The organism is Paenibacillus sp. LC231 (assembly GCF_001860525.1).
In the GTDB taxonomy this organism is placed as follows: Bacteria; Bacillota; Bacilli; order Paenibacillales; family Paenibacillaceae; genus Paenibacillus_AQ.
Genome location: NZ_JFOM01000026.1, coordinates 519,043 through 576,713, shown reverse-complemented (window position 1 = coordinate 576,713; position 57,671 = coordinate 519,043). Strand labels below are relative to the sequence as shown.

Here is a 57,671-nt window from a genome sequence, read left to right as displayed (position 1 = left end):
CCGGGCATTGTGATGGTCGTCGGTTTGATCCTGCTCTGGAATGCGCCATGGATGCCGGTTACGCTCTACAATACCTATGGGATGGTGGTGCTGACGTACGTCGTGCTGTTCCTCCCCTATACGGTGCAATATGTAAAGGCCAGCTTTACGCAGATTGACGGTACTCTGTTTCAGGCGGGGCAGGTATTTGGAGGCGGTCCTCTGCTTGTACTGCGGCGCATTCTGCTGCCGTTGATTATGCCCGGCATGCTGGCGGGATGGATCATGACCTTCACGATTGCTTCACGGGAGCTGGTCGGATCACTGCTCATTCTGCCGCCATCGATGCAGACATCGGCTACGTATATTTTTGCCCAGTTTGAGCAGGGACAGGTATCTCTCGGGATGGCGATGGCCGTTGTCTCCGTCGGTATGACGGTGCTGCTGTTGCTGCTGGTCGAAGCTATGAATTCTAAAAGAAAGTGGAATGCATCATGATGAAACTGACGGTATGGGGCGGTGCAGGCGAGCATGGCCGCTCCGCGTATTTACTGAGCGGCAGCCAGGTTCATTTGCTCCTGGATTGCGGCGTCAAGAAGGAAGGATCGGGGGACTATCCCATGATCCAACAAGAACAGGTACCGAAGCTGGATGCCGTGTTTCTGTCGCATGCCCACGAGGACCACTCGGTGGCGATTCCGCTCCTGTATCGGCTTGGCTACCAAGGGGAGGTATGGACCACCCGGGAGACGGCAGCGCAGTTAACGGCCTACTTTGCCTCCTGGAAAGAGTACACGGCAAGGGCAGGCGTAGAGCTTCCTTATATGGAGGAGGATCAGCTGGCGATCCGCTACCGGTATCTGGAGGAAGAGGCTGAGAAGTTGACATGGTTTGAGGCGCTTCCGGGCGTGGAGATCATGTGGGGACGAAGCGGCCATATGGTGGGGGCTGTTTGGTTTTTGGTACAGGCTGAGGGAAAACGAATCTTCTATTCAGGCGACTACACATCGGAATCGCTGCTGCTTGAGGATGACAGCCCAGCGCTGGTAGACATGCCCTCTTCCATGCTGCTGGATCTGGCTATAGTGGATGCGGCTTACGGAACGGACGCTACATCACAGGCCGATAAGCTAAAGCAGTTGGAACATAAGATTGAGAGCACGCTGCAAACCGGCGGGAAGGTGTTGATACCGGTGCCGGCCGCCGGCAGGGGGCAGGAAATGATCCTATGGGCATACAGGAATTGGGGAAATGTGCCGATCATGATCGAAGCGCCGCTGATCGAAGGAATGAAGCGACTGCTTGCTCGTTCGGAGTGGCTTCGCAGCCAGGAATCCGATCAGGGAATGAGGGATCAGCTGGAGTTATTGCTGAACCGGAACGACTGGATCGTGCCCGCTAGCCAAGCCGAACGTGAGTCCTTGCTCCAAAAGTACGGGGCATCGCTATGGTTCGTAACGGATGGGATGATGCAGTCGAATCTTGCGCAGTGGTACTACCGCCAGATGTCCGGCGATACCCGGAATCTGGTTCTGCTCACAGGCCATGTTTCCCAGGGGTCCTTTGGACATCGCCTACTTCAACATCCGGCCTCGTACGGTGCCTGCTCTGTCACGAAAATCAGGTATAAGGTACACCAGGGTCTGGCGGATGTGCGCCAGATGATAACCGGCGTTCCGGCACTGCATACAGTACTCGTCCATGCAGACAAAGGAGAAACGGACCGGTTACGAGCCCGTCTGACAGAGGAAGCACCGAACCCCAACCTTCACATTTATTCCATGTCGGTTGGTGAGGAAGTCTATTTCTAGTCGTGCTTGGAGAACCTTTATCGCTTTCGCGATAAAGGTTTTTTGTGCGGAATGGCGGTTGTGTGTTTAGATGCAGGTGAAGTTGGTGAAGGCTGTAATGAACATATGTAAAAATAAATTAGTACCAAGTACTAGTACTTGGTGATATAATAGTTACAAACTTGGAGGTGTGAATGATGAGCCAATCAAAGTCAAGAATTACGGCAATCGGGACCTATGTTCCTGAACGGATACTAACCAATGCGGATTTAGAAAAGATGGTTGAAACGAGTGATGAGTGGATTGTGCAGCGAACAGGCATGAGGGAGCGCCGGATTGCTGCCCCGCATGAGTACGTGTCGGATCTCGCCATCAAGGCTGTAGAGGATATGGTTGATCGATACGGCGTTACCGTGCGGGATGCTGATATGATTCTTGTGGCCACAAGCACGCCGGAATATTCTTTTCCCAGTACAGCTTCACGGGTCCAATCGAAGCTGGGCATTGCAAGCACGGGTGCGCTGGATCTGAATGCTGCTTGTGCGGGATTTGTATATGCACTCCAGATGGCTGACGGATTAATATCCGGGGGAGCCTACCGTAAGATTCTGGTTATCGGCGCAGAAACCTTATCGAAGATTACGGATTACACCGACCGAACGACATGCGTATTGTTTGGGGACGGCGCCGGTGCCGTATTGTTGGAGAAAGATGAGGATTCGCCAAGTGTCATAGCATCTGTATCGGGAACTTTTGGCGAGGGCGGCATACACCTGTATAAAACAGCGCTCTCCGAGCAAATGGACGGCACGGAATTAAAGAGCGGCTGCCTTGTTCAAAATGGTCGTGAAATTTATAAGTGGGCCATTCGGAACATTCCGGACGGCGTTCGATCTCTTCTGTCCAAAGGAGGCATGACCGCGGAGGAAGTGGATTGGTTTGTCCCGCATAGCGCCAATCTTCGCATGATCGAGGCGATTAACGAGCGTGGGCCATTTACAATGGATCGCACTTTAACCAGCGTCGAGTACCGCGGGAATACGTCGGCAGCCTCCATTCCGCTTGCACTTCAGCTGGCGGTGGATGAAGGACGGCTCAAAGTGGGAGACCATGTCTTACTCTACGGGTTTGGCGGGGGAATGACCTATGCCGGCTCCATCGTCAAATGGACGATATGATTCCCTTAATATCTATAAGACCGCTATCGACATATACGATATGCGGTTTTTTTGTGCTGCGATTTTGGGATGACCGAGCCTGAATCGTAATAAATTCAACTCAAATTCGAAAGTTTACCACCTCAAAATTTGGCGCCGCTTTCATTAGACTAAAGAAGAAAAATACGTTTCATGGAAGAGGGGTAGAACGATGAAAAGGTTTAAGTCATGGAGCTTGCTGCTCCTGAGTGTCATCATGGTGTTTACGCTTGCCGCATGTGGAGGCGGGGGCGGTAACGGAAGCAGTACGGCTGAATCTCCGGGGGGAGGAAGCAGCGAAGAGACAGGCAATACGAAAGAAGGAACCGAGTCCACAGAGAAAATCGAGCTCTCCTTCTGGTCGCTGGGAACAACCAACTATGAGGATCTGGCAAAGGAATATACGAAGGAGCATCCGAACATCACGTTCAAATTCCAGAATACGTCGGATCAAACCGCACATCACAACAACTTGACGACAGCATTGTCCGCTGGCTCGGGCGCGCCTGACATTTTCCAATTAGAAATCGCGTTTATGGAGCGTTTTATCAACAACCAGGATAAATTCTACAATCTGTACGATCTCGGCGCTAAAGACTTAGAAGGCAACTACCTGGAGTGGAAATGGAAGCAGGCTACTTCGGTTGACGGCACCTTCCAACTCGGTCTGCCAACAGACATCGGTCCTACGGTCGTATATTACCGTACGGATCTGGCAGAGCAAGCCGGACTGCCGACGGATCCGGACGGGTTTAGTGCAGCGATTGATTCATGGGACAAATTCGCCAGCGTAGCCAAGGACTTCACAAGCAAAACAGGAAAGCCGTTCGCCGACTTGACGGACCTGGTATATAACGGGGTGCGCGACCAGTCCCCGGATCAAATCTACTTCAACAAAGAAGATGGCTCCTTTATCGGAGATACGAACCCGCAAGTGAGAAAAGCTTACGACTTTACGGTAAAAGGAATTCAGGAAGGCTGGATCGGCAACTGGATTCTGTGGTCTCCTGAATGGCAAAAGGCGATCAATGATGGAGACTTTGGCGTCATGCTCGGCCCGGCTTGGATTGCCGGCACGATCCGCAATGCGAAGGATACCGCAGGCAAATGGCAGATTGCCCAGCTTCCTGAAGGAGCAGGCAACTGGGGCGGTTCGTTCCTGACCCTGCCGAAGGAAGGCAAGCATTCGAAGGAAGCCTACGAATTCATCTCGTGGGTGCTTAACAAAGAGAATCAGCTGAAATCGTTCAAGGACAGCGGCTTGTTCCCATCCATCCCGGCGGTTTACAGCGAGCCTTCATTCACGGAGGAGAAGGATGAATTCTTCGGCGGTCAAGTCATTTCCGAAGCATATGCCAAGTCGGCGGAGCGCATCAAGCCGGTTTACTACGGACCGCTTCACGACCAGACCGACACGATCATCAAGAACGCACTCAAAAACGTGCTGGAGAAAAAAGCCGACCCGCAAAAAGAATGGGAAAGCGCAATGAAACAAATCAAGACGCTGGTTGATCGCAGCTAGGAAAAGGAGCATTCCTCGCCAGCTCATTCAGCCCGTAATCCGTCCGAATCCGAGTAGGGAGGAAGCTCTCTTCGCTCGGATTCGGATTTATCCTTATCTACCTGGAGGTGCATTCATGGCAGACACAGTTACAGCAGAGTCACCACAACCGGTGCCCCCGAGGCGGCGCTTGTTGACGGAGACCGTGCGCAGCCGGTTTACGGCTTATACGTTCATATCGCCATTCTTCATCTTGTTCGCAATTTTTGGATTGTATCCGATTCTTTTTACCATCTATTTGTCCTTCTTCAAATGGGATGCACTCGGACCGATGAAGTACGTCGGCTTCAAGAACTACGAGCTGATTACAAGCGACCCGACCTTCTGGATCGCTTTCAGCAACACACTCATTATGGCTTTGATGGGAACCGTGCCGCAGCTGATTGTGGCATTATTTGTTGCGGTTATGCTCAACTCGGCCTTGAACAGATTCAAGAACACGTTCCGTATTCTGTATTTTATGCCGAACATCACCTCCATCGTTGCAGTAACGCTGGTGTTCAGTACGATGTTTGGCAACAACGGGATGGTCAACTGGCTCCTGAACACCTTCGGCGCGGAAAGCGTACCGTTCAACTCCGGCTGGTGGGGAGTCAAAATCGCAATATCGTCTATGGTCATGTGGCGGTGGATGGGCTATAACGCCATTATTTTTCTATCGGGTCTGCAGAGCATTCCGACCGATATTTATGAGGCAGCCAAAATCGACGGTGCCACCCGAGGCCAGCAGCTGCTCTATATCACGCTGCCGCTTCTTCGGCCATTCATTCTGTTCGTTACCTTGGTATCGACGATCGGGGCGCTCCAATTGTTTACGGAGCCTTATGTATTCCTAGGTCAGTCCGGCACGGGCTCTACGCGGCAGGAAGGGGTCACGATGGTCACTTACCTGTATAATGAAGCATTTAAGAACGGATTTTTCGGTACAGCTGCGGCAACGGCGGTGCTCTTGTTTATCGCCACCATTCTATTTTCGGTATTGAACATGATGGTGGGCCGCGAAGGTAAAGATACGGGAGGTAAAAAAGCATGAGCACAGTCGCCATAAGCCGGAAAAAACCGGATGAACCCGGTATTATCGCCAAATTCTTTTTCTACCTCTTCATGATCCTTGGCGCACTGGTCTCGATCTTCCCGTTCTACTGGATGTTTGTCGTGGCTACGAATGACAAGGATGCGGCATTTCATATTCCGCCGCTCCTTACGCCTGGAACGGAGTTCCTGGATAACTTCTCGCGCGTGCTGGAGCGAACGGATTTTTTCCGGGCGTTGATGAACTCGGTCGTTGTGTCTTCCGCCGTTACATTGTCCGTTGTGTTCCTCTGTACGCTGGCGGGTTATGCTTTTGCCAAGTATGAATTCCCTTTGAAGAAGACGCTGTTTGTTTTTGTCATTGCCACGATGCTTGTGCCTGCCCAGCTGGGCGTGCTTCCACAGTACGTCATCATGGCCAAGCTGCACTGGATCGATAGCTACAAAGCGCTGATCGTGCCCGCCATGGTCAATGCCTTCGGCATCTTCTGGATGCGGCAGTACATCGCTTCCGCCGTTCATACCGAGCTGATCGAAGCGGGGCGGATTGATGGCGGCGGACACTTCCGGATTTTCTGGAACATCGCCATTCCTGTCGTAACACCGGCGATGGCTACACTGGGGATTCTGAATTTCATGAACGTGTGGAATGATTTCTTCTGGCCGCTCGTCGTATTGAAAAACAGAGAAAATTACACCATTCAAATTGCGCTGCAGCAATTGTTCACCAATAAGGATGGCCTTGATTTTGGAATGATCATGTCGGCCACCTTCACGGCGACGCTGCCGCTTCTCATTGTGTTTCTATTGTTCAGCCGCTACGTCATCGCGGGACTGACATCAGGCGCCATAAAAAGTTAACAAGCAAGGTGAAGTCGACAAGGAATGCGGCCTGTCATGAAGAATAATAGACATAGTAGAGTGGAGGGAGGAAGGATCCATGAAACTCCGCCGAAAGATATTGCTGGCTATTATTCTTCTGGTCTTCATTCCGGTCATCGCGCTGGGCGGGGTATCCTATTACAGCTTTTCGGAAGCGATGGAGAAGAAATCGAATGATTTCTACTGGATTTCGCTTCTGGAAACGGATCGCAAACTGAAGTTCGCCTTGAACGAAATCACGACGATTTCGAACTCGGCGATTACCCAGCAATCGGTTCAGCAGATGCTGAAACAGCCGGAATACGCGGTTACCTATGAACGGCGGCAGGAGATCAACAATCTGATCAATCATCCGATGATTGCGTCGTTTGCTTTTTATTCGAATGACCGGTTGATGTATAACACGAATGGCGGAATGGAGCTTCAGGAACTGAGGCAGCAGGCATGGTATGAAGCGGTGGAGAAGGCGGAGGGGCGTCCCGTATGGGTCGGACCCGGCGAGAACGGCTCTGCGGCTGACGGCGCTCCCGTTTTGATTCAATCCAGGATCATCAAGGACTATTACTCGCTGGAGGATATCGGAACCGTGGTCATCTACGTGAAGCCGGATCTTCTCGATCAGGTGTTCTGGGAGGCGGCAACGCTGAAGCAGGGAGACATTTTGCTGGTCAACCAGCAGGGGCACATCGTGTTTAGCAAGTCAGGCGGGCATATCGGGGAGCGGACGGAATTCCCGTTCCTCTCGGATAGTTATAAGACGAATGGAAAAGGCTACTATATCGATCAATATGCAGGCGAAAAATCGCTGATCACATATTCACCTTCTCATAATAAAGATTGGTTTCTGGTCGCCATCACGCCAAGTAAACTGATTTCGGCCGAATCGGTCCCGATTCGCAACCTAGCCTTGATCCTGGGGTTGATCTCGCTCGTGTCGGCGTTCCTGTTCGACCGTTTTTTTGTGCGCAGAATGGTGCGCAGCATCATCAGCGCGGTGAACGGGATGAAGCGCGTCAAGCAGGGCATCTTCGTCCCGATCCCGTCGCATAACGTGGCGGAAGACGAGACGGATCTGCTAATCGACGGCTTTAACCGGATGAGCACGCAGATCCAGGAGCTGATTGGACAGGTCGAGACGGAACAAGCGCGAAAAAAGGAAGCGGAGCTGCAGGCGCTTGTCGCTCAGATCAATCCGCACTTCATCTATAATTCACTGGAATCGATCAATTCGATGGCCGTGCTTCAGGGTAACAAGGATATCAGCAAGATGGTGGTTTCCCTTGGTAAGCTGCTGCGTATCAGCATCAGCGAGCATCACGAACTCATACCGGTTAGCATGGAGCTGGAGCATGTCCAGCATTATATGCGGATACAGAAATTCAGGTTTGAAGAAAAATTCGATTACGGCATTGAGCTTCCGAATGAACTGAGGCACTACGTTACGCAAAAGCTGATTATTCAGCCGATTGTTGAGAACGCTTTATATCACGGGATCGAGCCGATGGAGGAAAGCGGACTGATCTCCATCCGGGTGTCCGAGGACGGCGAGGATATCGTGATTGACGTGGAGGACAACGGTCCGGGCTTCGAGCCGGAAACGCTGATGAAGCTGTGGAATTCGGATCCGGGGCAGCTCAAGAAGTATCGCGAGAACGGGGTCGGATTGAAGAATGTCCATGAAAGGCTGCGGATCCGGTTTGGCAGCCGTTACGGCCTGATGATCTGTTCCTCCCCAGGTTACGGCTCCTTGATCCGAATCCGAATACCGAAAATACTGACATGACAGGGGGGGCTGCAGGGTGAGATGGTTTTGGAATTGGGGCTGGATCGTCGGATATGCCGCTCTGTTGGCTCTGTCTGTCGTGTGGGTGACGGTACAGAATCAGGGGCCGGCCCAGGAGGAACAGCCGGAGAAAATCACGCTGACGTTCCGGCATTTTTGGAACAAGGAGCATGACAAGCCGGTGCTGGCGGTATTCGAGAGCATCGTCCGCACTTATGAGAAAGCGCATCCAAACGTAAAGGTGAACTTCGAGAGCATCGATCAGACGATTCACCGGGAACAAAAGCTGAAGAGCGAGATGGTGACCGGTACGCCGCCGGATATGTTTGTCCTGTTCGGAGGGGCCGAGATCGTGCCCTATGCCAGATCCAACCGGTTGATGGACTTAACGGATTTTTTGCGGGATACCGGATTGAAGGAGCAGTTCAAGGATCTGCACCACTGGACCTTCGAGGACCGGATCTATGGCCTGCCCTTCGAGGGACACGCAGAGCCGATCTATTATAACCGGGCATTATTCCGGCAGCTGAAGCTGGAGCCTCCGAAGACGCTGGGAGAGATGGACGAAGCGATTCGTGTCCTTCGGGAGAACGATATCATCCCCTTTGCGGTCGGCAACGAAGACAGGTGGCCGGCGGGAATTTTTGCCCACTATTTCATGGATCGCTACGCCGGGCCGGAACTGATTGACCGGCTGGTTGAAGGAGATGATCAGGTCAGCTTTGTGCAAGAGTCCTACTTGGAGGCGTTTGAGCACTTGGAGCTGTGGATCAAAGAAGGGGCGTTTAGTCCGAACGCAAACGATCTTTCCACGGAAGAAGCGATTGCCCAGTTCACGGAAGGAAAAGCGGCAATGTATATGAACGGCAGCTGGGATATTACGCTGCTGCAGAATGAGGATTACCCGGATTTTCAGAACGAGATCGGCGTCATTCCCTTTCCGTCGCTTTTTCCTGGCGAAGAACGGTCCTTGGCAGGGGGATATACGATCGGCATCGGGCTGTCATCGGACTTGGATGAAACGAAAAAGCAATCGGCTCTGGAACTGCTGGGCATGTTCTATACTCCAGAGGTGCAGACTCGGCTGGTGTATGAAGGACTGCGCGTCCCTTCGATGAAGATTGGCTATGATTCGAAGAAAACCGGGCCGGTGTTTGCCCAAGTCACGGAATTGATGGAGAAGTCCACGAGCACCTTTCTGCCTTACGACAACACGTTATCACCAGAGGTGAACAGTTCGTTCCTTAAGGTGATTGAGGATATGATTGGAGGACGGATCGATGCTGCCGGCGCATTGGAGCAAATTCAGAAGTCTTCGGTGCGGTATTGGAAGCTTAGGCGGAATACGACAGCAGAGTAAACAGAAGACAGGGGGAACGTCATGGGCGGATCGGAAGGCAAATTCAGAGTTATGCTGGTCGATGATGAGCCGATCATTCTGCGCAGTCTAAGGGCAGCCATCCCCTGGGATGAGCTGGATCTCGAAGTCGTTGGGGAGGCCAAGACAGGGGACAGCGCTCTCAAGCTGGCGCGTGAAGTATCGCCGCATATGATCATCAGTGATATACGGATGCCGGGAATGGATGGCATTACGCTCATGAAGGAGCTGAAGGCGGATCAGGCACGGCGGATCATTATTTTCATTAGCGGGTACGGCGAATTCGAATACGCAAGGGAAGCGCTGCGTGAAGGGGCTTTCGATTACTTGCTCAAGCCGATTGATCACGATGAGCTGACGGAAACGATAGCCAAGGCTGCCAGAACCCTGGAGAAGCAGATTGCAGATGATCAAATGCTGCACTCGATCAAGGTTTTATCGCTGCTGGCCCGGGAGAGGATGCTCACGGAATTTATCGAGGGAAACCGAAGCCCCCTGCAGCATATGCAGTGGCTGGAAGACAGCGAGCTGGAGCATGGATACACGATGGCCGTCATTCAGTTGGATCATTACTTGCGGCTTAACGAGTTATGGAGCATGGACGAGAAGCGCCTGTGGCTCTTTGCCGTACGGAACGTCCTCGAGGAATGGTCCTTGCAGCATGGCGGACTGACGGTATTTCCTTTCCGCAGCGGCGAATGGGTGCTGCTGTTTCCGAACCTGACGAGGGAGCGGCAGGAGGAGATCGGCCGGGATTTGGTGCAATTGATCAAGCGGAATACGAAGCTGTCCTGCTCGGTCGGCTTCAGTCCCAGCATGGCCGGGATAGACCGCTTGGGAACGGCTTACGAGACCGCCGTCCGCGCCTTATACCAGCGGTTTTATTCCGGGGAAGAGGGGGTGTTTCTCGGAACGCCCGATTCCATTATGGAAACGGCCAGCGAAGCGAAGTATCCGAAGCATCTCGAGTCGCTCATGGTGGAAAGCATCCGCACGCTTCACAAGGAGCGGCTGCTGGAGCTTTTTGACGAGACCAAGGCTTATATCGAGGAGCATGCGTTCAGCCGGGAGATGACCGAGCGGGTGCTGCTGGAGATGAGTGTTGTGCTGTATCGGCAGTTTGAGCATATGAAGGTGCTGTTTGAGTGGTCGCTGGAGGAATTGCTGCAGGAGCTTCATGCATCCGGCACCCTTCAGCAACTGATGGACGTCGTGAAAAGCCATTTCAGCAAGTGGATTGCCGAGAGCAGGTCCGGGCAGGCCAAGGACAATGTCCAGGCCGTTATGGGCAAAGCCAAGGAGTACATCGCGGAAAATTACCAGAAGGATCTCAGCATTGAAGAGGTATCGGAGCTGGCGGATTTGAGCATCAGCCATTTCTGTACCCTGTTTAAGGGAACAACGGGATATACGTTCCTGGAGTACTTAACGGAATGCCGGATCGAGAAAGCCAAGAGTATACTGCTGAATACGGATGTGAAGGTATACCAGGTAGCGCCTATGGTAGGGTATCAGGACCCTCGCTACTTTACGCAGGTGTTCAAAAAAATAACAGGGAAAACGCCCTCCGAGTATCGGGAAGAGGCGATATCCAAGACTTAAAGAGGCGAAGACCCGTTCGTGGTGTAATGGGCCAATCATGCGAGGATAGGTTTATAGCATAGCAGGGAATGAATAACAGATCCATTTTTCCGGAGTTGATCAGGGAAAAAGAGTTCTGTTATTTTTATTTTAAATATCTTAATATTAAGACTTGACGATTCCTGAGTTAAATACTAAACTGAGATTAAGCACCAGATGCACAAGATAAGTTGAAGAAGCAAGGGTGAAGCAGCTTTTTGAATAAGGCGTTTAATTATAACAGACAGGTGACTTGGATGGTTCACATGGGTTTCGTTAATGAAGAATAAATCAAATATAAATGGAGGTTGAAGTCATGAAGTTTAAAGGAATTCATCACGTATCCGCGTTAACGGCTGCGGCTTCGCGGAACTTCGAATTTTATACGCAGGTTCTTGGCATGCGCTTGGTTAAGAAGACGGTGAACCAGGACGATGTCTCGGTATACCATCTGTTTTACGGCGACGAAAAAGGAAACCCTGGGACGGAGCTTACCTTCTTCGAAATTCCGATGGCCGGCCGGACCCGTGAGGGAAACAACAGCATCTCGGCAACATCCCTTCGCGTACCCGGTGACCGCGCTTTGGAATACTGGACCCGGCGGCTGGATGAGCACGGTGTAGAACGCGAGGAGATCAAGGAACGTGCCGGCCGATTGACACTTCTCTTCAGGGATTTCGAGGGCCAGCGCATCATTCTGGTTTCGGATGAACATAATGAGGGCGTTCCTGGGGGCAACCCGTGGGAAAAGGGACCGGTTCCGGCGGAATACGCCATTATCGGATTAGGTCCGGTGCAGCTTACCGTGCCTAATCCGGTTCAGACCGTAAAGGTATTGACAGAGCTGATGGGCTTCCGCTATAAAGGTCAGTATGCCTCGCCTGTAGACGGACAGCCGAATATCCTTGTTTTTGAGACAGGAGAAGGCGGAACGGGAGCGGAAGTGCACGTAGAAGAACGAACGGACCTTCCGCAGGAGCGGCTTGGTCGGGGCGGCGTTCATCACGTTGCATTCCGCGTAGAGGACGAGGAGGAGCTCCGGGCATGGATCGACCGGATTGGCGATGTGGGATTTTCGAATTCGGGGTTTGTCGATCGCTTCTACTTCCGTTCCTTGTATTTCAGAGAGCCTAACGGTATTTTGTTCGAAGTGGCTACCGACGGCCCGGGCTTTGACACGGATGAGCATATCGATCATCTCGGCGAATCCCTGGCGCTGCCGCCGTTCCTTGAGCCGAAGCGGGAACAGATTGAAGCGCACCTGAAGCCTCTTCATACCCATCAATCATAATGGCGCATATATGCGCAGCAAAAAGCACCGGGCAAGCCTCCATTCTGAGGCATATGCCGGGTGCTTTTTTTGATCTATTCATACAGCTGTGAAATGGCTTTCGCGGCTGTGCCGACATGCTCGCGCAGCTCCTGCGGCGCAATCACCTCGATTTCCGCTCCGCAGCTTAGAAGGAATGCGGAGGCCGATTCCAGGGTGTTGAATTCCAAATCGGCCGTTATCCACCCGTCGTTCTGGCTTTCCATGTCGCATCGGATTATTTTTACGTATCGCTCCCGCTCAAAGCGTTTGATCAGAGAGACGGTCATTCGAACATGTGCCGGATACTTCGGGAGATTCTGCATGAACCGTGCCAGCGACTCCTCCCAATACTCGGCTAGATTAAAATCGGTCGGGCGCTCAAAGGTATCCTCGGACATGACGGCATCCACGATTCTCGATACACGGTAGGTTCGCCGTTCGCCTTCGGATTCCGCGACCACATACCAGGTGCTGCGTTTGGCAACCAGCCCGAGCGGATAAATGATTCTTTCGACCCGCTCCTCCCCCTTCATATATTGGATTCGGGTGATGCGATCCAGCCACAGCGCCTCCTGAAGCACTGTAAGATACGGATGCGATTCGCGGAAGGAGTGCCAGCCTGCGCCATCAATATGGATTTTTTCCCGAATGATTTCGGCGTCCTGCCTTACGGAGCTGGGGGAAGAGGCCAATAATTTCTGATAGGCCGCATCAAACTGCTTGCGGATTCCTAGATCCCCGATCAGCGGGCTGTGACTGGAAACCAGCAAGGAGATGAGTTCGTCAGGCGTCATCCCGGTCAGGTTCGTTCGATAGCTCTCTTCCAGGACCCAACCGCCGAGGGAGCCTCTTTCCGCATAGACGGGAATACCGGCCGAGCTTAGACTTTCCATATCGCGTATGATCGTTCGTTCCGATACCTCGAGCTGCTCCGCTAAATACCGGGTATTTTTCTTACCCCCGTTTTGTAGCATCAGCATAATGGACAATAGACGATCCGCCCTCAAGTCATGTCACCTCTTTACTATCTGTAGAAGATAATTGTATTGTAGCACGGATATAAGACAAGGGATGTCATATATGACTGATAGGATAAGGTTGTTGAGAATATTCAGTATACAGGTTGGAGGTTACGCTATGAATAAGGATGAGTTTAAGCCATTACAAGGTAAAGCAGCCGTCGTTGCCGGAGCGACCCGGGGGGCTGGCCGTGCCATTGCGGTGATGCTGGGTGCAGCAGGGGCAACGGTGTATTGCACGGGACGGAGCGTACGTGGTCAGGTGTCGGATATCAAGCGGTCTGAGACGATTGATGACACGGCGGATATGGTGACGGCGCGGGGCGGGATCGGCATCGCCGTGCAATGTGACCATACCGTAGAGGAGCAAGTAAAGGCATTGTTTGAACGGATTCGCGAGGAGCAGCAAGGACGGCTGGACATCCTCGTTAATGATATATGGGGAGGCGAGAACCTTACGCACTGGAATATCCCGTTCTGGGAGCAGTTTCTGTCCGATGGATTGTTGATCCAGGAGCGGGCGGTTACCACGCACATGATTACAAGTTATTACGGTGTTCCGCTGATGGTGGACAGCGGCGGGGGATTGGTCATTGAAGTTACGGATGGATCTACGTATCGGTATCGCGGGAACTTGTACTACAGCCTGGCAAAAATTTCGGCGATCCACCTGGCTGCTGCCATGGCGGAAGAGCTGCGTCCCTATCAGGTAACAGCGCTGTCCGTTACACCAGGATTTCTGCGTTCCGAGCAAATGCTGGATCACTTTGGCGTGACGGAAGACAATTGGCAGGATGCCGCAGCGCAGGAGCCGCATTTCATCGAGTCGGAGACCCCCTATTTCCTTGCGCAGGGCATTGCTGCGCTGGCAGCCGATCCAAATGTAGCCGACAAGAGCGGCAAGGCGCTCTCCAGCTGGGATTTGTCGGATGAATACGGATTTAGCGACATCGATGGGCGCAGACCGCATTGGGGCAATTATGCGAAGCAGCAAGGCCTTCCTCTTTTATAAAAGAAAGGGCATGTAAAACAGGGTGACCTACCGCCATGATGGCGAATAGGTCACCCTGTTTGGTTGTGGATTTTACCGCTGCGTAATCTGAATCGTGGCAGTTGCCGGTAAATCGCACCATGAAAGCCTTCATCCTATCAATCAAGTTAGGAACGGCCGCGTCTCATCGAACCCATGATCAGGCTGACGATAAAGACAAGTACCACGGCACCGATCAGAGCAGGCAGGATGAAGAATCCTCCCATTTCCGGTCCCCAAGATCCGAGCAGAAGTCCACCAAGCCAAGCACCGACAAAACCAGCAATGATGTTACCGATGATACCGCCGGGAATGTCTCTGCCCATAATCAAGCCCGCAATCCAACCAATGATACCACCAACGATTAATGACCAAAGAAAACTCATTGTTTATCACCTCGTATAAGTTATAGTTGTTTGTGCCTTACTATTAACCAAAGACGTGACTTTTAAACCGGATGATGACAAAATCACTTTTTTCCAGCAGACCAAATATCGTGTCATTCTTTGATAAATGCAGGGCTTTTGATTATGCTTGAATTATCGTTAGGTTGATAATAATAAAGGAGCTGGCATGGGACTCATGGTTGAGAAATGGACTGAAGAATATACGATTCAATCCGTTGATGCGGATTTTAAAGGGGATTGCCGTTGGTCTTCGCTGCTCAGTATTTTGCAAAGAGCGGCTGACCGGCATATTGAGGCGCTCGGGATCAGTCGCGAGGAGATGATCGAGCGGGGAATGGGCTGGATGCTGATAACGCTTGAGCTTGATATGCGGCAGATGCCAAGGGATATGGACACAGTATATGTTGACACCTGGAGCCGCGGGTCCAAAGGAGCGCTGTGGCACCGGGATTATCGGATAAAGAACGGCTCTGGAGAAATGCTGGGCGAAGCCCGCTCGGTATGGGCCCTGGTGGATATCCATAAACGGAAAATTTTGCGTCCGTCCATGTTTCCATATGAGGTGCCGATCGGCGAGGAAACGGTTGGAGAACTGCCAAACAAAGCCGTATTACCGGAAGGAGTACAGCTGGATGAGGCGTATACGTACATGGTCCGGTATAGCGGAATCGATACGAATGGTCATTTGAATAATGCCCGTTATGCAGACCTGTGCTTTGACGTGCTGAGTGAGCAGGAGCTTCGGGAAGGGCAAGTGACCGGCTTCAAAATTACATATCATAACGAGGCCAGGCTGAAGGATACGATGCTGATCAGACGTTCGGCGGAGGAGAACAACAGGGTGTATGTGCAGGGCACGTCGCCGGACGGAACCAACTTTTTTGAAGCGGCTATCGTTAGGGAATCATAAACCATCAGGTGGATTCTTTCGGAAGGGAAAGAACGGCCTGACGCTTCATGGAGGGTGAACGGATGTACAAAATCATGATTGTTGAGGATGACCCCAAGCTGGCGGGGCTGCTGCAATCGCATATCGAACGGTACGGAAATGATGGAACCATCATCGAGGATTTCGATCATGTGCTGGAGCGATTCCATGAGATAAAGCCGCATATTGTTCTGCTCGACGTGAATCTGCCAAGCTTTGACGGCTATTATTGGTGCCGCCAGATCAGGTCGGTATCAACCTGTCCGATTATTTTCATATCCGCTCGGAACGGGACCCCCGATCAGTTACGGGCGCTGGAGAACGGCGCGGATGATTATATCACCAAGCCGTTTGCTTATGATATCGTCATCGCCAAGATCCACAGCCAGCTTCGACGCGTATACGGTGATTATGCAGCAGCATCCGCCGAGCGTACGGTTGAGAAGGACGGGCTGGTCCTGTATCCCGAACGGATGGAGCTGATCCTTGAGGACCGGACATCCATACTCACCAAAAAAGAAACCATCCTCCTGGAGACGCTGCTAAGCCGGAGCCCCCGGCTGGTCACGCGCGAGACGATTCTGGAGAAGCTGTGGGATGATACGTTCGTTGACGATAATACGCTCAGCGTGAATATTAACCGGGTGCGCAAACGGCTTGCGGAGTTAGGGATTGAGAATGCGCTGGAAACGATCCGCGGCTCCGGATACCGCCTGCACACGGTTTGGAAGAGGTAAGGGGAGGTTATGAAAAAGCTGTTTTGGCGTGAGCAACTGCCCTTGATACTATTTACGGTCGCCGAGTTGTTTGTGGTGCTGCTCGTATTCTGGTATGACGGTTATGATCATCCGGTGACAGCGGCCTATGCCGTTTTCCTCGGTCTGACCATTCTGGGCGGATACTTGGCATTCCGGTACTTCACGCACCGGGATTTCTATGAGCGGCTGTCACAGCCTATCAGGTCGCTGGAGGAATCGATCAAGCATAATGAATCGGCCCCGCTGCCCACGGCTCTTAGCGAGCTCATGGAAGAGCAATACCGTCAATACCGAACGGTCATGGAGGAGTGGGAGCGCCGGCGGAAAGAGCATATGATCTTCATGAATCAATGGGTACATCAGATGAAAACGCCGCTGTCCGTCATTGAGGTGATCACGCAAGAGGATGATAACGATTCCTTCAAGAGTATATCCGAAGAGTCCGACCGGATTCGGCGCGGGCTTGAGATGGTGCTTTACATGTCCAGGCTCGAAACATTTGAACAGGATTTCAGCGTGGAGCCTGTGAAGCTCCACCAGATTGCAGTCGATGCAGTTCACGAGAACAAGCGCTACTTTATTCACAGCCATGTGTATCCGGAAGTCCGGATCGACCCGGACCTCACCGTCCAGACGGATGTCAAGTGGCTTCGTTTCATCATGCTGCAGCTGCTGTCCAATGCCGTCAAATATTCCGCCGGTACCGGTCTTAAAGTGACGATCCAAGCCCATCGGAGCGAGGATCACCGTCATGTTGTGCTGGAGATCACGGATCGCGGGATAGGCATACCCAAATCCGACATGAAGCGGGTGTTCGACCCGTTCTATACCGGGGAAAACGGACGCAAGCTTAAGGAATCCACCGGCATGGGCTTATATCTCGTCAAGGAGGTCGTTCATAAAATGAACCACCAAATCGAGCTGGAATCCGAGCAGGGGAAAGGAACGACCGTGAGGTTGATTTTTTCGGGGTGAGACTCGGGATAAGTAGTCCTGTTGGCGTGTCTGACTGGCGAAGGCTTAAGATGTCGAGTAAGTTGTTGGTTGCTTAACATCGAGATGACGGTATGGATTTAGGCGCCGAGTTGGGTCAGTCAGACTATATCTAAGTTAATCATAGATTATGAAGCGATACAGTAAGTTACCTAAATACTTTATGAGAGCACCTTATCTGGGGTAAAAGATGGTTGTTAAAACATCATGAAGCCCTGAGATAAGGTTCTTTCTTTTGTTTTAAAGACTAAGTAGGCATCTGCACGTACCAGCAGAGAGGACGAAACGATTCCGAAGAAGCGAAGCGTTCGCCTTTGCACCCGAATTTTCACCACAGTGTAATCGTTCAGAAAATTTGGGGCAACAGCGATCGTAGGAACGCTACATACTTGGAGCGGTCTAAAAGCGCAAAAGTGACGTGCTCGGAGCTCTATTACTTTTAGTAAAAATATGAATCTTACACCGATGTAAGATTGGTGAAAGAGTGATCGATAGGAGAAGCTCCGCCGGATGCTATACACTAACCTTACAAGATATGAATAACGAAGGTGAGGTTTACAAGATGGAAATACTAAACGTGCGCAATTTGGGCAAAGTCTACAAGGCCGCGGTGTCCCACGAGGCGCTTTCCAATATCAATCTGAGCATCAACGAAGGAGAATTCGTTGGCATCATGGGACCATCCGGGAGCGGAAAAACAACGCTGCTTAACATGATATCCACCATCGACCGTCCCACATCCGGGGAGATTCTTATTGGCGGGGAAGATCCGTTCCGTTTATCCCAGGATAAACTCGCGATGTTTCGCCGCCGTGAGCTCGGGTTTGTCTTTCAGTCCTTCAACCTGCTGAATACGCTGACGGTTAAGGAGAACATCCTGCTGCCCTTGGCGCTGGACGGGGTGGATCTGGATGAGATGAATCGCCGGGTAGGGATATTGGCCGAGAAGCTGGGCATAACATCGATCCTGGATAAGCGGACTTACGAAATATCCGGGGGACAGGCGCAGCGGACGGCCGTAGCACGTGCGATGATCCATGTACCGAAGCTGGTCCTGGCCGATGAACCGACGGGGAATCTGGACTCCAAATCGGCGCGCGACGTCATGGAGATTATGGACCGGAGAAACAAAGAGGACAAAGTGACGATGCTGCTGGTCACCCACGATCCGGTTGCCGCAAGTTACTGCAATCGGGTGGTGTTTATCAAGGACGGTCAGTTGTACAACGAAATCACATACGGCGAGAGTCAATCGGCCTTTTACCAAAAAATCATCAATGTGTTATCGCTGCTGGGAGGTTCGGGACATGAATTTTCGCCAGTTCGCCATTAACAATGTCCTGCGCAGCAAGCGCACGTATATCGCCCATTTCCTGAGCAGCGCCTTCTCGGTCATGATTTTCTTTACCTACGGGCTGCTGTCGTTTCATCCTCAGCTGAAGGATGGCCTGGTGTCCTCCAGCGATACCATGTCCATGCTGGGCACGATGGGCATGACGGTATCCCAGTACATTGTGTTTGTCTTTTCGTTCTTTTTCCTGCTCTATTCCGTGGGGGCCTTTATTAAAGTCCGGAAGAAGGAATTCGGCATACTGTTGATTCTCGGGATGTCCCGCAAACAATTGAACCGGATGCTGTTCATCGAAAATATATTGATTGGCGTTGCGGCGATCGCAGCCGGGATCGGGACGGGCGTTCTGTTCTCGAAACTGATTCTGTTAATCAGCGCGAAGCTGCTGGCCGTGGATAATGGACTTCCGTTTTATTTTCCGCTCAAAGCGCTTCTTATCACAGCAGCGGCTTATGCCGTCCTGTTCCTGCTGATTGCACTGTGTTCTTCGTTCATGCTGAGGAAGGGTACACTGCTTGCGCTCGTGAAAGCGGAGGAAAGTCCCAAACCGCAGCCCAAAGCCTCTCCTTGGCTGGCCGTGCTGGCTGTCCTGTTGATTGGTGCCGGATACGGTATGGTTTTGGTTTTTGCGATTCTCCAAATCTTTAATTTTATTCTGCTGTTTGGAGGCGTTGTTCTCGTTGTCATCGGCACGTATTTTCTCTTCACCCAGTTCAGCGTATATTTTATGCGGTATTTGCAGAAGAAGGAGCGATTTTTCTTCCGTCGAACCAATCTGCTGACAATCTCGGAGCTCCTGTACAGAATCAAGGACAATGCGGTGATGTTTTTCCTCGTTTCGGTTATCTCGGCATCTGCCTTTACCGGCATCGGGACCACGCTCGCAATTGGAGATCCGGGCTTGTCAGCCATGGAGAACCCTTATGCCTACACATACTCCATGTATGATGAGGACGCTGATAAAGGGAATCGGCATCTTGATATCATCAGGGAGGAGCTTAAAAAAGGCGGGTTCGATTATAAGGAGGCGGAGGTTACCCCGATTTTCTCGGATAACGGGGTGCAACTGGTTAAGCTTAGCCAATATAACCGTCTCATTCAGTCGCTGGGTTACCCGGCAGAAACATTGGGCGACCTGGAAGGGATCTTGACTCCGGGAACGGTCTCGGAGAAGAACAGCTACCGAATCAACGGTCCTTTAAATAGTCAGTTCGAGGTATTAAACGGCAAGAAATCGGAAATCGTCAAGGTGCTCAAAGCCGAAACGTTTATTGCCGTACCGGCAACCTATGGCGAGACGCTGGTCGTATCCGACCGCTTGTACGACGATGCGTTCAAGGCACAGCAGGTTCAGGATCAGGAGTACGGTTATGCGGCATACCATACGTTTTTCGTTCAGGATTGGAAGAATACTGGGGATGTATCCAGAGCGATTCTGGATCGTCTCAACGAGAATGAGGACTACAGTTATTATGTAAAATCATTGTATATGGATTGGAAAAGCGCCCAGCAGCAGAACGGCATTCTGCTTATGGTTAGCGGCCTGGTCGGCATCGTGTTCTTCACCTTCGCGGCAAGCTTCGTTTATTTCCGGCTGTATGCGGATCTTGCTCGGGACGAACAGCAGTACCGCATGATTGCCAAGGTCGGCCTCAGTAAAAAAGAGCTTGGCACCATCATTACCAAGCAGCTTGTCATTATGTTCTTTTTGCCGATGCTGATCGCACTCATTCATAGCGGCGTTGCCTTCGTAGCCCTGCAGCAACTGGTAGACTTCTCGATTGTTGGGCACAGTTTGAAGATCTTTATCTTCTTCCTGAGCATCCAGGTCATATATTTCTTTATTACTCGCTGGCGTTATCTGGACCGTCTCAACAAAATCATTCAGTAAAAATCGCCATTTCTTCGTTGAAAAGTGCCAAAACGGGTATGTTATTACAAGAAGCATTTACAACGAGAAGTGGGGGCGATTCCATAATGAAGGATCACAGCATGTTAAAGACGGGTGCAGTAGAGACGGAAGAGATTACGCCGAATATTCTATCCTTGCGTACGGTTATGGTGAACGTCCAGATGATCGGTACGCCGGGGACGGGCGACTGGGTACTGATTGATACGGGACTCGGAAATTTCGAAGGATCCATTGTAGAAGAAGCTGAGAAAAGATTCGGAAAACCGCCGGTTTGCATTGTGCTCACCCATGGCCATTTCGACCATGTCGGGAATGTGAAGGAATTGGCGGACCGTTGGAGCGTACCTGTCTACGCTCATCGGGATGAACTCCCATTCCTTACGGGAAAAGAAGACTATCCACCAGGTGATCCAAGCGTGGGCGGCGGATTGATGGCCCGCGTTGCCCCGATGTATCCGAACAAAGCCATCGATCTGGGCTCCAGGATACAACCGCTGCCGGAGGACGGCAGCGTGCCGGGTCTTTCTGAATTCAAATGGCTGCCGACACCGGGCCATAGCCCCGGCCATATTTCTCTGTTCCGCGAACGGGATCGAGTACTCGTAGCGGGAGACGCGGTGATTACGGTGAAGCAAGAGTCGGCGTTAGCCGTCATCGGGCAGGAGAAGGAGCTGCATGGTCCGCCGATGTATTTTACCCCGGATTGGAATCTTGCGCGGGAGTCGGTTCGCCGCCTGTCAAGCTTGAATCCCGGAGTTCTGATCACGGGACACGGAGTTTCGATGCGGGGTGAGGAGCTTACCGCTTCACTTGAACGGCTAGCTCGAGATTTTGATCGTTTGGCCGTTCCCGAGCAAGGTCGATATGTGGATAAGGAACCGAATTGAATGAGAACGGATCAATCATCCGTTTCATGACATGAACGATTTATAGGCTGAACGAGACACCGTAAGGGCGATGACCTTGCGGTGTTTTTTCATAGGCTGAATATTCAATATGGAAATGATTAACGGAATTGTGCGAAAATGAAGGTGATGGCAACACCGGATTTTTAAAAAAAAGATGAACTGGCGTGAACCTAATCGCGCTCTCAGGCATCTAACTTATGTAAGGCCAAGGAAGTGTTGCAGAGGAGGTCTCCCAATGTGAACAAGAAATCCAATATAGAACGCGATGTCCAGCTTGCCAAGCATGGGGATCGGGAAGCCTTTAGCAGGCTGGTCCACGCTTGTGAGCGTAATTTGTATGGCTTGGCCCGCTTGTATCTGAGGCGGGAAGAGGATTGCGCGGATGCCGTACAGGAAGCGATTTATAAATCCTTCGCAGCGATGTCGACCTTAAAGCAGCCTGCTTATTTTAGAACATGGCTGTCCCGCATTCTTATTCATGAATGCCTGCAACTGCTGCGCTCCCAGCAGCGGCTGCGGACGGTTGAACTTGCCAATGGGGGTGCCGATGCACTGCCGTATGAAGCGATCGAACTCAACGAAGCCGTGACCCATCTGGAAGATGATTTACGCAGAGTTATTCAGCTTCACTATTATCGGGATATACCGATCAACCATATCGCCAAGATGGTAGGTATACCGGAAGGAACGGTGAAATCCCGGCTGTACCGGGCGCGTGCCATATTGGCGGAAAGATTGGATCCTTCCACGGAAAGGAACGTGAGCCATGACCCGATAGTATGTAAGGAGCCGAGTCTGAAGAACTTTGCTCCTATACTCATGATGATCCGGACGGTTAGGCTTATCGGGGATTACGATATCATTCACAGATCATGGGGTGTAACGGCTTGATGGAAACGAAACAGAATGTTAGATTGATGGACAAACCCGACCTTGGAGCATGTTCCGAGCTGATGCTCAAGGTCTTTAGCGTCGAACCCTGGTTCGATCAGTGGGACTCCGTGCAGCATGTGCAGCAATACCTCGGGGAATTTATGGACAATCCGGTATTCCTGGGATTTGTTATAGAACAGGATGGTAAGATACTGGGAGCTTGTTTTGGTCATACGAAGAGCTGGTATAGCGGTGAGGAATACTATATCCAGGAGTATTATATCGATACCGATCTGCAGGGCGGCGGACTAGGTTCGGCATTAATGCATGGCATAAAGGAGTATTTGAAATCGATTAACATTCATTGCATGGTGCTGCTTACGGAAAAGGATCTTCCGGCGGAAGATTTTTATCGGAAACACGGTTTTGAAGTGAAGAAGGATATCATTTTTATGGCCAACAGATTTTAGTCGGCGGGATTTATATTGAAAATAGGGGAGCTGTCTTGATGTCGGTGCGTGTTCATAACTAACCAAATTATATAGGACTCTCTGCTTGTGTTTTGGCAAAAACCCACTTTATGTGAGGTTTATTTGTCATGGCGCGAAGGCTCTGAGTCCACCTGGTTAAGAACACAACAGCCATCCCTTATATATTGACTGTACAGCCGTGCCCCGGGCACGGCTTCCCGCTGGGGGACAGAAGGTGGACGATGGTTCATGGACTTCTGTCCTTTTTTTATTACTGCAGCACGTATGGGGTTACGTGTGTTCTTTTCCAGGGGCAATAACCACCCCATATTCAGGAAAAGAGCGTGATTCACATGATGAATTATATAGAAGAAGTGAAAACCAAGGTTCGTTTGCAGGAAGGCGTTCAGGTGATTGAACAGCTGCTGGTAGCGAGTTATATGCGGCCCGGTATTTCAACCAAGGAGCTGGCACGACATACGTATCTACCCGTTCCAATCACTGCGGCAATCAAGAAGGAGCTTATCAAGGCAGGTGCTCTCATTCAAGAGCGGGGAGTTCGCTGCACATCTGCCGGGAAGGTGTACGTTGAACATGAACTAGGATACGGAGGGATCGATCAAGATCTGTATCAGAAGCTTATGGCCGAGGAAACCGATTGGCAGCCGGAGCTTTCTGATGTACTAGCGAGGCTTACGGAGATCCTGGAGCAGCGCCCCCAAGTCGATGTTCAGATCGACCAATCCCAATGCACGGTTGAGACGAGTCTTCGGAGAGCCGTTCTGTGTCTGAGGGAGAACAGCCTGATCGGCAAGAACATCCTGTGCGTTGGCGATGACGACCTCGTGAGCATCTCGTTGGGTCTGCTGCTTAAACGGCTGTTCCCGAACGCAAAGGACCAGAGAGCCGCCATTACCGTAATGGATATCGATGAGCGATTCCTGCGGTTTATCCAGCGTGCAGCTGCAAAAGAAGGCTTATCGGTTACATGCAGACATATCGATCTTAGGCAGCCGTTGCCTGAGGGCTGGAACGGGCAATATGATTGCTTTTTTACGGATCCGCCGTACACGCTTCAAGGGCTGACCCTGTTCTTATCCAGAGGGATTAGCGCGTTGAAACACGAGAAGGGATGCCCCATCTTTCTCTCCTTCGCCCACAAATCTCCCGATTTCACATGGTCCATGCAGCGTGAATTCGTCCGTATGGGTTTGTCGGTAAAGCAGGTGCTGCTTCATTTCAATCAATACATCGGAGCGCAGATGATCGGCAATAGCGGTCAGATGATCGTGCTAACAACGACGGAATTTACGGAGCCGCATATTACGGATTCTTTCGAGGAGGAGCTCTACACAGGCGAGGTTAGGCGAACGGTCCGAACCTACAGATGCATCCAATGTCAGGGCGAGCTGCAGGTGGGCGTGCAGGGTGATTATTCCACGATCGAGGATTTGAAGAAGCAGGGCTGTCCCGTATGTGCCAATCTTACGTTCACATGGCTGGCTAAGAAAACGATCTGACTTATCTTTGTGGAAACAATCGAGGGGAGGTTATAATAGGAGGACAGAGGAAGGGGAGGGCTATGAAAGTATTAGTATTGGCTGAGAAGCCGTCCGTTGCCAAGGAAATTGCGAGAGTAATGGGCAGCCGCGAGAAGCAGAAGAATTATTTTGAAGGACCGAAATATATTGTGACCTGGGCGCTTGGACATTTGGTAGGACTTGCCGAACCCGAGGACTATGATAAGAAGTACCAGACTTGGGCGCTGGAGGATTTGCCGATCCTTCCGGATAACACGAGGCTTAAGGTGCTGAAGGAAACAAGCCACCAGTTCAAGACGGTTCAGCATCTGATGAAGCGCCCGGATGTCGGCGAGATGATTATTGCCACCGATGCTGCCCGTGAAGGGGAGCTGCTTGCACGCTGGATCCTCAAAATGGCGAAGTGGAACAAGCCGTTCAAGCGGCTGTGGATTTCTTCCCAGACGGATAAGGCGATCAAGGAAGGTTTTGCATCACTCAAGCCGGGGCAGCAGTTCGACCGGCTGTATGAATCCGCACGCTGCCGGGCGGAAGCGGATTGGATGGTTGGACTGAATGTGACGCGTGCGCTGACGACCAAATTTAATGCACAGTTGTCGGCAGGCCGGGTTCAGACGCCAACGCTCGGGATGATCATGGACCGGGAGAAGGAAATCGTGAATTTCCGCTCTCAGGAATATGAGACGCTGCAGGCGGATCTTGGGGATTTTGAGGTTTCGTGGCGTCCGGCCGGCGGAGACGGTCGTCTATTCGAGAAGGATAAGGCGGCCAAGCTGAAGCAGAAGCTGGAGGGCAGCACCGGTAAAATCGTCAGCGTGAAAAAGAGCGAGAAAACCGAGCCGCATCCGCTGGCCTATGATTTGACCGAATTACAGCGGGATGCCAACCGCCGATTCGGGTTCTCGGCCAAGCAGACCTCGAACGTGCTGCAGCGCCTGTATGAGCAGCATAAGCTGGTCACCTATCCGCGTACGGACAGCCGTTACCTGACATCGGATATGGTCGGAACGTTGAAGGAGAGACTGTCGAGCATCGCGATCGGGCCCTATGCCTCCATTGCACGTCCGCTGCTGCGTAAAAATTTATCGCCGGGCAAACGGGTCGTGGATGACAGCAAGGTTACGGATCACCATGCCATCATTCCAACCGAACAGACCGTGCTGCTGAATCAGCTGTCAGTGGATGAACGCAAGCTGTACGATCTTATCGTACGCCGGTTCATCAGCTTGTTCTATCCTCCTGCCCGCTACGATAACGTATCGGTTACCGTTCAGATTGAGGGAGAACAGCTCTACGCAAAAGGGACTACGATCAAGGACAGCGGCTGGCGCGAGGTATATGGCGGCGATTATGACGATGACGCTGAAGACGAGCAGGACGATGTTCAGGGCCAGTCTTCAGGCAAGCTCCTGCCGGAGCTGCGAGAAGGAGAGTCGGTGAAGGTGGTCCGCTGCGTACTGAAACCGGGACGCACCCAGCCGCCGAAGCGTTATAACGAAGCGGCGCTGCTCTCCCAGATGGAGAAGCACGGTCTTGGAACCCCAGCGACTCGGGCTGATATCATCGAGAAGCTGGTTAGCTCGGATACGATCGAACGGCAGGGGCAAACCCTCCATCCGACAGGCAAAGGCAAGCAGCTGATCGAGCTTGTCGCTCCAGAGCTGAGAACACCGGAACTCACGGCACGCTGGGAGGCCGAGCTCGAACGGATCGCGAAAGGACAAGGCAAGCCGGAACCGTTCTTGCGTGGAATTCGGGACATGACCAAGAAGCTGGTCACGGATGTGAAGGGAAGCGAAGCGGAGTACAAACCGCATAATGTCTCGAACAGCCACTGTCCGGATTGCGGGACAAGACTGCTGGAGAAGAAGACTAAGCGCGGCAAGCTGCTTGTCTGCCCGAGTGACGATTGCGGATACAAGCGCTCAGGCGAGAAGCGTCTGTCCAATCGCCGCTGTCCGCAGTGCCACAAGAAGATGGAGATGAAAGAAGGCAAGGCGGGGCTGTTCGTGCAATGCCTGGGCTGCGGCATTACGGAAACGCTGAAGAAGGATGCCAAGCATGTGAACAAACGCGAGGAGCGGAAGCTCGTGCAGCAATATAGTAAGCAGGAGTCGATCGGTTCGAACCTGGGCGACCTGTTGAAGGCGGCCCTTGAGCAGAAGGGGAAGGAATAATCTGCATAAGGCTTCTCCCAATTGCTTGAAAAGCGATTTTCTTGCCGTCGCTAGCATAACCTCGGGTAGAATGGCTCATTCTACGGACAGGGGGTGATTTGCATGCCGAATCATAAAGCAAGAAAAAGCGAAAACCAGCAGAACAAATCAAGCATTCTTGAGGAGAGCAAGACCCTCAAACCGAAAAAGGCTGCAGACTATGTTCCGAGCCTGAATGAAATATCCAAGAATGAATCATAAGTTTTGAGTAGTGGTTGAGCTTGGCCTGGTTGTCATTATGCCGGACACGGGTTCGTTGGAATTATGACGTCGGCCGTGTCCTAATAATGGCATTCATAGATGGGCATGATCCAAGATTATTTAGCCGGCATTGTCTTCATTAGCCTGCAGTTTTATAATAGCCATAGAATGTATAGCAAATGGCTGATTGGGGAAGATCGATCAGTTGGAATGGGGGTGCGTGAACCAACGTGAGACCTGCACTGATCGTTTGGTTTATTTTTATCAATGCGGTAGCCTACCTGGTCATGTCGGAGGATAAACGGCGTGCCCGAATGGGACGGGATCGGGTTCCGGAGAGAACGCTGTTTCTGCTGGCTGCCATAGGCGGGGCCTTGGGTGTATGGATTGCCATGTACCGCAAGCGTCATAAAACGAGGCATTTATCATTTAAAATGGGCGTGCCGCTGTTGTTAGTCGTGAATGTCGCGCTATACACGTACTTCTGGGGATAATCTGTTTAATCTGAACTACATAGGAATATCTCAGCGAGTGAGCAAGCTCGTTTCATAACGGTATGAAGTTGTTTAATAATAAGTAGTAGGTCTTTTAACTGTAGTAGGTCTCTTAACTATAGAAAGAGGTGGCCTGTATGCTTTTTACTAAAATTCTTCTAGCTTACGACGGCTCCAAAGCAGCGAATAAAGCGCTCGGACGTGCGGTTGAACTTGCCAAGGTGACACCGGGAGCAACGCTGGATGTCATTCATGCTTACGATTTTCCGCGTTTCTTCGTTGGGGAAGGGCTTGCCCCGATTCCAGCTTCACTTAATAAAGATGTCTACGATCTTGCTGTGCAGACGACAGAGGAAATCCGCGAGCGGATTGAGAAGTCAGGCGTCAACGGCCAAGTGGAGATGATCCAGGGTCCTCCGGCTGAAGTCATTCTGGAGTATGCGAATCAGAACGGCAGTGACCTGATTGTCATCGGCAGCCGCGGTCTTGGCGGTATCCGCGAGTTCGTACTGGGCAGCGTCAGCCATAATGTAGTGCAGCATGCAAAGATTCCGGTACTGGTAGTAAAATAATGTTGTTGGGACGCTTAGGCGTCCCTTTTTTATAGTGATTCTTGCATCCGCAGGTGCGGCTTCATATTTATCGTACGCGATTTGGGCCGTATCTTTCGAGCGTCCGTTAGGAGGAGAAGTGCTTTTTGTTAGAAGAGGTTCATATGGAAATTATTCTGCTTATGGTGTTGGTTGTTCTGGTCGGTCTTATGGTCTCCAGTCGAATGACGGCAATGGAGAAGCGAATGAAGCAGCAGCAGAACATGTTAAATCAAATGGCTAACCAATTAGGAATACCTGAACCGCCGGTTCATGAGGAAGTCAGACAGCTGCTGGCGGAGGGGCAGGACATAAAAGCGATTAAAATCGTAAGGGAAGAATTAGGGTTGTCTTTGGTCGAAGCCAAGCAATATGTAGATGCCATCAAACATGGGAAGCGGTAGAACCGGCCGTGGGTTTCCCGACTACAAATGAGGTGCTGCATTCTCCAGGGTAAACTCCCAGCGCCCGTCCCGGAACTCCACCCTGTGCAGCCCGGTGTTCGCCGCCGGGAAGAACGGATTCTTATTGCTCCATGCCATATCCTTGATTAGATGATAAATGATGTTAATCACTCCCCCGTGAGTGACCACCAATACGTTCTCATGATCGTTTGTAGCAAGCTGATCCTGGCATAACCTCGTGAAGGTTTTCTTAATCCGCTGGAAATTTTCTTGCGGACTTTCACCGCCCGGGTATCTTTCGTCCATCCGTAAGGTGGAAAAATACAGCCCGGGGAACTTCTCTTCCGCTAAAGAGTTAGGTATTCCAGCGAGCAGACCGTTATTCATCTCCCTCCAATCCTCGGAACCATGAAACGGAAGGCTAAGCTTATCGGCCAATATGGAGGCAGTCTGATATGCCCTCTGCAGATCGCTGCACACGATCCGGTGGATATTAAAATCATGCTTGTGTTCGTTCAAGTATTGCCCCAGCTTCTCCGCTTGCCTGATCCCTTCGTCTATGAGCCCGCGCTGGCTCCACCCTCCGCGGTACCCTTCTTCATCTTGACCATGCCTTACGAGATAGATAGCCATTGGTTCCTCCTTAGTAATAGATTCTGTTTGTGGCATTCAAATATAAATGTCGGGTCAGATGTTTTGTGGTATTTAATAGTAGTGACGGTTGTTATGAGTTCGACATTCGCTTTTATCTTCCTTGTAAGTAACCACAATGAAAGAGCAGAATATGCCTTATTTTATTCTGCGTTAATACTTTTCCCTTACCCTCTATGCAGCAGCAAAAAAACTCGTTGAATATGCTCCAGCGGAGCGGACGAATCGTGGATGGAGAAGCGCCAGCGTTCGCCTTTAAACACGGGAAACATCCATTATAGTTCAATCCAGTTTCCCGTGTTTAACAGCCGATCGGAATCACGATGCGTCAGCGCAGCGCCGAGTATGCTCCACATGTACTGCTCACGGCTTTTCATGTTCAGCAGTTGTCTACGCATTTTAATGCCACAATCTCCAAGAAGTTTTTGCTGCAGCATTGCTCACTCCCTAGATACGAACATTATTTTTTATGTAAATCCGATTGTTCGTGTTTAGGTTGACATTTGGTGTCAGAAATTGATAAACTGAGGATGTTGAGGTTCAAAATAACTTATAAAGCGTGATTGATGAAATTTAATATTTCTCGTATAAAGCCGGGGATATGGCCCGGAAGTCTCTACCCGGAAACCGTAAACTTTCGGACTACGAGGGAATACAAACGGTGCGGCTACGACGGGGCTTGGTTTCATGTTTGCCTCTTTGGCGGCGGATGCGCAAGACTCTTCTGCTTGACGCAGGCAGCAGCGTTCGTAATCCTTGTATGTCCGAGACCTGCACAGATTTTGTGTTTACGGGATCGGACTTTTTTTTCAGCAGCAGCCATTATATTGTCGAATTTCGAAGAAAGCGGGGGTACTCATGACAGCACAAGTAGGAGTCATTATGGGAAGCCAATCAGATTGGGATACGATGTCCCATGCATGCCAGGTGCTAGACGAGCTTGAAATTCCTTATGAGAAAAAAGTCGTATCCGCTCACCGGACGCCGGACTTGATGTTCCGGTATGCCGAGGAAGCGGAGGGCCGGGGGCTTCGCGTCATTATAGCCGGAGCCGGCGGGGCCGCTCACCTGCCCGGAATGGTCGCTTCGAAGACGGTATTGCCGGTTATCGGCGTTCCGGTTAAATCGAAAGCGCTGAAGGGGCTGGATTCATTGTTGTCGATCGTGCAGATGCCGGGCGGCATTCCGGTAGCAACCGTAGCGATCGGTAAAGCGGGAGCAACTAACGCCGGATTGCTCGCCGCCCAGATTTTAGGCACTTCGGATGCAGGGATTCGGGAAAGAGTGCAAGCGCGCCGGGACCGTATCCGTGACGAAGTGCTGGAAAGCAGCGATAACCTATGATGGAGAACGGAGCACAGCAGACGAAGGTCTCTAGCAAAAAGCTACTGCCTGGTTCCGTCATTGGTGTACTTGGCGGGGGACAACTCGGACGGATGATTGCGCTGGACGGGATCCGGATGGGATATTCGTTTGTCACCCTTGATCCGACGCCGAACTCCCCGCTTGGCCAGATGGCTGAGCAGGTTACGGCCCGGTATGACGACGTTGAGGCTGCCCGGCAGCTCGCCGTCAAAGCGGACGTTATTACGTACGAATTCGAAAATGTCGATGCGGGCGTCGCCCAGCTTCTGGAGGAACAGTCTTATGTTCCCCAGGGAAGCAAGCTGCTGTACACCACGCAGCACCGCTTGCGCGAGAAGGCCGCAATTGAAGCGGCCGGCGTACCGGTTGCGCCGTATCGTGAAATAACAAGCTTGGAAGATTTACAGTCCGCCGCCTCTGAACTTGGACTTCCGTGCGTGCTTAAGACCGCCATGGGAGGTTATGATGGTAAAGGGCAAGCGGTTCTCCGCAGCGAAGATGAGCTGGAATCAGCCTACAAAGAGCTGGCTGCCAGCGGGACGGAGCTGGTGTTGGAGAAGTTCGTGAAGTTCGCGTGCGAGATCTCCGTGATCGCGGCGCGTACGCCCAGCGGCATCGTGAAGAGCTTTCCCCCGGCAGAGAACGTGCATGTCAACAATATTTTGCACTTGTCGATTGTGCCTGCTCGCGTGACAAGCGAAGTACAGCGCAAAGCATGTCAGCTCGCGGAACGCGTAGCTGAAGGCATGGGAGCTGTTGGCCTGCTGGCTGTCGAGATGTTTGTGACCGAGGAGGGGGAGCTGTACGTGAATGAGCTTGCACCTCGTCCGCATAACTCGGGTCACTACACGATGGAGGCATGCTCAACCTCTCAATTCGAGCAGCATGTAAGAGCGATCTGCGATCTGCCGCTCGGGGACACAACGCTGCTGAGCCCGGTCGTCATGGTGAACCTCCTGGGACAGCATCTGGAGGAAGCGGTACGGCGCTTTGGAGAGCACGACGCGCTTGCAGAGTCTCTCGGTGTTGTGCCTAAGCTTCATCTATACGGCAAGAGCGAATCGAAGCTTAACCGCAAGATGGGACATATCAACCTCTTGTGCGGGGATGTCGATGACGCGCTCGAATGGGTAGAGAAAATGAATATTTGGAGGCAGGATTAAACGATGATTGAACGTTACAGCAGACCGGAAATGCGGGCGATTTGGACCGAGGAGAACAAATTCAGAGCATGGCTGGAAGTGGAATTGTGCGCATGTGAGGCATGGGCGGATCTCGGCGTCATTCCGAAGGAAGATACCGTTAAGCTTCGCCAGAATGCAACCTTTAATATGGATCGGATTTATGAAATCGAACAGGAAACCCGCCATGATGTCATCGCCTTTACACGCGCGGTTTCGGAAAGCCTTGGCGAGGAGCGCAAATGGGTTCACTACGGTTTGACTTCGACGGATGTGGTGGATACCGCGATGGGATATCTGCTCAAGCAAGCCAACGATATTTTGGAGCAGGACATCCTGCGCTTTATCGGTATTTTGAAAGAGAAGGCACTGGCTTACAAGCATACCCCGATGATGGGCAGAACGCATGGGGTGCATGCAGAACCGACAACCTTCGGTTTGAAAATGGCGCTGTGGCATGAAGAAATGATCCGTAACCTGGAGCGCTTCCGCCATGCGGCCGACGGCGTGCAGTACGGGAAAATTTCCGGAGCCGTTGGAACGTATGCCAACATCGATCCTTCGGTTGAAGAATTCGTCTGCCGCAAGCTTGGCACGAAGCCGGCGCCGATCTCGACCCAGACGCTGCAGCGTGACCGTCATGCGGAATACATGGCAACACTTGCGCTCATCGCGACTTCGCTCGAGAAGTTCGCTACCGAAGTCCGCGCACTCCAGAAGAGTGAGGTTCGCGAGGTCGAAGAGGCATTCGCCAAAGGACAAAAAGGTTCCTCCGCGATGCCGCATAAACGGAATCCGATCGGTTCGGAGAACATCTCGGGTCTTGCGCGCGTCATTCGCGGTCATATGGTTTCCGCTTACGAGAACGTGTCGCTCTGGCATGAGCGGGATATTTCCCACTCCTCGGTAGAACGTATCATCCTGCCGGACGCTACGATGCTGCTGAACTACATGCTGAACCGCTTCGGCAACATCGTGAAGAACCTGACCGTCTTCCCGGAGAACATGAAGCGCAACATGGCTCGCACGTTCGGCGTTCCTTTCTCGGGCCGGATCATGACGAAGCTGATCGACAAGGGCTTCAGCCGCGAGCAAGCGTACGATACCGTTCAGCCTCGGGCCATGCAGGCATGGGAAGAGCAGCGTCAATTCCGCGAGATCGTGGAATCCACGCCTGAGATCACCGAGGTGCTCAGCGCCGATGAGATCGAAGATGCATTTAATCCAAGCTGGCACCTGAAGCATGTGGATACGATTTTTGCCAAGCTGGGGTTGGAGTAGTTTAGAATTTTGTATTAGCCTGAGGGCTTAAAACTTAAAGAATCACTACAATGGAGAAGGCGGAATTGTTTTGGAGAAGCGATTGCGGTCTCCTGAAAGCTTTCCAACGGAAAGCTAGCATCGAAAGCATATGCTGTCCCCGGATTTCAGCCTTTGAATCATATTTATGGAAATCTGGGGGCAACAGAGATCGGAAAAATAATCCGCATTCGTAGTGATGTACAGCCCACAAACGTTCTATTATAAATAAATTCATTCATCCGACAGAAATATAGGGAGCGACGGTTCTCAGGATCGAGGTACACGTTGCCCCAAGGGGAGGAACACATGACATTACCGGCATTATCGACCGCCACTCATCTGGTCAACGTACCGCTGCTGTACAAGGGCAAGGTTCGTGAATTGTACGACCTGGGCGAGCACGTACTCATTGTAGTAACCGACCGCATTTCCGCTTTTGACTATGTGCTGGAGCCGCCTGTACCGGCCAAGGGAACGGTGCTGAACAAGCTGAGCGCCTTCTGGTTTGGACAAACGGCGCAGCTCATCCGCAACCATGTCGTGCATACCGATGTGAACCTGCTGGGCGATGCCGTTAAGGACAAGGACCTGCTGGACGGACGCATCATGGTGTGCCGCAAGGCCGAGCGCATCGATATCGAATGCGTGGTGCGCGGGTACATCACCGGCGGTGGCTGGAGGCAGTATCAGTCCTCGGGAGAGGTTAACGGCATTAAGCTGCCGGAGGGTCTGCGCAAGAATGAGGCTTTTCCCGAGCCGATCTTCACGCCGGCTGCCAAGAACGATGTCGGTCATGACGAGGACATCCCGCTATCGCGCATGAAGGAGCTTGTCGGCGAGGAGCTGGCGCTGCAGCTGCAGGAAAAAAGCCTGATGCTGTACAAGTTCGCCCGCGATTATTGCAGCAAGCACGGCATTATTTTGGCCGATTGCAAGTTTGAGTTCGGTTTAATCGATGGAGAGATCATTCTGATCGATGAGATTTTCACGCCGGATTCCTCCCGTTTCTGGGATGAGAAGAATTACGCGCTAGACATTGAGATTGACAGTATGGATAAGGAGCCCGTCCGCACGTATCTCGCTTCGTCCGATTGGGATAAGAACAGTGAGCCGGATCCCCTGCCACAGGCCGTGGTAGAGGAGACGACGCGCCGCTATACCGATATTTACAGTCGAATCACGGGTGCAAGCCTGTAAAGCTTTTATAAACCATTTCATTCATATATACCGAGGAGGAACAGGATACAATGTTGAAAGCAAAGGTCTACGTCACGATTAAGCAGAGCGTATTGGACCCTCAAGGGGTAGCGGTGCAAGGTGCACTTCATTCGATAGGGTACAAGGAAGTGGAAAGCCTGCGGATCGGTAAATATATGGAACTTGAGCTGGGTACGGACAACCGTGAGGAAGCCGAGCTGCGAGTAAAAGAAATGTGCGAGAAGCTTTTGGCCAATACGGTGGTTGAGAACTACCGTTATGAATTGGAGGGCTAAACCAATGAGATTTGCAGTGCTGGTCTTTCCTGGTTCCAATTGTGATATTGACTGTTATAAGGCGGTAGAAGAGACGATTGGTCAGCCGGTGGATTATGTGTGGCATACGGCTACGGACCTTTCTCCATATGATTGCATTTTGGTACCCGGCGGATTCTCTTATGGAGATTATCTCCGGTGTGGTGCGATTTCCCGATTCGCCCCGGTTATGAGCGAAGTGGCGAAAGCGGCGGAAGAGGGCAAGTATATTCTTGGCATCTGCAACGGATTTCAGATTTTGACGGAAGCCGGACTCCTTCCCGGAGCTCTGCGCCGCAACGATTCGATGAAATTCCGCTGTCATGACACGGTGCTCAAAGTGAACAATAATACAACGCCGTTTACGCGAGATTACGTGGAGGGGCAAGAGATTGTCATTCCGATCGCGCATGGCGAGGGCAACTATTACTGTGATGAAGAAACACTTCAAAAGCTCCGGGACAACCGGCAAATCGTATTTACGTATCAAAACAATCCGAACGGCTCGATCGAGGATATCGCAGGCATCTGCAATGAGCGGGGCAACGTAATCGGCATGATGCCGCATCCGGAGCGCGCGGTCAGCAGCCTGCTCGGCTCGGATGACGGTAAAGCAATGTTTACATCCATATTACAGGCATGGAGGGATACTCATGGCGCAGCAAACGTCCGTTAAGGAACCGACAGCAGAACAGATCGCAGAGCATCAGATTTACAAGCAAATGGGAGTTTCGGACAGCGAGTATGAGCTGATCTGTTCCTTCATGGGACGCAAGCCGAATTACACGGAAATCGGCGTATTCAGTGTCATGTGGTCCGAGCATTGCGCCTACAAAAATTCCAAGCCGCTGCTTCGTCGTTTCCCGACAAGCGGCCCGCGCGTCCTGATGGGACCGGGCGAGGGCGCCGGGATCGTTGATATCGGCGACAATCAAGCGGTTGTATTCAAAATCGAAAGCCATAACCATCCGTCCGCTGTAGAGCCTTATCAAGGCGCAGCCACGGGCGTTGGCGGCATTATCCGCGATATTTTCTCCATGGGGGCAAGACCGGTAGCGATTCTTAACTCGCTTCGTTTCGGCAAGCTGGAGAGCGATCGCGTTAAATATTTGTTTGAGCACGTGGTGTCCGGCATTGCCGGTTACGGCAACTGCATCGGGATCCCGACGGTGGGCGGCGAGGTTGTATTCGACGAAAGTTATGAAGGCAATCCGCTGGTCAATGCGATGTGCGTCGGCGTTATCGACCATGACAAGATTCAGCGCGGCGTTGCAAAAGGGGTAGGCAATCCGGTCTTTTATGTCGGGCCTCCAACTGGCCGCGATGGCATCCACGGCGCAACCTTCGCTTCCGTTGAGCTGACGGAGGAATCCGAAGCGAACCGTACGGCCGTTCAGGTCGGCGATCCGTTCATGGAGAAACTTGTGATGGAGTCCTGCCTCGAGCTGATTGATTCCGGCATCGTGCTGGGCATTCAGGATATGGGCGCGGCTGGACTGACTTGCTCCAGTGCGGAAATGGCAAGTAAAGCAGGCAACGGTCTTGAGCTGTACCTGGACCAAGTGCCTCAGCGCGAAGAGGGCATGACGCCTTATGAAATGATGCTGTCGGAGTCCCAGGAACGGATGCTGTTCGTGGTTGAGCCGAAGCATGAGGAGCAGGCACGAGAAATCTTCGACCGCTGGGGCGTTATCTGCGCCAAAGTCGGCAAAGTGACGGACGATGGCCGCCTGAAGCTGATCCACCACGGTGAGGTGGTAGGCGACATGCCGGTTAAAGCGCTCGTAGACGAATGTCCGATTTATAACAAACCATCCCAAGAACCGACTTATTACCAAGAGCAGGCTGCGGTGGATACGCTTCGTTATGAAGAAGTGAAGGATTTGGGCGGTGCCCTCAAGAAGGTGCTCGGTTCGCCGAGCCTTGCAAGCAAAGCATGGGTATACAATCAATACGATTATATGGTTCGCACCAGCACGGCCGTTCGTCCGGGTTCGGATGCTGCTGTCGTAACGGTGCAGGGAACGCGTAAAGCCCTAGCGATGACAACGGACTGTAACGGACGTTACGTCTACCTCGACCCTGAGCTTGGCGGCAGAATCGCGGTCAGCGAAGCAGCGCGTAATATCGTGTGCTCCGGCGCCGAGCCGCTGGCGATTACGGATAACCTGAACTTCGGAAGCCCGGAGAAGCCGGAAATTTTCTGGCAGATGGAAAAAGCCGTGGACGGCATGGCGGAAGCTTGTCGTGTGCTTGAAACGCCGGTTATCGGCGGAAATGTGAGTCTCTACAACGAGAATGCCAAAGGCGCGATTTATCCGACGCCGGTTGTCGGCATGGTTGGCCTGATCCATGATACGGATCATATTACGACGCAAGGCTTCAAGGCGGAAGGCGATGTCATCTATGTGCTGGGCGATACCCTTGCCGAACTGGGAGGCAGCGAGTTCCAAGCAATTATTCACGGGGTGTCGGAAGGCAGACCGCCGGAGCTCAACCTGGATACCGAGAAGAAACTGCTGGGCGGCGTACTGAAGGCCATCCAATCAGGTCTGGTACAATCCGCACATGACGTGTCGGAGGGCGGACTTGCAGCCGCGCTGGCGGAGAGCTGCATCAGCGGCAGCGTTGGGGCGAGCGTGCAATGGTCAACCGATCTGCGTAACGACATAGCGCTCTTTAGCGAGAGCCAATCCCGGATCGTGCTGTCGGTGTCTCCTGATCATAAGAATGCGCTGGAGAAGCTCCTGCAAGAAGCGGACGTTCCATTTACCGCGCTTGGCGTAGTCGGCGGTAATAAGCTTAGCATTAACATTAACGGTGCTTCTGCGCTGGAAGAATCCGTGGAGGCTTTGAAATCCGTCTGGGAGGATGCCATTCCATGTCTCATGAACTGATACCCGAAGGACTGTGGACAGGGGATTACTACAATGAGGGAACAGGTCAGAGCGATATTTTTGATACATTAAAAGAAGAGTGCGGCGTATTCGGGGTGTTTGGGCATCCCGATGCCGCCTCCCTTTCCTATTACGGGCTTCACGCCCTCCAGCACCGCGGCGAAGAAAGCGCAGGAATCTGCGTAGCCGACGGCGAGAATTTCAATTATCACCGCGGGATGGGACTTGTAAAAGAAGTGTTTGATAAAGACAAGCTGGAATCGCTGCAGGGCAGCATGTCGATCGGGCATGTCCGTTACTCGACCAGCGGGGACAGCAGACTGACGAATGCGCAGCCGCTCGTCTTTAAATATCGTGAGGGCAATCTGGCGATTGCTACGAACGGCAACATCGTCAATGAGCCGAAGCTTCGGCGCGAGCTGGAGATGGAGGGCTCCATATTCCAGACGACCAGCGATACGGAGGTCATTGCGCATCTGATCGCGCGTTCGCCGAAGGATTTTGTTGAGGCTGCCAAAGACGCCTTGCAGCGTCTGGTGGGCGGGTTTGCTTTTCTGCTCATGACCAATGACAAGCTGCTCGTCGCTTCGGACCCGAACGGACTCCGTCCGCTCACGATGGGTCGCCTGGGCGATGCATATATCTTCACCTCCGAGACCTGTGCACTTGAAGTCATCGGGGCGGAAGCAATCCGTGATGTCGCTCCTGGGGAACTGCTGATCCTTGATCGGAACGGGCTTCGGGAAGAACGGTATACGGAAGCGGGACGCAAAGCGTTGTGCGCGATGGAATATATTTATTTCTCCCGTCCTGACAGCGATCTGAACGGCTCCAATCTGCATTCGGCCCGCAAACGGATGGGCAGCAAGATGGCCCTGGAATCGTTCGTGGATGCCGATGTGGTTACAGGCGTACCGGATTCCAGCATCTCGGCTGCTATCGGTTATGCCGAGCAAACGGGCATTCCTTACGAGCTGGGATTGATCAAGAATAAATATACGGGCCGGACGTTTATTCAGCCGAGCCAGGAGCTGCGCGAGCAGGGCGTGAAGATGAAGCTGAGCGCGGTACGGCGCGTGGTCGAAGGCAAACGGGTGGTTATGATCGATGACTCCATCGTACGGGGAACTACGTCCCGCCGGATCGTCAATCTGCTTCGCGAAGCGGGCGCGACCGAAGTGCATGTGCGGATTACGTCGCCGCCGTTCAAGAACCCTTGCTTCTACGGCATCGATACGCCCGACCGCAGGGAGCTGATCGCTTCCGAGAAAAGCGTCGAGGAAATCTGCCGGGAGATCAACGCCGATTCCCTATCGTTCCTGAGTCCGGAGGGACTTATATCCGCCATAGGCGGTTATGATGAGCAGAGCCATAAAGGCGGCTTGTGCATGGCTTGCTTTGACAATGATTACCCGACGCAGATTGATTTTAACGGGGAAGAGAAGATGGGCTGCAGCTGCTGATTCTGCAGTGGACAGCCATTTTTTCTCGGTTTTATCTTTTAAGTGAAGGTTCAAAAAGGTCGGTTTTCAGCACCGAGAAGGTTGGTTTGAACAACCTCTTTAAGCTGGTTATTGATTAAGCCCATAAATGATGTGTGAACAGATACTTTCGTCATAACGAAAAAGGAGTGTTGAGCGCGTGTCGGATACTTACAAACAAGCAGGCGTGGATATCGCTGCAGGCAACGAAGCGGTAGAGCGGATGAAAAAGCATGTCAAAACGACTTTCAGGCCGGAAGTCATGACGGACCTCGGTGGTTTTGGCGCACTGTTCAAGCTGAATAAAGACCAATATGAAGAGCCGGTACTCGTCTCAGGCACGGATGGCGTCGGCACAAAGCTGAAGCTCGCATTCGCGATGGACCAACATGATACCATCGGCATTGATGCGGTAGCGATGTGCGTGAACGATATTGTGGTGCAAGGCGCAGAACCGCTCTTTTTTCTCGACTATTTAGCGTGTGATAAGGTCATTCCGTCCAAAATCGAGTCCATTGTCAAAGGGATCGCCGACGGATGCAACCAAGCGGGCTGTTCCCTGATCGGCGGGGAAACGGCGGAGATGCCGGGTATGTACAGCGAAGGCGAGTATGACATCGCGGGCTTCACCGTGGGGATTGTCGACAAAAGCAAAATGATCAACGGGTCGAATATCGCGGCAGGCGACGCGGTGATTGGTCTAGCCTCCAGCGGCGTACACAGCAACGGCTTCTCGCTCGTCCGCAAGCTGCTTCTGGAGGACGCAGGCTACTCCCTGCAGCAAGAGCTTCCGGAACTGGGCGGACGTCTTGGCGACGTACTGCTTGCACCGACCAAGATTTATGTGAAGCCGCTGCTCGGACTGTTGAAAGAGATCGAAGTAAAGGGCATGGCGCATATCACGGGCGGCGGATTCATCGAGAATATTCCGCGTATGCTGCCGGATGGCGTCAATGTCGACATCGAATACGGCTCTTGGCCGATTCTGCCGATCTTTAAGCTGATGCAGGAAAAAGGCAGCATATCGAACAAGGATATGTTTACGACATTTAATATGGGAATTGGCATGGTGCTTGTCGTCAAAGAACAGGATGCAGACGGAGTGCTTCAATACCTCCGCTCCGTAGGCGAAGAGGCTTATGTGATCGGCCGAGTCACCGAAGGCGAGCGCATCGTAACCTTTACGGGAGCTGAGGTGTAATGAGGCCGTTTCGGATTGCGGTTTTCGCTTCCGGCAGGGGCAGTAACTTTCAGGCTTTGGTAGATACGCAGCACAGGGGGGCCCTGGGCGGCGTGATCAGTATCCTGGTATGCGATAAGCCACAGGCTCCCGTGGTGGAGCTGGCTCAAGCGGCGAATGTGGATGTATTCGCCTTTCAGCCGAAGGATTATGCCTCGAAGGAAGATTACGAACGTGAAATTGCGGTAGAGCTTCAGCAGCGCGGTGTCGAATTGATTGTTCTTGCAGGATATATGCGGTTATTGAGTCCGTCCTTTGTCGAGTTCTATAGCGGCCGGATCATCAACATTCATCCATCGCTGCTGCCTGCTTTTCCAGGAAAAGACGCGATTGGCCAAGCGCTCGACTATGGTGTGAAGATGACTGGTGTCACGGTTCATTTCGTGGATGGCGGCATGGATACCGGACCTGTTATTGCTCAAAAAGCCGTAGAGATCAAGGAAGGCGAAACGGCAGAAGTGCTGGCAGAACGCATTCATGCCGTGGAGCAGAAGTTATACTCTGAAGTCGTTTCCTGGTTCGCCCAGGGGCGAATTTCGCTGAACGGGCGGAATGTGACGATTACCGAATAGGCTTTTGTAATAAAAGGGGACAAGGTCTTTCGGTGAATCGACATGTTCGATATTTCTCGGGAAATAATTTGCAATTATGGATCTTCGACAGCATCTACGGAATCAAGACAGGCTTACTTAGTTAATTTCATTCATAATAGGGGGTATGAACGTGGGTATCAAAAGAGCATTGGTCAGCGTTTCGGATAAAACCGGCATCGTGGCGTTTTGCCGCGAGTTGTCTTCATTGGGTGTAGAGATCATTTCGACAGGGGGAACGAAGAACCTCCTCGCCAAGGAAGGAGTTCCTGTCATCGGCATCTCCGATGTGACCGGATTCCCTGAGATTCTGGACGGACGCGTCAAAACCCTTCATCCAGCCGTGCACAGCGGCCTGCTTGCCATTCGCGACAGCGAGGAGCATCAACGTCAGATGCAGGAGCTGGGCCTCGATTACATCGATCTGGTTGTGGTGAACCTGTACCCATTCCAGGAAACGATCGCGAAGCCGGATGTCGAGTATGAGGATGCAATCGAAAATATCGACATTGGCGGTCCAACGATGCTGCGTTCGGCTGCGAAAAACCATGCTTTTGTGAGCGTGGTTGTCGATGCGGCGGATTATGGCAGCGTGATTGAGGAAATCCGTGACGGCGGCGACACGACGCTGGAAACCCGTAAACGTCTTGCAGCCAAGGTATTCCGTCATACGGCGGCCTACGATACGTTGATTTCCGACTATTTGTCGAATGTAACGGGTGATCCGCTTCCTGAGCGCTTTAGCGTCACCTACGAGAAAATTCAGGACCTTCGTTATGGCGAGAATCCACATCAAAAAGCGGCATTTTACCGTAAACCGCTGGCACCAGCGGGTACTTTGACGACCGCGGAGCAGCTGCACGGCAAAGAGCTCTCCTATAACAATATCAATGACGCGAACGCGGCCCTGCAGATCGTGAAGGAATTCGACGAGCCAACCGTGGTGGCCGTGAAGCATATGAACCCTTGCGGCGTCGGCATCGGGACAAATGTGCTGGAAGCTTACCAAAAAGCTTACAACGCTGATCCGACATCCATCTTTGGCGGCATCGTGGCGGCGAACCGGACAATTGACGCTCCGACGGCGGATCTGCTGAAGGATATTTTCCTTGAAATTATCCTGGCACCGGATTTCACACCAGAGGCGCTGGAGATTCTGACGAAAAAGAAAAATATCCGTCTTCTGAAGATGGGCGAGTTCGGTTCTGCTAAGGAACGTCAGAGCACGCTTGCCGTTACCTCCATTGAAGGCGGCATGATCGTACAGGAAAGCGATGTGCATTCCCTGGACGCCGCTGATCTGAAAGTTGCAACTGACCGGAAACCAACGGAAGAAGAGCTGAAGCAGCTGCTCTTTGGCTGGAAAGTGGTCAAGCACGTGAAATCTAATGCGATCGTATTGGCTGCAGACAACATGACCGTTGGCGTTGGCGCAGGCCAAATGAACCGTGTCGGCTCGGCACGCATTGCGGTGGAGCAGGCGGGAGAGAAAGCCAAGGGGGCCGTTCTCGCTTCCGATGCGTTCTTCCCGATGGGAGATACCGTGGAGCTTGCTGCGAAAGCCGGCATTACCGCCATCATTCAGCCGGGCGGCTCCATTAAGGATGAGGAATCCATCAAGGCAGCCAACGAATACGGGATCGCCATGGTCTTTACCGGCGTGCGGCATTTTAAACACTAATTCATGAGCATAAAAAGGGGCTTCGCTGCAACCATGAGGCTGCAGCTGAAGATCACCTTTCAATCAGCAACATATAGAGGCGACGCCGCTCTTTCGAGCGCGCCGCCTTTAAGTTTAAGGGGAACAGAAGGTGAAGATGACCTCACGCTTCGCCCTGTAAATCATTCATGTTATGAAATGTTGACGGTAAAGTTGAAATGAATCGGGAGGGGTAAACCATGGATATTTTGGTTATCGGAGGCGGCGGAAGAGAGCATGCCATCGTATGGGCACTGGCAAAGAGCCCGAAAGCGGATAAGATTTACTGCGCACCCGGCAACGCCGGTATCGGACAGCTGGCCGAGTGCGTGCCGATCGCGGTATCGGAGTTTGAGAAGCTGGCGGCATTCGCCGTAGAGAAGCAGGTGGGACTCATTGTTGTCGGTCCGGATGATCCGCTGGCTGACGGCATCGTAGATGCATTCGACGCTACAGGCATCCCGGTATTCGGTCCGCGCAAAAATGCAGCCGAAATTGAGGGCAGCAAAACCTTTATGAAGGATCTGCTCCATAAATACGACATTCCAACGGCAGCTTACGCGAAGTTCGACGATTACGAGAAGGCGCTAGCTTACTTGCGCCAGCAGGGCGCGCCGATTGTCGTGAAAGCGGACGGGCTCGCAGCCGGCAAGGGTGTTACCGTTGCGCGGACGATCGAGGAAGCCGAGCAGGCGCTCAGCGACATCATGCAGTCGAAGGTGTTTGGCGATGCGGGAAGCCGGGTGGTCATCGAGGAGTTCCTGGAAGGCCAGGAAATGTCGATCCTCGCCTTTGTGGATGGTGAAACCGTGAAGCCGATGTCGGCGGCACAGGATCATAAACCGGCTTATGATGGAGATTTGGGACCGAATACAGGTGGGATGGGAACGTATTCTCCATTGCCTCATATTCAGTCATCTGTCATTGAAGAGGCCATTGAGACGATTATCAAGCCCACAGCGAAAGCGATGGTAGCGGAAGGTCGTCCGTTCCGGGGCGTTCTGTTCGCCGGATTGATGATTACGCCGGACGGAAAACCGAAGACCATTGAGTTCAACGCCAGATTTGGCGATCCGGAAACGCAGGTCGTATTGCCGCGCTTGAAGACGGATCTGCTTGAGGTATTCCTTGCTGCCGTTAACGGAAACCTGGCTGAATTAGAACTGGAGTGGAGTGACGAAGCAGCGGTATGTGTCATCCTGGCTTCCGGCGGGTATCCTGCATCGTATCCGAAAGGGATAGCGATCAATGGCCTGGAAGACGAACAGGAGGGGACGATTGTATTTCATGCGGGCACCTCTCGCGATGCGGATGGAACGTGGAGAACGAATGGCGGCCGTGTCCTAGGCGTTGTCGGACTAGGGGCAGATATCGCATCCGCACGTGCGAAAGCCTATGAACGGGCAGAAGCGATTACGTTTGAAGGTAAGTTTAATCGGACGGATATCGCGCTGAAGGCGCTTGTCTAGAGTCATTTCTTGGCTGATAAAATATAATTGTTATAAAAGGAGTCTTCGTGAAGAAGACTCCTTTTGTTTATACTCATATATGGATTCACAGGGCCGAAGGTCTAATCAGACATCTTTGAGCAGTTGATTATTTTGTATTAACTTAACTTTAACATAAATGTGTCTGTCTGAAACCGCCAATGGGTCCATACGCGCTGTACTGTGAGAGGGTCTTGTATTAATGTATGCTTTGTTTAGTTCCTGTTTACCTATTGTTAACTTTGCATAGATAGGATGAATGAGAAAGGATAGAGTCGATTCCTTTCCAGTACCTCTCAACAGATATTCTGAGTCTTGAGAGTTGACTCTGTTATATAATACAGTTAAAGGTTTGTAGAATTATGAAAATAATGGAGAAAAATGCTATGGATAATATGTCTGTACTGCTTGTGGATGATGAACAAGGGTTATGTGATATGTTGACTAGCGTGCTGAAGAAGGAAGGCTTTCGGCATATTCGAAGCGTGGGCACGGGGCAGGAAGCGGTGAGAATATTATCGGAGTTTAATCCGGACGTCATCATACTGGATGTCATGCTCCCGGATGAGGACGGTTTCGAGGTGTGCCGGAAAATCCGCAAAATAACCGAAACGCCGATTCTCTTTCTTACTGCACGGGACGCTGACTTGGACAAGCTGATGGGGTTTGGCATTGGCGGGGATGATTATATTACGAAGCCATTCAATCCATTGGAGGTCGTTGCCCGCACCAAAGCTCGTCTAAAGTATAAAACACGGCAAAAACAAGAAGTTCAACCACGATTGACTAGTCTTGACTTTGGTTATTTTCGGCTGGATCTTGCAGCCGGAGAACTGATCGTGGATGGCAAACAAGTGGAGTGCCCGGCACGTGAATGGGAGCTGCTTGTATTCTTATGCCGACATCCAAACCGCATTTTTAGCACAAGGCAATTATACGAATCGGTCTGGCAGGAATCCTACCTTGGAGATGAGAAGACGGTTGTCATTCATATCTTCAGACTGCGAAAAAGGATGGAGCCCGATCCCGGAAATCCTCAGTTTCTTGTTAACGTAAGAGGACTTGGCTACAAAATGTTGGCCCCTAGGAAGGAGCAGGAGTGAATCCGATGACCAGGATGGCCTTTCGCTTTATCAAGCTAACCGTTATTTTGGTGATGGCATTTGTCTTTTGTTTTGTCGTGAGCACGGTTATATTCATCTATTTGCAGGACATGGTGAATTCCCGGAACATGATATCCACGAAGACTTTTTTAACTCTTATCGGATTTGTGCTAACTATTCTATTTTTTATAGCATTTGGCTGGTGCGTAGGCAAACCGCTCACTTACTTAATCCGTTGGATCAACCGATTATCGAAGGGGAATTACAGCCAGCCGCTGGACCATTTGCGCAAGCAAAACGGTGACTCCAATAGCACCGAGGGCTCTGTTGGCTACAGTTACTCCAGTGGCTTCAGCAGCCCCAGCAGCTCCAATAGCCCCGATGACTCACTACATCATAACCATTATCGGTATCCTTATGTGTTATACAAAGAATTATTTGATCGAATGAGTCAATTATCGAATCAATTACAGCGCAGCGAGACCGATCGATTAAATGCGGAGGCGAAGAAGCAGGAATGGATCGCTGCGATCAGCCATGACATCAAGACGCCACTGTCCTACGTCGAAGGCTATGCTCATATGCTCGCGGCGGCCGAATATCAATGGACCGATGAAGAAAGGCAGAATTTTAGCAGGCAGATTCGTGACAAGACAGCGGAAATGAAACATCTAATCCACGATTTGAGTCAAACGGGCCGATGGTCTGTCGAACAGTTCCCTATGAATAAGAGGGAGGATGATATCGTGAATTTTCTGCGTGATCGGATGATCGATATTGCAAACCACCCGTTAGCCGAGCAAGCTTCGTTTACGTTTAATGACCCAGAGAGCGTGTGCATGATCGATTTTGACAGCAGATTGTTAGGCAGAGTCTTTCAAAATGTACTCATGAATGCGGTTATACATAATCCGCCCGGTATTGAGATTCAGTGCAGTATCTCTATAGACGGAAAGCATTGCATCATCGTGATTGAGGATAATGGAATCGGGATCGAGAAATCAAAGTTAGCACAGGCTTTGGATCAATCCGGTAGAGGAATCGCTATAGCCAATGCCTTTGTGGAAGCCCATGCAGGCTGCATGAGCATTCTGCCCGCAGAGGGTAAGGGCACCCGTGTTGAAATTGTGTTGCCGGTCCGCCTGTAAATTATTCTATCGTTCATTCCTTGTTTACCTGTTGTTAATTTTCCGTTGCTAAACTTAAAGTATTAGCAATGCCAAGCAGGAGGAATCAATAATGGACGATTATGCAATCGATACACAGGAGTTGACCCGACGGTTCGGGAAGCGGGAAACGGTTAAGCAGATTAATTTGAAGGTCCCTAAGCGGGAAATCTATGGATTTCTGGGGCCCAATGGCGCTGGTAAAACAACAACCATTCGAATGCTCCTTGGACTGATCCGTTCGTCATCAGGTGATATTCGTATCCTAGGCAAGGATCTGAACAAGCACAGAATGGACATTTTAAAGGATGTCGGTTCTCTCGTAGAATCCCCTTCATACTATGCTCACCTATCAGGATATAAGAATCTGAAGATTATGGCGTTAATCCATGGAATACAAGAATCCAGGATTCAGGAGGTTCTGGAATGGGTGAGACTGAGCCAGGCGGCTCATCGGCCGGTCAAAAGTTATTCTCTTGGTATGAAGCAGCGGCTTGGGATCGCGATGGCGCTTATTACAAATCCCAAATTATTGATTCTAGATGAGCCCACAAATGGACTTGATCCATCGGGAATTCAAGAAATTCGAGAGCTGATTACACGACTTCCCCGCGATTTTGATATCACTGTACTGCTTTCAAGCCATTTGCTGAGTGAAATCGAGCAGGTTGCAACGTGGGTAGGAATTATTAATCAAGGGGAATTGATCTTCCAAGGACCGCTGCAGGAATTAACGGATCGCAGTAAGCCTTATGTCTGGGTGGAGATGGACCGGCCCCTGGAAGCAGCAGCAGCTCTGAATGGTCAAGGCTTTGATGCGGTGCCGGAAATAACAACAGGTCAGATCCGTACCTCCATGATCGACAGGCCGCAATCAGCCGAAATGATTCGTTTCCTTGTCAATCATCAGTATGATGTCTACCGGGTAACGGAGAAGAAGAAAACCCTTGAGGAAATCTTCCTGGAATTAACCGGTCAGGAGAACAGCTTATGATGCTGGAGCTGATGCGTGCAGAAGGATTAAAGCTTAAGTTATTATGCCGGTGGATGCCTGTAATCCAGGGCATAATCCTGATCAGCATGACGGCCTTGGAGTGGTATCTTTATTTTCGTCAAGGTCCAGGTGGAATCTATGCCGGCTTTGCGGTCATGTACATGTTTTTGTCTTTCGTTTTTTTATTGGGGATTACGCTTCTAGCCAGCATTATGGCCGGTACCGAGCACGAAACCAAGGCATGGAAGCAGCTGCTTGCGATGCCTGTTCCCAAAGCGTCTGTGTATCTGGCTAAACTTTTATGGATCCTTGTATTACAGTTATGTGCCGCAATCATTACGATCATGGGGATGTGCCTGATTTGGGTTCTGTATTCGAATGAACCGATACCTTGGGGAATCATGATATTGCAGCCTCTGTTCGCCTGCTTATCGACATTGCCGATGATGGCGATTCAGCTCTGGCTTTCCACGGTGTTTTCCAACCAGGCATTACCGCTGGCTCTGGGGATATTCGGCTCCATTTGCAGCTTGTTTTTAGCACGAAGCAATTCTTTTATCATTCAAATCCTTCCTTGGTCGTATCCGGCACTATCCAGTCCACTTATTCCTGGGCATATGCAGTGGATCGGAATTTCTCTTGGAGTAGGGGTCATGCTGTCGGTGCTGGGAGCTCTCCTGTTTGCCAGAAGAGAATTTGAATAGGGGGGCTGCCATTATGAGAATGCTGATACGTGCCGAAGGAATCAAGCTTCAATGGAGTGTAATCACGGTGCTCATCGTATTGGATACGCTGATTAACTCAGCGATGGGAGCGATGCAGCTTGAGAGCCTAAAGGAGTTTTTCCCGCCCAGCTGGTTGACACTCTATATCCACAGCGTTAATTTACACTCTATGTTTTTCTATCCTTTGTACAGCGCGATTGTAGCCTCCTTATTATGCTTATATGAGCATCGGGATGGAGGCTGGAAGATAGCCATGAGCCTGCCGGTTTCCCGCAATAGGATCTTCTATGCGAAATATATTGTGCTCATTGGGATATTGGGGCTTGTGCAGGTCGTTTTTTTGCTCGGTTATGTGGCAACGGGTTATCTTGTTGAAGCGCCTGGTGAAATTCCGTGGGAGACTTTGCTCTACTCAATTATCGGAGGATGGGTCGGCGTTTTGCCTTTTGCTGCCTTACAGCTTATCGTTTCAATAAGAGTCCGGAATTTTGGAGCCTCCCTGGCGATGTCTCTGGGATATGTGGTGCCGAATATCGTGCTGACAGGCTTTCATTCTGCCATTGGAGCCTGGCTTCCATTCACGATTCCCTACTATGTTATGATGCCGCAAGCAGCGATTTACGCACCAAGAGTGGAGCCTTATAGCCTGTGGTTCATCGTGTTATTTACAGGTATCGTATATTTGTTAATGGGGAAGCGTTTTGTTGAAAAAAGAGATTGGTTGTAGCCCATTCGCTTGCATATTGGTGATAAATAAGTTTCTTTAACCCTGGTGCAGCAACACCAGGGTTTATTATATTCTAAGGCCCCCTGGTCACGGAATAATCAAGCTTATTAACGCATATGAAAGATAAGGATGGGGCGGGGCTACTTTCTAACCGGGAAACGTCTAATTTTAAGGGTGTCCATGGTATATCTATCGGTGAGAGAAAGAAGCGCAACTATTGTGCAAACGTTTGTGCAACTCTAGAGTGTTTTTTGCCTCTTCTTGTCCGATTTGGAGAGAAAAATGACAGGATTGCACGGTGTATGCATGAATATTTTTATGATAACTTATGAAATACAGTGTAATATGAAGATAATGGGGGATTTTATAGGGAATACGGGTAAAAATGATCTGTGCAAACGTTTTTACATTCGATAATAAATGTTGTATGATGTTTTCAGTGAATGAAGCGCTTTCTCAACGGGATTTTTCCTGAGTATCTCGCCAGATGCTACATAGAAAAAGAGACGCTGAAAATTTCTGAAATCGTTTGCGCAGATTTCCAACATTTTCTGATCATTTATTGAGAGGGGTAATCATGGAATGAAGATGAAGAAACTACTTACGCTAGCTGCAACCTTCACGTTGGCGTTCTCCATTACAGCGTGCGGAGGAAATTCACCTGCTCCTGCTGCTGAGGCACCTGCTGAGAATCCACCAGCCCAGGAGACGCCGGCCGAAAATACAGAAGCACCGGAACTTAAGCCAGAGGAAGGCGCTAAATTGATCGTATGGGAAAGTAGAGACGAAAGAGCCTACACCGATGCGGTTGCTAAAGAATTTACCGAGAAATACGGCGTTGAAGTAACCATCGAAGAATTGTCCCCAACCGACCAAGTTACCAAGCTTCAACAAGACGGACCATCCGGATTGGGCGCTGACGTAGTATTGTTCCCTCATGATAACCTGGGTAAGGCCGTAGCTACCAACCTGGTTCTGCCAAATGATTACTTCGAAGAAAAAACGAAGAGCAGCAACTCGGAAGCCGCTATCCAAGGCGTAAGCTATGACGGTGTTCTGTACGGATACCCGCGCGCTGCTGAAACATACCTGATGTATTACAACAAGGACCTGGTAAAAGAAGTTCCAACAACGATGGAAGAAGTTATTGAGTTCAGCAAAACCTTCACAGACAAATCCAAAAACAAATATGGAATCATGTTCGAAACAGGCAACCTGTACTTCGCATATCCATTCCTTGCTTCCAATGGCGGCTACATCTTCGGTAACGGCGGCGCAGATGTCAACGATATCGGCCTCAACAACGAAGGCGCAGTCAAGAGTATGGAAGTGTATGCAAGCCTGAAAGAAATTCTCCCGGTTAAATCCGGCGACATTACGCCTGATATCAAACGCGGATTGTTCACGGGCGGCGACCTGGCTATGGACATTAACGGACCATGGGAGCTCGGCGGATACAAAGAAGCGCTTGGCGACAAGCTTGGCGTTGCTCCAATCCCAACCATCGGCGGCCAGCCTGCTGTATCGTTCTCCGGTATCAAAGCTTGGTACGTAAGCTCGTTCACGAAATATCCGCAAGCCGCTCGTTTGTTCGCTGACTTTGCAACAAGCAAGGAAGCTCAATTGAAACTGAGCGCACTGGTTGGATCGGTTCCAACTAACAACGAAGCTCAGGAAGACGATCAAATCAAGAATGACGAGTATGTATCGGCATTTACAGAGCAGTTCAAATCTTCCCAACCGATGCCATCCGTTCCTGAAATGGCTAACGTATGGTCTCCTGTAGGCGCTGCACTGGCTGAGATCTGGGATAACAACAAAGACGTGAAAGAAACGCTTGATAAAGCTGTAAATCAAGTGAAAGATCTCAACAGTGGTGGAGCTGGCGAGTAATTACGTTCTTATATAATGCGAGATAGATGAAGAAGTTCACCCGCCGAACAACCGGCGGGTGATTCCTCGATTATATGGAGAGGAGAATGGAGGGAGCATGCGTCAACATCGTACGACAGCAGCCGTATTATCAGCCATCTGTATGGGTCTGGGTCAGCTTTACAATCGGCAATGGATCAAAGGCGTTATTTTACTTATCGTAGGTATATTCAGTCTGTATTACTTCATCAACAACCTGGGTGATGCCATCTGGGGAATGACAACTTTGGGGGAACAGGGAAGCCATTTAGAGAAAGTCAAAGGATTAACCCAAATGGTAGCAGGTGACCATTCCATCAATCTGCTGATTGAAGGACTTATCACCATGATTATGTTTGCGCTTTTTCTTATTGGGTATTATGCCAATATCAAAAACGCATATAACGCTGGAAAACTAAGGGAACAGGGTGGAAAACCCAACAACTTCAGACAGACCCTTTACTATATTTTTGAATGGAAATTCGCGCAATCTTTCCTGACGCTGCCGGCCATCGGTATTTTGTTTTTTACGGTCATGCCGATTATCTTCATGGTCATGCTGGCGTTTACGAACTATTCCGCTCCAAACAATCTGCCGCCGGCAAATTTGGTTGACTGGGTCGGTTTCAAAACCTTCACCAATCTCGTTGCATTGAAATCATGGAGCCATACGTTCTTCGGCGTCCTGACCTGGACGATCATCTGGGCAGTGCTGGCAACGGTAACGACGTATTTTGGCGGTGTGCTCGTTGCACTCCTTATTCAACAAAAAGGAATTCGTTTCAAAGGCGTATGGCGTGTCATTCTGATCATTCCATATGCGATTCCGCAGCTGATTTCCTTGCTCGTTATGCGTAATATGTTTAACGGGCAATTCGGACCGATCAACCAGTATTTAAGATATTTCGGTTTGGAAGGCCTGCCATGGCTGACCGATCCGGTCTGGGCCAAAGTGACCGTTATTATCGTTAATATGTGGGTAGGTATCCCGGTATCCATGCTTCTCGTTATGAGTGTCCTGACTACGATTCCGAAGGATCTTTATGAAGCGGCCGATGTGGACGGGGCGACTGGATTCCAGAAATTCAAGATCATCACCCTGCCGATGATTTTGTTCTCGACGGCACCGGTGCTGATTACGCAATTTGCCGGTAACATTAACAACTTTAACTTGATTTTCCTCCTGACAAACGGTAACCCGGTTGTGGGTGATTATCAATACGCGGGTGCGACGGACCTGCTGGTAACCTGGCTCTATAAACTGACGCTGGATCAGCAGCGGTACAGCATGGCATCGGCCATCGGTATTATCATCTTCATGATTATTGCGACCTTCTCGATTTACAATTATCGCAGAACCAGATCCTTTAAAGAGGAGGATATGATCCAATAATGGGAATTAAAATGAGAAATGCGATTCGCCTGACGGCAAGTTACATCACGCTTGTCATCATTGCGATCGGTTGTATTTACCCGGCGCTCTGGATTGTTCTGGCCTCTTTCCGTCCCGGAAAGTCGTTGTACAGCAAGTCCTTGATTCCAGAATCTTTTACGCTCAGTCATTATAAAGAATTGTTTACGTCCCAGAGCTTTCTGTTTGGCACATGGTACATGAACACGTTGAAAATTGCGATATTCTCCATGATTATCGGGACCATTCTTGTCCTGCTAACAAGTTATGCGGTCTCCCGATTCCGGTTTAAAGGCCGGCAGAATGCGCTATCGGTCATTCTCGTGCTGGGGATGTTCCCGGGCTTCATGAGTATGATCGCGCTGTATATCCTGCTGAACTCCCTGGATCTGCTGAACACGCATGCGGCGATGATTATCGTGTATGCGGCAGGGGCGCCGCTAGGCGGAACCCTGATCATGAAAGGCTTCCTGGATACGATACCGCGAAGTCTGGATGAAGCGGCGAAGATCGACGGAGCTACCAACTTCCAGATATTCCGCAAAATCATTCTGCCGTTGTCGAAGCCAATGATCACGTATATGGGCTTGACGCTGTTCGTTGGTCCATGGGTAGACTTTATCTTTGCGAGACTCGTGCTCCGGACAAAAGAAAACTGGACGCTCGCCGTCGGCCTATGGGATCTCGTCAACTCCACCCAGGACAGTAACTTTACGTTGTTCGCGGCGGCATCCGTGCTGATCGCACTGCCGATCACCTTGCTGTTTGTCTTCCTGCAGCGTTTGCTGGTCGATGGCATGACGGCTGGTGCAAGCAAAGGGTAAGGTACGGATAGCTAATCGTATGAATTCATCATAAGACAGATAGATAGAGAGAACAGCGAAGAGACACAGCCGGTAACCGCTAGCTGTGTCTTTTTGCATTTCAAACATGCGATGCAGGGGGACATATACATATGAACATGATGAGACGTTTTCAATTCAAAGCGGTTGGGATGAAACTGTTTGTTATCTTTTTTACCACGATCGTGCTGTTATCTTCGGCGCTCGGGTTATTATCGTATTTCATCTCCAAAGACACGGTGATGGATCAGGTGTCGGAAGCGACTTCGGGGCAGATGATGCAGGCGGCGGACAAGCTGGATTTCCTGCTGGCCCAATATGAAGCCGCTTCCCGTCAATGGGCGCTGGATACGGTTCTTCGCGAGGACCTCGTTACGGTAAGTACGGCGGGTATCGGCATTCGGGACAAAAAGCAGGCCGAGAACCGAATCCGGGGGAAATTGAACGGGATGGCTTCTTCGGATAAACGTCTGCAGGGCATGCGCCTGGTTGCACCCAATCTTCAAGCTCAAAGCTCCTATAACTCAACGGGCTTAACGGGAATGTCTTCCGCAGATAGCGTGAAGGCGAAGATGGACCGGATTATACAGGCCGATGGCGAACCGGTATGGTTTCCGACCGAGGCTCAAGGCTTTATGGAGAACGAGAAAACCGCTACCATGTCGATGGGGAGATTGCTGAAAAATCTGAAGAATCCGGATGCGCAGTATATCCTGCTGATGGATATCAAGGAAGAGGCGGTCGGAGGGGTGCTGGCCAATTTAAAAATAGGGAACAACGGCCGGATGCGAATCGTTGCCGAGGATAACCGGATCGTACACGACATGGACTCGGCTCAGCTGATGCAGCCGTCCGCCATCACGGTTCCTCAAGATGCCGAAGAAGGAGGGATTTATTACACCGCCGACGAGCAGATGGTGGTGTATACCCCGCTGAAGACGGCTCCTTGGCATATGGTCGGCTTTGCTCCCGTTAGCGATTTTGTGCAAGCCACGGACAAACTATTGGTTGTAACGCTCGGGGTTATTGTGGCTGCAGTTCTGGTTGCGATACTGCTAGGCTATTATATGCTGCGTTCCATCGGCCGCCCCCTGAATCAGATGTGCCGTCTGATGGAAGAGGGAGAGCAGGGGAATCTGAAGGTTCGGACCGAGTTCCGGCGTGCGGATGAAATTGGTCGTCTCGGCCACAGCTTCAACCGGATGATGGGGCAAATTTCGGCTTTGGTTGATCAGACGAATGCTTCCGCAAAGCAAGTGCTGGCCACGGCGGAGGAACTGGCGGGAGTATCGAAGGGAACCTCGCTGACGGCTGGTGAAATTGCATCGGCCATGGAACAGATTGCACAAGGAAGCGCAAGCCTGGCGATGGAGGCCGAACGGGAGAACCAGCTGGTTGAGAACATCGGCGTTCAGATGAGTAAGGTATCGGATTCGAATCAAGTGATGGAGGCCGCGGCTGATCGCGTGCTTCAGGTGACGGGAAAGGGCGCACGGCATATGGACAATCTGGTGGAGAAATCCACGCGGATTAATCAAGTGAACCGGGCCATTGTCCAGAATGCGGAGAAGCTGAAGGATAACACCGCGTCGATTCACAAAATATTGGAGCTGATGTCGGAGATCACCCATCAAACCAACGTACTGTCCATTAACGCGACGATTGAAGCGGCACGTGCGGGGGCAGCAGGCAGCGGCTTCATGGTCGTAGCCAATGAAGTGCGCAGCTTAGCGGATCGTTCCAAGGAATCGATCCAGACCGTAGGCGCGATGATCAAGGATATCCGCTCTGAAGTACAAGGCTCCGTTGATGCATTGACGTCGGCATCACCGCTCTTTGACGAGCAGCTGCATTCGGTACAGGAAGCCCAGGGCGTATTCGATCATGTACGCGACGAGATGGATGTTCTATTAGCCGAGATCCGCGAATCGACCCGGTCGGTAGAGGTACTGATCGGTTCTCAGCTTACCCTGACCGACTCGATCTCGGAGGCCAGCTCGATCGTTCAAGAGACCAGCGCCGCCACGGAGGAGGTTGCTTCGATGTCATCCGAGCAGTTCAAGGTGAGCGAGAAGCTGGTTGCCCTGTCTTCACGCTTGGAGGAGCTGTCGGAGGGCTTGCGCAAGTCATTGGTGATATTTAGGACGTAAATGGTTACTCTTACTACGTGAAATGGTGGGTGGCTTATGCAGCACTCCGCATGCTCCGTTGAAGTGAGGCGCTGCGAGTACGTATCGTTCCTCCAATCGCTGTTGCCCCCAATTTTCTTGGAATTATAATTCTGCGGTAGAAAATCGGGGGCAAAGGCGACCACTATCGTTTTTCCGGAATCGATTCGTCCTCTTTCGCTACTGCATGCTAAACACCAAACCATTTACGCTAGTGGGGGGACGAAAAAAGCCGATGAAGGGAAACCAACTTCACCGGCTTTTTGTTGGAGGCGTGTTACGGGCGTGCTGGAAAATAGCGCGGGTCCGTTGAGTTTCCTGTGCGCTTGTTGAGTTACTGCCTGCTGACCACGCTCTCCCTTGGGAATCGCTTTTTATGTTGTGCAGGGACAGGGATCAATCGGTTACTTTGTGCGTAACAGACTACTGTCTGCTGGAATTATGAACTGCATGAATAAAAACCAGCTCCGGGAACTGTCCCGGAACTGGTTTTGTTGTAGGTGCACTCTTCGACAAAGGCTTATGGTCGGCGGCTATACCCATTCACGGTGGTTGTGTCGTTAGCCGGAGCAGCAGAGGAATGGTGCGTTTTTATGGGCCTACGGCTGCCAGTTCACGTTAATGGTGGCCGATGTCATCTGCAGGAGCGGTGAAGGAATAGCGCGTTTTTATGGGCTTACGGCTGCCAGTTCACGTTAATGGTGGCCGTGCCGCTCGTTGGAGCCGTGAAGGTATGGTTCGAGCCGCCTTCCCACGTTACCGTCGAGCCTTGTTTTTTTAGGAATTTGAATTCAATGGTTTTGCCGGCCGGTACGCTGACGTCATAGTACCAGGTTGGGTATTGGTAGATGACCTGGTTGTACAACGGTCCGATGGCTTTGGCAGGATCCCAATTGCCGAGCTCGCTTACGCTGCCAGCCAGGTACACGTTTTGTCCGAGCGCGGTAGTGGCATTGTTCACCACAAACCGGACGCTGACTTGATCCCCGGTCAGCACTTCGAAGTTGTCATGTACATTGCTTGAAGTGCCAGCGCTATTGGCGACTTTGATGTTATATATGCCACCGGCCACCGCAGGGATCTTCACTTTGATCTGCGTGTCCTCCCATGCCGTAATGTTAGCGCCTGTTACGGCCGTTGATCCGAAGTATACCGTGCCTTTAGTTGCGCCGAAGCCGCGACCGTCAATGGTGATGGTTGCGCCTGGTTTGGCCATCATCGGTCCTACGTGCCCGATCGTTGGCGAGGTCACAGCCGTGGTATATTGCCATACGGCCGTACCGCCCGCAGCGAGCGTAAAGTTGGAAGCTGCTCCGCCTGTGCCAACGGTCAAGCTGTTGCCGTTCAGAAGTCCGCCCAGCACGTCAGAATAGCTGCCGGCAGGCAATGAAGTCGCCAATCCCGTAATGGAGGCCGGCGTATTCACGTTACGGTTTACAGCGATAAGCGCCACGTTGCTGCCGAATTTGCGTTCATAGATCAGCACATCATTGTTGATCCAGCGCTCTTGGGTCGTTCCATAGGCGATGGCCGGATTGGATTTGCGCAGTGGCGCCAGCTTTTTAATTACTTGGTAAGCGGTAGTCGTCGTAGAGAAAGAAGGAATTCTTGCCCGGTTGTCAGGGTCGTTGCCGCCGGACATGTATTGCTCGGTTCCGTAATAGATGGCCGGCACGCCGCGGGAAGTGAGCGTGAAGGCCAGCGCTTGCTCCAGCTTACGGCGGTTAGCGCTGTTATTGTGGAAGCGTTCCATGTCATGGTTATCGATGAACGTAACCTGATCCTCCACCTGCGCATAATCGGCTGCCGAGCCCTCCAGCATGGACTTCAGACCATACATATTGTCGGTGTTGTCCCTGAATACCTGGCGTACCTTCTGCGCGAAACGGAAGTCCAGCAGGCTCATGCCGGATTCGTTGGCGAACTTATGGTTCTCGGCACTTACTTCGTTCACGCCGAGGAACCATTCGCCGAAGGTGAAGACCGGTTTGTAGTTGTTGACGGTAGCCATGAAACTCTTCTGCCAGCCAAATGGCATATGCTTCACCGCGTCCATTCGAATGCCGTCAATGCCCAGATCGAGCCACATTTTGATGGCGTCCTTCAGGTAGGTATCCACGGTGCTGTTATTGTGATTCAGGTCGGCAAGGTCGTACAGGTTTTTGTAAATCCCGTTCTCTGTTGTTGAGAAATCGGTGCCTCCGTTATGATGAAACAAATTCTGTGTATCGCCCGTGTATCCGCCGAGCAGGGTGCCGTTGTTGTACAGCTTGCCGTTCTCCGCGAATGAAGGCTGGTCGGAGGAAGCGGGTGAGGTGTGGTTCGGTGCGAAGTCGATGATGACTTTGATGTTCTTGGCATGGGCGGCTGCGATGAGATTCTGGAAATCGGCGATCGTGCCGTAAGCCGGGTTCGTTTTCTTGAAATCTCTGGCCCAATAGCCGTGATAAGCGGTGTTGTTCACGCCGGAATAGTTGATGACGCTGTAGATGTTCTCAACAGGCTGGGAGATCCAGATAGCGGTAACGCCCATGCCGGTCAGGTAGCCGTCGTTGATTTTGTTAATGATCCCTTGCCAGTCACCGCCGCAGT

Annotated in this window: 51 protein-coding genes and 1 riboswitch (2 of these 52 only partly in view); of the genes, 46 read left to right on the top strand and 5 right to left on the bottom strand. The window is 51.4% G+C overall.

Annotated elements, in window-relative coordinates; all coding sequences use genetic code 11:
• The 10 genes from AK95_RS19690 to AK95_RS19645 all read left to right on the top strand — a co-directional run.
• A protein-coding gene (locus AK95_RS19690) for an ABC transporter permease (RefSeq protein WP_201259411.1) crosses the window boundary here: on the top strand, window positions 1-477 show its 3' portion. The gene continues 1,167 nt to the left of window position 1, outside the view; the window shows 477 of its 1,644 coding nt (coding positions 1,168-1,644); the start codon falls outside the window, past its left edge; its stop codon occupies window positions 475-477.
• Window positions 474-1,790 (top strand): MBL fold metallo-hydrolase, encoded by a 1,317-nt coding sequence (locus tag AK95_RS19685; RefSeq protein ID WP_071221588.1) that lies wholly within the window; start codon window positions 474-476, stop codon window positions 1,788-1,790. The genes AK95_RS19690 and AK95_RS19685 overlap by 4 nt, the downstream gene beginning before the upstream one ends.
• Window positions 1,791-1,966: 176 nt before the next feature.
• Entirely contained in the window at window positions 1,967-2,947 is a 981-nt protein-coding gene (locus AK95_RS19680; RefSeq protein WP_201259410.1) for a ketoacyl-ACP synthase III, read from the top strand.
• 190 nt (window positions 2,948-3,137) lie between these two features.
• Entirely contained in the window at window positions 3,138-4,487 is a 1,350-nt protein-coding gene (locus AK95_RS19675) for an ABC transporter substrate-binding protein (protein ID WP_071221586.1), read from the top strand.
• Window positions 4,488-4,602: 115 nt separating this feature from the next.
• Window positions 4,603-5,559: a carbohydrate ABC transporter permease gene (locus AK95_RS19670; protein WP_071221585.1), complete on the top strand. Its 957-nt coding sequence runs from the start codon at window positions 4,603-4,605 to the stop codon at window positions 5,557-5,559.
• The gene (locus tag AK95_RS19665) at window positions 5,556-6,419 is read left to right on the top strand and encodes a carbohydrate ABC transporter permease (protein WP_071221584.1); all 864 of its coding nucleotides are present in this window, start codon (window positions 5,556-5,558) and stop codon (window positions 6,417-6,419) included. The genes AK95_RS19670 and AK95_RS19665 overlap by 4 nt, the downstream gene beginning before the upstream one ends.
• 79 nt (window positions 6,420-6,498) lie before the next feature.
• A complete protein-coding gene (locus AK95_RS19660; RefSeq protein WP_071221583.1) occupies window positions 6,499-8,223 on the top strand; it encodes a sensor histidine kinase in 1,725 nt (574 codons plus the stop codon).
• Between the two features lie 16 nt (window positions 8,224-8,239).
• Entirely contained in the window at window positions 8,240-9,583 is a 1,344-nt protein-coding gene (locus AK95_RS19655) for an ABC transporter substrate-binding protein (RefSeq protein WP_071221582.1), read from the top strand.
• A 21-nt stretch (window positions 9,584-9,604) separates the two neighbouring features.
• On the top strand, window positions 9,605-11,203 hold the full coding sequence (locus tag AK95_RS19650; RefSeq protein WP_071221581.1) for a response regulator transcription factor: 1,599 nt from the start codon (window positions 9,605-9,607) through the stop codon (window positions 11,201-11,203).
• A 334-nt stretch (window positions 11,204-11,537) separates the two neighbouring features.
• On the top strand, window positions 11,538-12,512 hold the full coding sequence (locus tag AK95_RS19645; protein WP_071221580.1) for a ring-cleaving dioxygenase: 975 nt from the start codon (window positions 11,538-11,540) through the stop codon (window positions 12,510-12,512).
• 74 nt (window positions 12,513-12,586) lie between these two features.
• On the opposite strand, the gene AK95_RS19640 is transcribed toward AK95_RS19645, so the two are convergent.
• A complete protein-coding gene (locus tag AK95_RS19640; protein WP_071221579.1) occupies window positions 12,587-13,540 on the bottom strand; it encodes a helix-turn-helix transcriptional regulator in 954 nt (317 codons plus the stop codon).
• Window positions 13,541-13,670: 130 nt separating this feature from the next.
• Between AK95_RS19640 and AK95_RS19635 the strand changes: the two genes are divergently transcribed.
• On the top strand, window positions 13,671-14,564 hold the full coding sequence (locus tag AK95_RS19635) for an SDR family oxidoreductase (RefSeq protein ID WP_071221578.1): 894 nt from the start codon (window positions 13,671-13,673) through the stop codon (window positions 14,562-14,564).
• Window positions 14,565-14,710: 146 nt separating this feature from the next.
• On the opposite strand, the gene AK95_RS19630 is transcribed toward AK95_RS19635, so the two are convergent.
• Window positions 14,711-14,968 (bottom strand): GlsB/YeaQ/YmgE family stress response membrane protein, encoded by a 258-nt coding sequence (locus AK95_RS19630; protein WP_006208269.1) that lies wholly within the window; start codon window positions 14,966-14,968, stop codon window positions 14,711-14,713.
• Between the two features lie 196 nt (window positions 14,969-15,164).
• On the opposite strand from AK95_RS19630, the gene AK95_RS19625 reads away from it, so the two are divergent.
• The 14 genes from AK95_RS19625 to AK95_RS19565 all read left to right on the top strand — a co-directional run bounded on the left by AK95_RS19625 (window position 15,165) and on the right by AK95_RS19565 (window position 28,628).
• The gene (locus AK95_RS19625) at window positions 15,165-15,899 is read left to right on the top strand and encodes an acyl-[acyl-carrier-protein] thioesterase (protein WP_235613161.1); all 735 of its coding nucleotides are present in this window, start codon (window positions 15,165-15,167) and stop codon (window positions 15,897-15,899) included.
• 62 nt (window positions 15,900-15,961) lie between these two features.
• A complete protein-coding gene (locus AK95_RS19620; RefSeq protein WP_071221576.1) occupies window positions 15,962-16,654 on the top strand; it encodes a response regulator transcription factor in 693 nt (230 codons plus the stop codon).
• 9 nt (window positions 16,655-16,663) lie between these two features.
• Window positions 16,664-17,650: a sensor histidine kinase gene (locus AK95_RS19615; protein WP_071221575.1), complete on the top strand. Its 987-nt coding sequence runs from the start codon at window positions 16,664-16,666 to the stop codon at window positions 17,648-17,650.
• A gap of 580 nt (window positions 17,651-18,230) precedes the next feature.
• Window positions 18,231-19,001, top strand: coding sequence for an ABC transporter ATP-binding protein (locus AK95_RS19610; RefSeq protein WP_071221574.1), 771 nt, complete (start codon window positions 18,231-18,233; stop codon window positions 18,999-19,001).
• Window positions 18,976-20,910 carry an FtsX-like permease family protein gene (locus tag AK95_RS19605; protein WP_071221573.1) on the top strand — a complete coding sequence of 645 codons (1,935 nt, stop codon included), beginning with the start codon at window positions 18,976-18,978 and terminating at the stop codon, window positions 20,908-20,910. The genes AK95_RS19610 and AK95_RS19605 overlap by 26 nt, the downstream gene beginning before the upstream one ends.
• 86 nt (window positions 20,911-20,996) lie before the next feature.
• Window positions 20,997-21,818 (top strand): MBL fold metallo-hydrolase, encoded by an 822-nt coding sequence (locus tag AK95_RS19600; protein WP_071221572.1) that lies wholly within the window; start codon window positions 20,997-20,999, stop codon window positions 21,816-21,818.
• A gap of 258 nt (window positions 21,819-22,076) precedes the next feature.
• Window positions 22,077-22,730 (top strand): sigma-70 family RNA polymerase sigma factor, encoded by a 654-nt coding sequence (locus AK95_RS19595; protein ID WP_071221571.1) that lies wholly within the window; start codon window positions 22,077-22,079, stop codon window positions 22,728-22,730.
• Window positions 22,730-23,182 carry a GNAT family N-acetyltransferase gene (locus tag AK95_RS19590; protein WP_235613160.1) on the top strand — a complete coding sequence of 151 codons (453 nt, stop codon included), beginning with the start codon at window positions 22,730-22,732 and terminating at the stop codon, window positions 23,180-23,182. Before AK95_RS19595 ends, AK95_RS19590 begins: the two co-directional genes overlap by 1 nt.
• Window positions 23,183-23,535: 353 nt before the next feature.
• Complete coding sequence (locus AK95_RS19585) at window positions 23,536-24,702, top strand: bis-aminopropyl spermidine synthase family protein (RefSeq protein WP_071221569.1); 1,167 nt, start codon at window positions 23,536-23,538, stop codon at window positions 24,700-24,702.
• A 62-nt stretch (window positions 24,703-24,764) separates the two neighbouring features.
• Window positions 24,765-26,900, top strand: a complete 2,136-nt coding sequence (locus tag AK95_RS19580) for a DNA topoisomerase III (RefSeq protein ID WP_071221568.1) — start codon at window positions 24,765-24,767, stop codon at window positions 26,898-26,900.
• A 102-nt stretch (window positions 26,901-27,002) separates the two neighbouring features.
• Entirely contained in the window at window positions 27,003-27,140 is a 138-nt protein-coding gene (locus AK95_RS34550) for a hypothetical protein (RefSeq protein ID WP_181469949.1), read from the top strand.
• A gap of 230 nt (window positions 27,141-27,370) precedes the next feature.
• On the top strand, window positions 27,371-27,634 hold the full coding sequence (locus AK95_RS19575; RefSeq protein ID WP_071221567.1) for a DUF1294 domain-containing protein: 264 nt from the start codon (window positions 27,371-27,373) through the stop codon (window positions 27,632-27,634).
• Between the two features lie 137 nt (window positions 27,635-27,771).
• Window positions 27,772-28,206 (top strand): universal stress protein, encoded by a 435-nt coding sequence (locus tag AK95_RS19570; protein ID WP_071221566.1) that lies wholly within the window; start codon window positions 27,772-27,774, stop codon window positions 28,204-28,206.
• A gap of 125 nt (window positions 28,207-28,331) precedes the next feature.
• Window positions 28,332-28,628: a hypothetical protein gene (locus AK95_RS19565; RefSeq protein ID WP_235613159.1), complete on the top strand. Its 297-nt coding sequence runs from the start codon at window positions 28,332-28,334 to the stop codon at window positions 28,626-28,628.
• A 21-nt stretch (window positions 28,629-28,649) separates the two neighbouring features.
• On the opposite strand, the gene AK95_RS19560 is transcribed toward AK95_RS19565, so the two are convergent.
• A complete protein-coding gene (locus AK95_RS19560) occupies window positions 28,650-29,261 on the bottom strand; it encodes a histidine phosphatase family protein (RefSeq protein WP_071221565.1) in 612 nt (203 codons plus the stop codon).
• A 293-nt stretch (window positions 29,262-29,554) separates the two neighbouring features.
• A complete protein-coding gene (locus AK95_RS34235) occupies window positions 29,555-29,716 on the bottom strand; it encodes a hypothetical protein (protein WP_162487608.1) in 162 nt (53 codons plus the stop codon).
• A gap of 126 nt (window positions 29,717-29,842) precedes the next feature.
• Window positions 29,843-29,944: riboswitch (purine riboswitch) on the top strand.
• Window positions 29,945-30,137: 193 nt separating this feature from the next.
• On the opposite strand from AK95_RS34235, the gene purE reads away from it, so the two are divergent.
• From purE to AK95_RS19455, 21 genes are all read left to right on the top strand, one after another.
• On the top strand, window positions 30,138-30,623 hold the full coding sequence (gene purE / locus AK95_RS19555) for a 5-(carboxyamino)imidazole ribonucleotide mutase (RefSeq protein WP_009592351.1): 486 nt from the start codon (window positions 30,138-30,140) through the stop codon (window positions 30,621-30,623).
• Window positions 30,620-31,807, top strand: a complete 1,188-nt coding sequence (gene purK / locus AK95_RS19550) for a 5-(carboxyamino)imidazole ribonucleotide synthase (protein ID WP_071221564.1) — start codon at window positions 30,620-30,622, stop codon at window positions 31,805-31,807. The genes purE and purK overlap by 4 nt, the downstream gene beginning before the upstream one ends.
• 3 nt (window positions 31,808-31,810) lie before the next feature.
• Window positions 31,811-33,106, top strand: coding sequence for an adenylosuccinate lyase (gene purB / locus AK95_RS19545; protein ID WP_071221563.1), 1,296 nt, complete (start codon window positions 31,811-31,813; stop codon window positions 33,104-33,106).
• Window positions 33,107-33,433: 327 nt separating this feature from the next.
• Window positions 33,434-34,324 (top strand): phosphoribosylaminoimidazolesuccinocarboxamide synthase, encoded by an 891-nt coding sequence (locus tag AK95_RS19540; protein WP_071221562.1) that lies wholly within the window; start codon window positions 33,434-33,436, stop codon window positions 34,322-34,324.
• A gap of 50 nt (window positions 34,325-34,374) precedes the next feature.
• Window positions 34,375-34,620, top strand: a complete 246-nt coding sequence (purS, locus tag AK95_RS19535) for a phosphoribosylformylglycinamidine synthase subunit PurS (protein ID WP_012819094.1) — start codon at window positions 34,375-34,377, stop codon at window positions 34,618-34,620.
• 4 nt (window positions 34,621-34,624) lie between these two features.
• A complete protein-coding gene (gene purQ, locus AK95_RS19530) occupies window positions 34,625-35,314 on the top strand; it encodes a phosphoribosylformylglycinamidine synthase subunit PurQ (RefSeq protein WP_071221561.1) in 690 nt (229 codons plus the stop codon).
• The gene (gene purL, locus AK95_RS19525) at window positions 35,292-37,535 is read left to right on the top strand and encodes a phosphoribosylformylglycinamidine synthase subunit PurL (protein WP_071221560.1); all 2,244 of its coding nucleotides are present in this window, start codon (window positions 35,292-35,294) and stop codon (window positions 37,533-37,535) included. The genes purQ and purL overlap by 23 nt, the downstream gene beginning before the upstream one ends.
• Entirely contained in the window at window positions 37,520-38,998 is a 1,479-nt protein-coding gene (purF, locus tag AK95_RS19520; RefSeq protein ID WP_071221559.1) for an amidophosphoribosyltransferase, read from the top strand. The genes purL and purF overlap by 16 nt, the downstream gene beginning before the upstream one ends.
• Before the next feature lie 178 nt (window positions 38,999-39,176).
• Window positions 39,177-40,217: a phosphoribosylformylglycinamidine cyclo-ligase gene (gene purM / locus AK95_RS19515; protein ID WP_071221558.1), complete on the top strand. Its 1,041-nt coding sequence runs from the start codon at window positions 39,177-39,179 to the stop codon at window positions 40,215-40,217.
• Complete coding sequence (gene purN, locus AK95_RS19510) at window positions 40,217-40,828, top strand: phosphoribosylglycinamide formyltransferase (RefSeq protein ID WP_071221557.1); 612 nt, start codon at window positions 40,217-40,219, stop codon at window positions 40,826-40,828. Before purM ends, purN begins: the two co-directional genes overlap by 1 nt.
• Before the next feature lie 151 nt (window positions 40,829-40,979).
• Complete coding sequence (gene purH / locus AK95_RS19505; RefSeq protein WP_071221556.1) at window positions 40,980-42,527, top strand: bifunctional phosphoribosylaminoimidazolecarboxamide formyltransferase/IMP cyclohydrolase; 1,548 nt, start codon at window positions 40,980-40,982, stop codon at window positions 42,525-42,527.
• 218 nt (window positions 42,528-42,745) lie between these two features.
• The gene (gene purD, locus AK95_RS19500; protein WP_071221555.1) at window positions 42,746-44,014 is read left to right on the top strand and encodes a phosphoribosylamine--glycine ligase; all 1,269 of its coding nucleotides are present in this window, start codon (window positions 42,746-42,748) and stop codon (window positions 44,012-44,014) included.
• Between the two features lie 404 nt (window positions 44,015-44,418).
• Window positions 44,419-45,135, top strand: a complete 717-nt coding sequence (locus AK95_RS19495; protein ID WP_071221554.1) for a response regulator transcription factor — start codon at window positions 44,419-44,421, stop codon at window positions 45,133-45,135.
• Window positions 45,136-45,140: 5 nt separating this feature from the next.
• Entirely contained in the window at window positions 45,141-46,283 is a 1,143-nt protein-coding gene (locus tag AK95_RS19490; protein ID WP_235613158.1) for a sensor histidine kinase, read from the top strand.
• Window positions 46,284-46,374: 91 nt separating this feature from the next.
• Window positions 46,375-47,295 (top strand): ABC transporter ATP-binding protein, encoded by a 921-nt coding sequence (locus tag AK95_RS19485; protein WP_071221552.1) that lies wholly within the window; start codon window positions 46,375-46,377, stop codon window positions 47,293-47,295.
• Window positions 47,292-47,999 (top strand): ABC transporter permease, encoded by a 708-nt coding sequence (locus tag AK95_RS19480; RefSeq protein ID WP_071221551.1) that lies wholly within the window; start codon window positions 47,292-47,294, stop codon window positions 47,997-47,999. Before AK95_RS19485 ends, AK95_RS19480 begins: the two co-directional genes overlap by 4 nt.
• 13 nt (window positions 48,000-48,012) lie before the next feature.
• Complete coding sequence (locus AK95_RS19475; protein ID WP_071221550.1) at window positions 48,013-48,747, top strand: ABC transporter permease; 735 nt, start codon at window positions 48,013-48,015, stop codon at window positions 48,745-48,747.
• A 582-nt stretch (window positions 48,748-49,329) separates the two neighbouring features.
• Window positions 49,330-50,640 carry a sugar ABC transporter substrate-binding protein gene (locus tag AK95_RS19470; protein WP_071221549.1) on the top strand — a complete coding sequence of 437 codons (1,311 nt, stop codon included), beginning with the start codon at window positions 49,330-49,332 and terminating at the stop codon, window positions 50,638-50,640.
• A gap of 97 nt (window positions 50,641-50,737) precedes the next feature.
• Window positions 50,738-52,051, top strand: coding sequence for a sugar ABC transporter permease (locus AK95_RS19465; RefSeq protein ID WP_071221548.1), 1,314 nt, complete (start codon window positions 50,738-50,740; stop codon window positions 52,049-52,051).
• Complete coding sequence (locus AK95_RS19460) at window positions 52,051-52,893, top strand: sugar ABC transporter permease (protein ID WP_071221547.1); 843 nt, start codon at window positions 52,051-52,053, stop codon at window positions 52,891-52,893. Before AK95_RS19465 ends, AK95_RS19460 begins: the two co-directional genes overlap by 1 nt.
• 131 nt (window positions 52,894-53,024) lie before the next feature.
• On the top strand, window positions 53,025-55,061 hold the full coding sequence (locus AK95_RS19455) for a methyl-accepting chemotaxis protein (RefSeq protein WP_071221546.1): 2,037 nt from the start codon (window positions 53,025-53,027) through the stop codon (window positions 55,059-55,061).
• Window positions 55,062-55,755: 694 nt separating this feature from the next.
• On the opposite strand, the gene AK95_RS19450 is transcribed toward AK95_RS19455, so the two are convergent.
• Window positions 55,756-57,671: the 3' portion of an alpha-amylase family glycosyl hydrolase gene (locus AK95_RS19450; RefSeq protein WP_071221545.1), read on the bottom strand. It continues 226 nt past the right edge of the window; the window shows 1,916 of its 2,142 coding nt (coding positions 227-2,142); its start codon lies off the right edge, out of view; it ends in the stop codon at window positions 55,756-55,758.

Excerpts from the sequence above, each read along its gene's own strand:
- purB (WP_071221563.1), top strand. The coding sequence starts at position 31,811 with ATGATTGAACGTTACAGCAGACCGGAAATGCGGGCGATTTGGACCGAG.
- AK95_RS19495 (WP_071221554.1), top strand. The coding sequence starts at position 44,419 with ATGGATAATATGTCTGTACTGCTTGTGGATGATGAACAAGGGTTATGT.
- purS (WP_012819094.1), top strand. The coding sequence starts at position 34,375 with ATGTTGAAAGCAAAGGTCTACGTCACGATTAAGCAGAGCGTATTGGAC.
- AK95_RS19540 (WP_071221562.1), top strand. The coding sequence starts at position 33,434 with ATGACATTACCGGCATTATCGACCGCCACTCATCTGGTCAACGTACCG.
- AK95_RS19670 (WP_071221585.1), top strand. The coding sequence starts at position 4,603 with ATGGCAGACACAGTTACAGCAGAGTCACCACAACCGGTGCCCCCGAGG.
- AK95_RS19465 (WP_071221548.1), top strand. The coding sequence starts at position 50,738 with ATGCGTCAACATCGTACGACAGCAGCCGTATTATCAGCCATCTGTATG.
- AK95_RS34235 (WP_162487608.1), bottom strand. The coding sequence starts at position 29,716 with ATGCTGCAGCAAAAACTTCTTGGAGATTGTGGCATTAAAATGCGTAGA.
- AK95_RS19475 (WP_071221550.1), top strand. The coding sequence starts at position 48,013 with ATGAGAATGCTGATACGTGCCGAAGGAATCAAGCTTCAATGGAGTGTA.
- AK95_RS19685 (WP_071221588.1), top strand. The coding sequence starts at position 474 with ATGATGAAACTGACGGTATGGGGCGGTGCAGGCGAGCATGGCCGCTCC.
- AK95_RS19600 (WP_071221572.1), top strand. The coding sequence starts at position 20,997 with ATGAAGGATCACAGCATGTTAAAGACGGGTGCAGTAGAGACGGAAGAG.
- AK95_RS19460 (WP_071221547.1), top strand. The coding sequence starts at position 52,051 with ATGGGAATTAAAATGAGAAATGCGATTCGCCTGACGGCAAGTTACATC.
- AK95_RS19625 (WP_235613161.1), top strand. The coding sequence starts at position 15,165 with ATGGTTGAGAAATGGACTGAAGAATATACGATTCAATCCGTTGATGCG.
- AK95_RS19645 (WP_071221580.1), top strand. The coding sequence starts at position 11,538 with ATGAAGTTTAAAGGAATTCATCACGTATCCGCGTTAACGGCTGCGGCT.
- AK95_RS19470 (WP_071221549.1), top strand. The coding sequence starts at position 49,330 with ATGAAGATGAAGAAACTACTTACGCTAGCTGCAACCTTCACGTTGGCG.
- purL (WP_071221560.1), top strand. The coding sequence starts at position 35,292 with ATGGCGCAGCAAACGTCCGTTAAGGAACCGACAGCAGAACAGATCGCA.
- AK95_RS19590 (WP_235613160.1), top strand. The coding sequence starts at position 22,730 with ATGGAAACGAAACAGAATGTTAGATTGATGGACAAACCCGACCTTGGA.
- AK95_RS19660 (WP_071221583.1), top strand. The coding sequence starts at position 6,499 with ATGAAACTCCGCCGAAAGATATTGCTGGCTATTATTCTTCTGGTCTTC.
- AK95_RS19620 (WP_071221576.1), top strand. The coding sequence starts at position 15,962 with ATGTACAAAATCATGATTGTTGAGGATGACCCCAAGCTGGCGGGGCTG.
- AK95_RS19680 (WP_201259410.1), top strand. The coding sequence starts at position 1,967 with ATGAGCCAATCAAAGTCAAGAATTACGGCAATCGGGACCTATGTTCCT.
- purQ (WP_071221561.1), top strand. The coding sequence starts at position 34,625 with ATGAGATTTGCAGTGCTGGTCTTTCCTGGTTCCAATTGTGATATTGAC.
- AK95_RS19455 (WP_071221546.1), top strand. The coding sequence starts at position 53,025 with ATGAACATGATGAGACGTTTTCAATTCAAAGCGGTTGGGATGAAACTG.
- AK95_RS34550 (WP_181469949.1), top strand. The coding sequence starts at position 27,003 with ATGCCGAATCATAAAGCAAGAAAAAGCGAAAACCAGCAGAACAAATCA.
- AK95_RS19605 (WP_071221573.1), top strand. The coding sequence starts at position 18,976 with ATGAATTTTCGCCAGTTCGCCATTAACAATGTCCTGCGCAGCAAGCGC.
- AK95_RS19665 (WP_071221584.1), top strand. The coding sequence starts at position 5,556 with ATGAGCACAGTCGCCATAAGCCGGAAAAAACCGGATGAACCCGGTATT.
- AK95_RS19490 (WP_235613158.1), top strand. The coding sequence starts at position 45,141 with ATGACCAGGATGGCCTTTCGCTTTATCAAGCTAACCGTTATTTTGGTG.
- purN (WP_071221557.1), top strand. The coding sequence starts at position 40,217 with ATGAGGCCGTTTCGGATTGCGGTTTTCGCTTCCGGCAGGGGCAGTAAC.
- AK95_RS19630 (WP_006208269.1), bottom strand. The coding sequence starts at position 14,968 with ATGAGTTTTCTTTGGTCATTAATCGTTGGTGGTATCATTGGTTGGATT.
- AK95_RS19635 (WP_071221578.1), top strand. The coding sequence starts at position 13,671 with ATGAATAAGGATGAGTTTAAGCCATTACAAGGTAAAGCAGCCGTCGTT.
- purD (WP_071221555.1), top strand. The coding sequence starts at position 42,746 with ATGGATATTTTGGTTATCGGAGGCGGCGGAAGAGAGCATGCCATCGTA.
- AK95_RS19585 (WP_071221569.1), top strand. The coding sequence starts at position 23,536 with ATGATGAATTATATAGAAGAAGTGAAAACCAAGGTTCGTTTGCAGGAA.
- AK95_RS19675 (WP_071221586.1), top strand. The coding sequence starts at position 3,138 with ATGAAAAGGTTTAAGTCATGGAGCTTGCTGCTCCTGAGTGTCATCATG.
- purE (WP_009592351.1), top strand. The coding sequence starts at position 30,138 with ATGACAGCACAAGTAGGAGTCATTATGGGAAGCCAATCAGATTGGGAT.
- AK95_RS19615 (WP_071221575.1), top strand. The coding sequence starts at position 16,664 with ATGAAAAAGCTGTTTTGGCGTGAGCAACTGCCCTTGATACTATTTACG.
- AK95_RS19480 (WP_071221551.1), top strand. The coding sequence starts at position 47,292 with ATGATGCTGGAGCTGATGCGTGCAGAAGGATTAAAGCTTAAGTTATTA.
- AK95_RS19610 (WP_071221574.1), top strand. The coding sequence starts at position 18,231 with ATGGAAATACTAAACGTGCGCAATTTGGGCAAAGTCTACAAGGCCGCG.
- AK95_RS19580 (WP_071221568.1), top strand. The coding sequence starts at position 24,765 with ATGAAAGTATTAGTATTGGCTGAGAAGCCGTCCGTTGCCAAGGAAATT.
- AK95_RS19485 (WP_071221552.1), top strand. The coding sequence starts at position 46,375 with ATGGACGATTATGCAATCGATACACAGGAGTTGACCCGACGGTTCGGG.
- AK95_RS19650 (WP_071221581.1), top strand. The coding sequence starts at position 9,605 with ATGGGCGGATCGGAAGGCAAATTCAGAGTTATGCTGGTCGATGATGAG.
- AK95_RS19570 (WP_071221566.1), top strand. The coding sequence starts at position 27,772 with ATGCTTTTTACTAAAATTCTTCTAGCTTACGACGGCTCCAAAGCAGCG.
- purF (WP_071221559.1), top strand. The coding sequence starts at position 37,520 with ATGTCTCATGAACTGATACCCGAAGGACTGTGGACAGGGGATTACTAC.
- AK95_RS19560 (WP_071221565.1), bottom strand. The coding sequence starts at position 29,261 with ATGGCTATCTATCTCGTAAGGCATGGTCAAGATGAAGAAGGGTACCGC.
- purK (WP_071221564.1), top strand. The coding sequence starts at position 30,620 with ATGATGGAGAACGGAGCACAGCAGACGAAGGTCTCTAGCAAAAAGCTA.